The organism is Rhodanobacter denitrificans (genome assembly GCF_000230695.2).
Classification (GTDB): domain Bacteria; phylum Pseudomonadota; class Gammaproteobacteria; order Xanthomonadales; family Rhodanobacteraceae; genus Rhodanobacter; species Rhodanobacter denitrificans.
Window position 1 is genome coordinate 3,998,367 of sequence record NC_020541.1, and the last position, 53,949, is coordinate 4,052,315.

The following is a 53,949-nucleotide window of genomic DNA, read 5'->3' on the forward strand; positions in this document are numbered from 1 at the left end:
TAGACGGTGAGTACGGCGGCCAGGATCAGCCAGCCCATGCCGCTCTGCGACTGCTGGAAGCGACGGAAGTCGTTGCCCATCTGCACGCGGATGTCACCGGGCATGCGCATGTTCTTCACGGTGGCCTGGATCACCGCCATTGCCTCACCCATGCTCACGCCCGGCGCGAGGTTGAAGCTCAGGTCCATCGTGGTGTACTGGTTTTCGTGGGTGATCTGCGAGGGCGCCAGCCCCGGCTGCTGCTGCGCGAACGCGGTGATCGGAATCATCCGGCCGCTGCCGGAGCGCACGTAGATGCGGTTGAGCGCCTCCGGCGTGGCGGTCTGTTCGGGCAGCGCGTTGACCACCACCTGGTACTGGTTGATGTCCGAGTAGATGGTGGACACCTGGCGCTGGCCGAACGCGTCGTACAGCGCGCCGTCGATGGCGCCGATCGACACGCCCAGGCGCGCGGCCTTGTCGCGGTCGATCACGATGTTCTGGCGCAGGCCGGCCTCGTCGACGTCGGTGCCGACGTCGCGCAGCTTCGGGTTCTTCTTCAGCTCGGTCTGCAGTTTCGGCAGCCATTCCTGCAGGCTGGCCAGGTCGTTGCCCTGCAGCGAGACCTGGTACTGCGCGCCCTGGCTGGTGCCGCCGCCACCGCCGCTGGGCAGGTCCTGCACCGGGCGCAGGCGCAGGTTGAGGTCGGGATAGTTCGCGGCCTTCGCGCTGAGCCGCGCGAGCACCGCGAAGGTGTCGTCCTGGCGGCCTTCGGCGCGGGTCTTCAGGTCGATGTTGAACGAGCCGCTGGTGCCCTGCCGGCTGCTGCCCAGGCGCGAACCCACGGTGGCGACGTCGGGGTCGGCCATCAGCATGGTGGTGAGCCGCTCCAGCCGCTGCCTGCTTTCGGCGAACGAGACGGTGGCGCTGGAACTGGCGCGGCCCCAGATCAGGCCGGTGTCCTGCGCCGGGAACAGGCCGGTCTTGACCACGCCGAACAAATAAAAGGTGACCACGATCAGCACTAACGGGGTCAGCGAGAACAGCAGCGCGTGGCGCAGCGAGAAGTTCAACGCGCGGGTGTACACGCGCAGCATGCCGGCGTGGAAACCGTCCAGCGCGCGCGCGCGCCGCGACGGCTGCGTCTTTTCCTTCGCGGCATGCCCGTTGAGAAAGCGCCCGCACAGCGCCGGCGTCAGCGTCAGCGAGACCAGCGCCGAGACCACGATCGCCGCCACCAGGGTCACCGAAAACTCGTGCATGAACATGCCGGTGACGCCGCCGGCAAACAGCAGCGGGATGAACACGGCGATCAGCGAGGCGGTGATCGAGACGATGGTGAAGCCGATCTCGCGCGCGCCGGCGAGGGTGGCCTGCATGCGCGACATGCCCGCGTCGATGTGCCGGATGATGTTCTCGATCACCACGATCGCATCGTCGACCACGAAGCCGATCGCGATCACCAGCGCCAGCAGGGTGAGGTTGTTCAGCGTGTAGCCGAGGATGTACATCACCACGAACGCACCGGCCAGTGACAGCGGCACCGCCACCGCGGCGATCAGGGTGGGCGCCAGCCGGCGCAGGAACAGCGCCATCACCAGGATCACCATCGCCAGCGAGATCAGCAGCGTGGCCTGCACCTCGTGCAGCGAGGCGCGGATGGTCGGCGTGCCGTCGAAGAACGGGGTCAGCACGGTGGCCGGCGGCAGGTAGTCGCGCAGCAACGGCAACTGATCCCTGACCAGGTCGACGGTGGCGATGACGTTGGCGTCGGCCTTCTTGTAGACGTACATCAGCACGGCCGGCTTGCCGTGGAACCAGGCCGCCTGGTACGCGTCCTGCTGGCCGGCGTAGACCTTCGCCACATCGGCCAGCCGCACCGGCGTGCCGTTGCGGCTGGCGATCACCAGCCGGGCGAAGTCCTCGGCGCTGTGCAGCTGGGTGGTGGCGCTGATCGCCATGGTGGTCTTGCCGTTGGACAGGAAGCCCTCCGGCGAAGTCAGGTTGGCCGCGCTCAGCGCGTTGCGCAGCTGGTCGGGCGACAGCCCCATCGCGTTCAGCGCGCGCAGGTTCACGTCGACGCGGATCGCCGGTGTGGCAGCGCCGGCGATCTCCACCGACGACACGCCCGGCAACTGGCGCAGCCGCTGCGCCAGCAGGGTGTCGGACAGGTTGTACAGGTCGGCCGCCGACTGCGTGGCCGAAGTCAGCGCCAGCGCGATGATCGGGTCGTCGTTCGGGTTCGCCTTCTGGTAGCTGGGCGCGCCGTTGAGGCCGCTGGGCAGATCCGGCGCCGCCGAGTTGATCGCCGCCTGCACGTCGCGCGCGGCGGAATCCAGGTCGGTGCCGTTGCGGAACATCATGAAGACGAAGGTGCGGCCCTCGGAACTGGACGAGCGCATCGTCTCGATGCCGGGCACCTGGCCCAGGTGCCGTTCCAGCGGTGCGGCCACGGTGGACGCCATCGTGCTGGCGTCCGCGCCGGCCTGGCTGGCCTGCACGAAGATCGCCGGGAACTGCATGTTCGGCAGCGCCGCCACGCCGAGCAGGAAGTAGCCGATCATGCCGCCCACGAACAGGCCGATCGCCAGCAGCGAGGTGCCGATCGGGCGGCGGATGAAGGTGCCGGAGAGGTTCATGCGATCGACGAAAGCGGGGATGGGCGAAGCGGGCTGATCATCCCACCCTCAACGCGCGGGCCGCGAAAAGGTTGATCGCGCGGCGGCGCGAAGAGCGACCCCACCCCGACCCTCCCCTGCGAGCAGGGGAGGGAGCAAAGCACGGCTCCTCCCCCTGCACAGCAGGGGGAGGTTGGGAGGGGTGCTTCTGGCCGGGACGTCGGGCGCTGCCAGTCACGCCGCGTTGCTGGCCTGGGCCTGGGCCAGCGCGCGCCGCTCGCGGCGTTCGGCCAGCCAGTCGGAGAAGCGCTCCATGTACAGATAGATCACCGGCGTGGTGTACAGCGTGACCAGCTGCGACAGCAGCAGGCCGCCGACGATCGACACGCCCAGCGGCCGGCGCAGCTCGGCGCCGATGCCGTTGCCCAATGCCAGCGGCAACGCGCCGAGCATGGCCGCGGCGGTGGTCATCATGATCGGGCGGAAGCGCAGCAGGCAGGCGCGGCGGATCGCCTCGCGCGCGTTGAGGCCGGTGCGGCGCGCCTCGATCGCGAAGTCGATCATCATGATCGCGTTCTTCTTCACGATGCCGATCAGCAGCACGATGCCGACGATGCCGTCCACCGACAGGCTCATGCCGCACAGGATCAGCGCCAGCAGCGCGCCGACGCCGGCCGGCGGCAGCGTGGAGATGATCGTCAGCGGGTGGATGTAGCTCTCGTACAGCACGCCCAGCACGATGTAGATCACCACGATCGCGGCCAGCAGCAACAGCACCTCGTCGCCCAGCGAGGAGGTGAACTCGGCCGCCTTGCCGACGAACTCGCCGCGGATCTGCGGCGGGAAGTTCAGCTGCGCCTCGACCTGGTGGATCGCCGCCACCGCATCGGACAGCGAGTAGCCCGGCGCCACGTTGAACGCCAGCGTCACCGCCGGCAGCTGCTGCTGGTGGCTGACCACCAGCGGCGCGCTGGTCACCTGCGCGCTGACCAGCGAGGACAGCGGGATGCTGCCGCCGGCGCCGATCTCGAAGCCGATGTTGCCGGTATTGCCGATGCCCGAGGGCGTCGCCGAATTGCTCGACTTCAGCTGGCCGAAGCTGGTCGCGTTCGAGCCGGTGAGCGCGCCGTTGCCGTTGCCGCGCACGGTGAGCTTGGTCAGCAGGTCGTCGCTGCTGCGGAACTCCGGCGCCACCTCCAGCACCACGCGGTACTGGTTCAACTGGGTGAAGATGGTGGAGATCTGGCGCTGGCCGAACGCGTCGTACAAGGTGTCGTCGATGGTCTGCACCGGCACGCCGAGGCGGCTGGCCTTCTCGCGGTCGATGGTCAGCTTCAGCGCGTTGCCGTTGTCGGCCAGGTTGTTGTCCACGTCGGCCAGCTCCGGCCGCTGGCGCATCGCCTGGGTCATCTGGCTGGCGTAGCCGGCCAGCTCCGACGACTTCACCGCGGACAGCGAATACTGGTATTCGGTGGCGGCCACGCGGCTGTCCAGGGTCACGTCCTGCACCGGCTTCAGGTACAGCGCCACGCCGGGAATGCCGGCGACCGCGTGCTGCAGCCGCGGCAGCAGCGCATCCAGGCCGGCGCGGTCGCCGCGGTCCTTCAACACGATCGAGAGCTGGCCCTGGTTGAGCGTGGGGTTGATGGTGCCGGCGCCGATGAAGGCGGCCACGCCGGCCACCGCCGGGTCCTTGCGCAGCGCCTCGGCGACCGCCTTGGTGCGGTCCTCCATCTGCGGGAACGCGATGTTGTCGTCGGCCTGCACCACGCCGGTGATCAGGCCGGTGTCCTGCTCGGGCAGCAGGCCCTTGGGGATCACGATGTACAGGAACACGGTGAGCACCACCGCGGCGCCAGCCACCAGCATGGTCAGGCGCTGGTGGTCGAGCACCCAGTCCAGCGAGCTTTCGTACAGGCTGACCGTGCGCGACCACACCGTGCGCTTGCCGGCCGCGGCGTGCCGCTCGTGCGCGTCGTCGCCCTCCGGCAGCTGGTCGGGCTTGAGCAGGTAGGCGCACATCATCGGCGTCAGCGTCAGCGACACCAGCATCGAGATGGTCACCGCGATCGTGAGCACCCAGGCGAACTCGTGGAACAGCCGTCCGGTGACGCCGGGCATCAGCAGCAGCGGCAGGAACACCGCCACCAGCGATACGGTCAGCGACAGCACGGTGAAGCCGATCTCCTTCGCGCCGACCTCGGCCGCCTCCTTGCCGTCCTTGCCCTGCTCGATGTAGCGCACGATGTTCTCGATCATCACGATCGCATCGTCCACCACGAAGCCGGTGGCCACGGTCAGTGCCATCAGCGAGAGGTTGTCCAGCGACATGCCGGTGAACGCCATCACGCCGAACGTGCCCATCAGCGACAGCGGCACCGCCACCGACGGGATGATGGTGGCCCACAGCCGGCGCAGAAACACGAAGATCACGCCGATCACCAGGAACACGGTGAGGATCAGGGTGAACTCGACGTCGTGCACCGAGGCGCGGATGGTCACCGTGCGGTCGGCGAACACGTCCAGGTGCACGTCGGCCGGCAGCGCCGCGCGCAACTCGGGCAGCACGCGGCGGATCTGCTCCACCGTCTGCACGATGTTCGCGCCGGGCTGGCGGCGCACGTCCAGCAGCACCGCCGGCTGGCCGTTCGCCCATGCGGCGAGCTGGTCGTTCTCCACGCCGTCGACCACGTTCGCCACGTCGGACAGGCGCACCGGCGAGTTGTTCTTGTAGCTGATGATGGTGTTCTTGTACTCGGCCGCGTCGCTCAGCTGGTCGTTGGTGCCGATCGAGTAGCTCTGCGTCTTGCCGTTCAGCGTGCCCTTGGGCGCGTTGACGTTGGCCTGGGTCAACGCGCTGCGCACGTCTTCCATGGTCAGGCCGAGGTTGGACAGTTGCGCCGGGTTCACCTGCACGCGCACCGCGGGGCGCACGTTGCCGGCGATCGAGACCAGGCCCACGCCCTGCACCTGCGACAGCTTCTGCGCGATGATCGAGTCGGCCAGGTCGTTCACCTCGCGCAGCTGGCGGCTGTCGGAAGTGAGTTTCAGGGTGAGGATCGGTGCGTCGGCCGGGTTCACCCGGTTGTACACCGGCGGATACGGCAGGTTGCCCGGCAGCGTGCCCTTGGCCTGGTTGATCGCCGCCTGCACGTCCTGCGCGGCGATGTCGATGTCGCGGTCCATCGAGAACTGCAGGATGATCGTGGACAGCCCGGCGGAGGAGTCCGAACTCATCATGGTGAGCCCGGAGATCTGCCCCAGGTTGCGCTCCAGCGGCGTGGTGATCAGCGCCGCCATGGTGCTGGCGCTGGCGCCCGGGTACTGCGTGCTGACCACCAGGCTGGGCGCCTCGATCTCCGGCAAGGCGGACACCGGCAACTGGCGGTAGCCGAGAATGCCGAGCAGCAGCACCGCCACCATCAGCAGCGAGGTGGCGATCGGGCGGCGAATGAAGAGGGTCGAGAATCCCATGGCTATCCGTGACGTGTAAGTGCGGTTTCCGCCGCGATCATGGCCGGGACGCGGCCGGGTTCACGCGGCGGCGTCATGCCGGGCCGGCACGCGGCCGCTCAGCCGCGACGGCGGCCGCCACCCTTGCTGTCCTGCTTGGCTTTCTCCAGCTCGGCCGCAGTCGGCGCCGCCGGCACCTCGCCGGGCTTCAGCGCGTTGACCTTGCTGCCCGGCTTCAGCCGGAACTGGCCCTCGGTGACCACCCGCTCGCCGGCCTGGAGGCCATTGCCGATCATCACGTGGCTGTCGCCCACTTCGCCGGCCACCGTCACCGGCTGCATCTTGACCGTACTGTCGGCCTGCACCTGGTAGACGTAGTCGCCGTCCGGCCCGCGCTGCACCGCCTGCGCCGGGATCACCAGGCCGCCGTCGACGGTGTTCACCAGCAGCCGCACGTTGACGAACTGGCCCGGCCACAGCTCGTTGTTCGCGTTCGGGAACTCCGACTTCAGGCGGAACGTGCCGGTGCTGGTGTCGATCTGGTTGTCGACCACCTTGAGCACGCCGCCGTTGGCGATCGGGTGCGCGTCGGTGCGGTCCAGCGCGGTCACCTGCAGCCCGGCGCCGTCCTTCGCGGCGGCGCGGCGCACCATGTCGAGGTTCTGCTCGGGCAGGGTGAACATCACGTTGATCGGGTGCAGCTGGGTCAGCGTGACGATCGCGCTGGCGGTGGTGACCACGTTGCCGGGGTCGACCGCGCGGATGCCGGCAAGGCCGTCGATCGGCGACAGCACGCGGGTGTAGTTCAGCTGCACCTGGGTGTCGCGCACGTTGGCCGCGTCGGCGGCCACCGCAGCCTCGTACTGCGCGGCGGTGTTGCGCAAGGTGTCCAGATCCTGCCTGGAAATGTAGCCCTTGGCGGCCAGATCCTGGCTACGCGTCAGGTTGCTCTTGGCCGTCTCCAGCAGCGCCTGGTCCTGGCGCTGCTTCGCCGCAGCCTGGTCGTAGGCGGCCTGGTAGGTGCGCGGGTCGATCTGCGCCAGCAGCTGGCCCTTCTTGACCGGTTGGCCCTCGCTGAACTCCAGGCTGAGCAGCTGGCCGCCCACCTGCGGGTTCACGGTGACCGTGTTGAGCGCCTGCACCGTGCCCAGCGCGGTCAGGTAGACCGGCACGTTCTGCTTGACCACCGGCACCACGGTGACCGGCACCGGCGGCGTCTCGTCCTTGCCGTCCTTGTTCTTGGCGGCAGCCGACACCGGCGCGGAACCGGCCGGGACCGGCTTGTGCAGCAGGCGAAAGCCCACCGCGGCCACCACGATCACGGCAACGACGATCAACGCGATCTTCCAAAAACGCGACATGTAAAACTCCTGGATTGAACGGTGCGGCACCACCGACACGCGGCGCGCCGCACGTCTCTGCGAAACCACGGACACGCGCCGGGCCTTGCCGGCATGTAGCTCAAGGTAGGGCAAGCATAGGGGCAGTTGAACGAACTTGAACAATGCCGGTTGACAGGGGTGCGGCATGACCGATGGCAGGGGCGACGCCCGCCGCACGGCCATTCGCAGGCGCCGGACGGGCGGCCGCGACCACCCTTCCGTCGCCACAGGTCGCCACGGGGGGCCTGAAACTTGTCACGCGCTTCGTTTATAATCGCCGACTGGTTGCCTGCCCTGCCCCGAACCGGGCGCGGACGGCAAGCACGATCCGCGCCGTGCACTCACTCGCGGCGAGCCATGCCGGGGCGCCTGCATCGGACCGGTGCGACAGCAACAGACTATCCAGGCAGGTCGGAGCCATCGTGGCGTTCCGCCGCCCTCTGACAGGAGTACGTGCGTGAGCGGTTCCATGAGCAAATCCGACCAGAGCGTCTTGCGCCAGTTTTCGATCATGATCGGCGGCCTGGTCGTGCTGACCGTGGTGCTGATCCTCGCGGCGCTGGCGATCCACGAGCACGAGCCGAAGGAAACCAACCCGAACCAGCCGGCCCGCGTTGCCGCGCGGCTCGCGCCGGACGGCGCCGTCTACGCCGGCAACACCGGCCGCGCCGCCATGCAGGCCGCCGCCGACGCCGCCGCCAAGGCGGCCGCCTCGCAGGTCGCCTACGGCGGCACCACCGACGGCAAGGCGATCTACGACCACCTGTGCACCAGCTGCCACGCCTCCGGCGTCGCCGGCGCGCCGAAGACCGGCGACAAGGCCATGTGGGGTCCGCGCCTGGCGCAGGGCATCGACACCCTGGTCAAGCACGCGATCGATGGCTACCACGGCCCGGACGGCAATTTCATGCCGCCCAAGGGCGGCAACCCGGCGCTCACCACCGAACAGGTGACCAACGCCGTGCACTGGCTGACCGATCAGGCGAAGTAACTTCGCCTGATCCAACAAGCTTTCGCCAAACGCCGCCCTCCAGGCGGCGTTTTCGTTTACCCCCTCCCCCCTCGGGAGAGGGTTGGGGAGAGGGTACGGGGCTCCGCCCGCCCCACCAAAACAAAAACCAAAGCCACCCTGGGCAGCGTTTTCGTTTTCCCCTTCCCTGGCTTCGCGCGGGAAGGAGGCAAACTCACTCCGCATGCTCCTCGACCCACGCCCGCGCGAACTCCCGCAGCTGCGGGAAGAACGCCGCGAAGCGCCCCTGCAGCTCCGCCTCGCGCTGCAGCAGCAGCGGCAACGCCGAGGCCAGCGGGTTGGCGCGGCTCAGGCGCTGCCCGATGCCGCCCAGCGCGTCGCCGAACACGGCGTCGTCGGTGTACGCCGCCGGCAGGCCATGCGTCTCCATGTAGCCGCGGAAGCGCCGCAGCGCCGGCGGCAACAAGGCGTCCTGCCGCCACAGCAGCGCGCGCAGGGCCAGCGAATACTCCGCCAGCGGCTGCGCGCTCCACTGCGGAAAATCCCGCGCCAGGCAGCGGTCGAACCACATGTCCAGCAGGATCCCCGCGTAGCGGCGGTACGGCGGGGGCAGCAGCACCTTGGCCGCGAGCACCTCGGGATGGGCGTCGGTGTACGCATCGATCGCCCGGTGCAGGCGGATCCCGGCGATCACCCGCGGCGGTAACAGGACCGCGTCCGGCGGGCCGCGCACGAAATCGCCCAGCATCCCGCCCAGCTGCAGGGCTTCGTCGTCGCCGGCCAGCAGCGCGTGCGCCAGGTGGTTCATCGGCGCCGCCCGCGGCAGCCGATGCGTCCGGCGGTTATCATCACGGGCATGACTCCCACCGAGCTCTCCACCGCACCTGCCGGCTTTCCGGATGTGGCCGCCAGTTTCATGCTCGACGGCCCCGCCGGCAAGCTGGAGGCGATCAGCGACGTCGCCGAAGCGGCCTGCGCGCGCCGCGGCGTGGCGGTGATCTGCCACCCGCTCACGATCGAGGGCGGCAGCATGCACAACAAGGTGGTGACGATGGCCGAGCGCGCGCTGCGCGAATCCGGGCTGGACACCGTGCGCTTCAACTTCCGCGGCGCCGGCGAGTCGCAGGGCGACTACGACAAGGGCCGCGGCGAAGGCGACGACCTGGCCGCGGTGGTGGACTGGGTGCGTCGCATGCGCCCGGACGACGCGCTGTGGCTGGCCGGCTTCTCGTTCGGCAGTTACGTGAGCATCGCCAACGCGGTGCGCCTGCACGCCGACGCGCTGGTCAGCATCGCGCCACCGGTCGGGCGCTGGCCGTTCGACGCGGTCGAGTTGCCGCGCTGCCCGTGGCTGATCGTGCAGGGCGAGGCCGACGAGATCGTCGAGCCGCAGGCGGTATTCGACTGGGTCGAGACGCTGGCACACCGGCCCGAGCTGGTGCGCATGCCCGAGACCAGCCACTTCTTCCACCGCCGGCTGATGGACCTGCGCGGCGCGATCAAGCATGCGGTGCACGGCTGGTTGCCGCCGAAGCGGCATGCCTGAGGCGCACCAGCCACTCCCTGCCAAGACCTGTCCGTCCCATGAGTGAACCCTCACTGGCGCCCACGGCGCGCTATCTCGAAGGCGTCGCCGCGCACCGCTGGGAGTCCGACCCGACCCAGCTGGCGCTGCTGCCGGAATTCGACCGCATGCATGCGGCACTGTGCACCGAACCGGCGAACGGCAACGGCCTGCTCGGCCGGCTGAAATCGCTGCTCGGCAACGAGCCGCCGGCGGCCGTGCCGGGGTTGTACCTGTGGGGCACGGTGGGCCGCGGCAAGACCTTCCTGATGGACCTGTTCGCCGCCAGCCTGCCGCACGGCGTGGTGCTGCGCCGGCACTTCCACCGCTTCATGGGTGAGCTGCACGAGCACCTGCGCGCGCTGGGCGAGCGGCAGAGCCCGCTGGTCGAGGTGGCCGCCGGCCTCGCCGCGCGCTGCCGCGTGCTGTGCCTGGACGAGTTCCTGGTCAACGACATCGGCGACGCGATGATCCTCTCGGGCCTGCTCGACGCGCTGTTCGCGCGCGGCGTGACCCTGGTCACCACCTCGAACACCGCGCCGGCCAACCTGTACAAGGGCGGCCTGCAGCGCGCCCGCTTCCTGCCCGCGATCGCGCTGATCGAGGAACATTGCCACGTGGTCGAGATGGCCTCCGCGCACGACTGGCGCCTGCGCGCGCTGACCCAGGCGCCGGTCTACCTCACCCCGCCCGGCGCCGAGGCGCATCGCGCGCTGGAGCGCATCTTCGCCAGCCAGGCCCGCGGCGGCGTGCAGGAAAACGGCAACCTGCACGTCAACGGTCGCGACATTCCGTTCGTCAAGCGCGACGACGAGATCGTCTGGTTCGAGTTCGCCGCGCTGTGCGAAGGCCCGCGCGCGGTGGCCGACTACATCGCGCTGGCCAAGGCCGGGCCGACGGTGATCGTCGCCAACGTCCCGCAATTCACCGTCTACAGCGAGGACGCGGCGAAGCGCTTCGTGCAATTGGTCGACGAATTCTACGACCGCCACGTCAAGCTGGTGCTCACCGCCGCCGCGTCGATCACCGAGCTGTATGACGGCGAACGCCTGCGCGCCGAGTTCGGCCGCACCGAATCGCGCCTGATCGAGATGCAGAGCGAGGCCTACCTGGCGCTGGAGCATCGGCCCGAGTGATCCGCCACCGGCGCATTGCTCCCCCGCCACCGCCGCAGTAGCCTGCAACCGCTGGCAGCACGCTGTCGCGCACGGGAGGGGACGATGAAGATGACGCAGGGATCGCTCGCGAGTTCCCGCGCGGGCGCCGGCATCGCGTGGCCGGCCGGCGACGCCGAACCGCATGCCCTGCCCGGTTTCGACGCCGTGGCGCGGCTGGCAGCCACCACGCTGGGCACGCCGCTGGTGGCGCTGCTGCTGGCCGACGGCAGTGCGTTCTGGTACACCCCGCCCGGCCACGGCGACCCGATCCGCCTGGACGGCATGCTGCTGGCCGCCTGCCGGCAGGCCACGCGCCGCGGTGTCGCCGAGGTTGTGCACGATGCGCGCGACGATGCCCGCTTCCTGCCGGTCGACGCCGATCCGGCGCACGCCGTGATCGGCTTCTTCGCCTGCGAGCCGGTGTTCGCGCTGAACGGCCAGTTGCTGGGCGCGCTGTTTGCCGTGGACCGGCGCCCGCATCCGCCGCTCCACGCCGGCGAACGCAATGCGCTGCGCGACGCCGCCTCGCTGGCCGGCACCGGCGCGGCGCTGCGCCACTACCTGGACCGCACCGACCCGGCGACCGGGCTGCCGCACCGCAATGCGTTCTTCGCCGACCTGCACACGCACCTGCCGGGCGCGGACGACACCGCCTGGCTGCTCGCCGTCGAGGTGGCGCCGGTGGCGCGCTTCAACGCCTTCGTGCGGGCCATGGGGCACAGCTACGCCGACGCGCTGATGCACGCGGTGGCGGCGCGGGTGCAGGCGTGGATGACGCCGGGCATGCAGCTCTACCAGGTCGGCACGGCGCGCCTGGCACTGCTGCCCGCGCACCCGCACGACGAACTGCTGCCGGCGCGCCTGGACGAATTCGTGGCCCTGCTGCGCGAACCGATCGACTGCCTCGGCGTGCCGCTCACCCTGCAGCCCGGCGTGGGCCTGCTCAAGGTCGAGGCGCACGAACTGCGCGGCGGCGACCCGCTGCGGCGCGTGATGAACGCCGCCCACGTCGCGCAGGACAGCGTGCGCGGCTGGGCCGTGTACGACCGCACGCAGGACGAACGGCAGCGACAGGATTTCTTCCTGGTCACCGAGCTGGCCGCCGCGCTGTCCGAGCGCGCCGAGCTGGAACTGCACTACCAGCCGCGCGTGCAGCTGGCCAGCGGCCGCTGCGTGGCGCTGGAGGCGCTGGCGCGCTGGCGCCACCCCACGCTCGGCGCGGTGCCGCCCGGCGTGTTCGTGCCGCTCGCCGAGCAGGCCGGGCTGATGCGTTCGCTGACCGACTGGGTGCTCGACCACGGCCTGGCGCAACTGGCCGCATGGTTGCGCGACGGGCTCGACGTGCAGCTGTCGCTGAACGTGTCCAGCGCCGACCTCGACGCCACCCTGGAGACGCGCCTGACCGCCGCGGCGCGGCGGCATGCGGTGCCGTTGGCGCGGCTGGAGCTGGAGTTCACCGAGAGCACCGCGATGCGCCACAGCGACGCCAACCGCTGCCACCTGGCCGCACTGCGCGAGGCCGGCGTGGGCATCGCCATCGACGATTTCGGCATCGGCTACAGCAACCTCGACGCGCTGCGCCAGATGCCGGCCAGCTGCGTGAAGATCGACAAGTCGCTGGTGTGCGGGCTCGACGCCAGCCGGCACGACGCGGCGGTGGTGCGCTCGATGGTGGCGCTGGCCCACGAACTGGGTTTCCGCGTGGTGATGGAAGGGGTGGAAACCGGGCGCGTACTGGAAGCCGTGCGCGGCATGGCTTGCGACGAAGTGCAGGGCTTCCACATCGCCCACCCGCTGCCGGCGGCGGACGTGGCCGGCTGGCTGCGCGAGCACGCGTCGCCGCCCCCGGCGGATCGCCTGCCCGGCTGAACGGCCGCGTCGCGGCAACCGCTCACGGCACGGCGTGGGCGCGCTGGAACCGGCGGTGATGGATCAGCAAACCGCTGAAGTAGGCGATGTAGTAGCCCACCAGCAGACCGACCACCAGCATGGTCAGCGGCGTGAGCGCATGGCCCATCGGCGGCATCGCGCCGGGGTCGGCTGGCACCTGCTGCATCGACGGCCACGCCACCAGCATCCGCCAGGCCAGCCGGCCCAGCAGCAGCGCGGTCAGCAGCGCGCCGATCCACGGGTTCGGCACGTAGCAGTCGCCCTTGACCGGATCGACCTCGAAGCGGGTCAGGCGCAGCCCGAGCAGGCCGATCGCGCCACCGATCAACACACCGCCGGCGAGGCCTTCGGCGAGTGCAAGCCGGTGCAGCCCGCTGAGCGCGAGCAGGCCGCCGATCAGCGCGAACATCACGATGCGGAACAGCATCCGCTTGCGCCGGATCGGCTGGCGGCCGAACTGCCGGCTGACCCGTCGCCACACCATCCAGGCGAGGATCGGCAACATGACGAGATAGTTGGTCAGATGTGCAGGCATGGCGTGGTCCATGGGAGAGCCGGTCGCCAGCTTAGTGCGGCCGCCCGGCGCGGGCGACTGACGTTTGTCACCCGTCGCCGCAGCGAATACCCGCAGGACAGACGCCGTCCGCCGCCTCGGCCGCCACATGGCGGCGGACCGAAGGGCCGGCGCACACCGTCCGCTTCGCGTTGCCCCATGCCGCCCCGCGCCGGTCGCTTGCTACTTCGCCTTGCCCTGGTTGGCCACCGCGGCCATCTTCGCCGCGATCGCCTCGGCGTCGCCGAGGTAGTAGTGCCTGAGCGGCTGCAGCGCCTCGTCGAACTCGTACACCAGCGGCACGCCGTTGGGAATGTTCAGCTCGACGATGGCCTGGTCGGAGATGCCGTCCAGGTATTTCACCAGCGCGCGCAGCGAATTGCCGTGCGCGGCCACCAGCACGCGCTGGCCGGCCTTGATCGCCGGCGCCAGCACCTCGTGCCAGTACGGCAGCACGCGGGCCACGGTGTCCTTCAGGCATTCGGTGTCGGGGATGTCCTTCGGGTCGAGCGCCGCGTAGCGCGGGTCGTGCACCGATTCGTTCTTGTCGCGCTCCAGCGGCGGCGGCGGGATGTCGTAGCTGCGCCGCCAGATCTTCACCTGCGCCTCGCCGTATTTCGCCGCGGTCTCGGCCTTGTTCAGGCCGGTGAGGCCGCCGTAGTGGCGCTCGTTGAGGCGCCAGTCGGTGAGCACCGGGATCCACATCAGGTCCATCGCGTCCTGCACGCCCCACAGCGTGCGCACCGCGCGCTTGAGCACCGAGGTGTGCGCCACGTCAAAATGATAGCCGCCCTCGCGCAGCAGGCGGCCGGCCTCGCGCGCCTCGGCCATGCCCTGCTCGGTGAGGTCGACGTCGGCCCAGCCGCTGAAACGGTTGTCGAGGTTCCACTGCGATTGGCCGTGGCGGATCAGGACGAGCTTGTGCATGGGGGCGCCAACAATGAGATGTAAAGGCGAAATGGTGCCGGTCGACCCGGGCAGCGTCAAATGCGGCCCCTGCCACAGGTCATGGCCAACCCTTGGCCCGGTGGCTGCATCCTAGTGCGTATACCCATCCATCGAAGACTCAAGGAGACTGCCATGCGTCGCTTCCCGACGATCCTCATCCTCGCCGCGCTGGCGCTGGGCCTGGGCCTGCCGCCGCTGGCCAGCGCAGGCGACAACGACATCGACAAGGTCAACGGCTCGGTGCAGGTCGCGGCCGGCCAGCAGGTCGGCGACGTCAGCACGGTGAACGGTGCGGTACACATCGCCGGCGGCGCCAGCGTGCACGAGGCCAGCACCGTCAACGGCGAGGTCGAGCTGGGCGACAAGGCGCAGGCGACCGAACTGGGCACGGTCAACGGCGCGATCAGCCTGGGTCGCGCCAGCCGGGTCAGCGGCAAGGTGAACGCGGTCAACGGCAGCATCCACCTGGCCCCGGGCGCCGAGATCGGCGGCCGGCTGGAGAACGTCAACGGCGCCATCGTGCTGGACGGCGCCCACGTCGCCGGCGGCGTCGGCACGGTCGGCGGCGACGTCACCATCGGCGCCGACTCGCGCGTCGAAGGCGGCATCCTGGTCGACAAGCCGAACAACGGCTGGTTCCACTGGGGCAGCGAGCGCAAGCCGGTGATCGTGATCGGCCCGCACGCGGTGGTGCGGGGCACGCTGGAGTTCCGCCGCGAGGTGGTGCTGAAAGTCAGCGACAGCGCGCAGATCGGCCCGGTGAAGGGCGCCACGCCGGAGCAGTTCAGCGGCGCCACGCCGTAAGCAGGAGTGAGTGGAGAAGAGTGAGGAGTTGGAGAAAAGCCGGGGCACGCCCTGCTCTCTCTCCTCACTCCTCTTCACTCGCTTCTCGCTCCTTCACAGCCAGTCGCGCGGCTTGAGGTACCCGGCCAGCCTCGCCTCGGCCGAACCAGGCTCGGGCTGATACGCGTACTCGAAGCGCACGCGCGGCGGCAGGCTCATCAGGATCGACTCGGTGCGCCCGCCCGACTGCAGGCCGAACAGCGTGCCGCGGTCGTAGACCAGGTTGAACTCCACGTAGCGGCCGCGCCGGTACAGCTGGAACTCGCGCTCGCGCTCGCCGTACGGCGTGTCCCTGCGGCGCGCCACGATCGGCAGGTAGGCATCGAGGAAACCCTGGCCGACGTCGCGGGTGAACGCGAAGCAGCGCTCGAAGCCGCCCTCGTTCAGGTCGTCGTAGAACAGGCCGCCGACGCCGCGGGTCTCGTCGCGATGCTTCAGGTAGAAGTACTCGTCGCACCACTGCTTGTAGCGCGGATAGACGTCCGCGCCGTACGGCGCGCACAGCTCGTGCGCCACCGTGTGCCAATGCCGCACGTCCTCGTCCACCGGATAGAACGGGGTGAGGTCGAAGCCGCCGCCGAACCACCACACCGGCTCCACGCCTTCCTTGCTGGCCTCGAAGTAGCGCACGTTGGCGTGGGTGGTCGGCACGTGCGGGTTGTTCGGGTGCAGCACCAGCGACACGCCGGTGGCGATGAAGCTGCCGCCGGCCAGCTCCGGCCGGTGCGCGGTGGCGCTGGGCGGCAGTTGATGACCGGACACGCGCGAGAAATTCACCCCGGCCTGCTCGAACACCGCGCCACCGCGCAGCACGCGGGTGCGCCCGCCGCCGCCCGCCTCGCGCGTCCACGCGTCCTCGGCGAAGCGCGCGCCGCCGTCGGCCCGCTCGATCGCGCTGCAGATGCGGTCCTGCAGTTCGCGCAGAAAGGTTTCGGCCTGGTTGGCTTGCTCGCTCATCGTCTGGCTCATCGGTTCGGTGCGGCGAGCTTAGCAAGGCGACCGCGGCGGCGGTGCGACGTCGCGCGGAAACGACGACGGCCCCGCACGCAGGGCCGTCGTCGTCGCGGATGGCCGCGGCATCAGCCGCCCGGCGAAGCCATCGGCATCGATTCGGCGCCGGCGGAAATCAGCTGCAGGTCCCGGCCGATGTCGCCACTGAGGTAGCGCATCCAGTTCATGTAGTTGGTATGGATCAGGCGCGTGCCGTCCTTCTTCACCTTGTACTTCAGGTTGGTGCTGTCGACGTAGCGGATCCTGACCTGGTGCGTGTCGAAGGCGACGTGGATCTTCGCCTGGTAATCGTTGCCGTTCAGCGCCGCGTCGATGCCGTCGGCATGCTCGGCGGTGACGACCCAGGTACGACCGATCAGCGCGCCCTTGACCGCCTTGCTCACCTGCACCGCGGTCAGGCCGGCGGGCACGTCGATCGGCGGCGGGTCGACCAGCGGCGTCTGGCGGAACGCCATGGTCAGCAACAGCATGGGCAGCAGCAACAGCAACAACAGTCGTGAACGCGACATCGTGTTTCCTCCCTGATAGGCCGGCAAAGCGCACGGCCCGTGCAGTCTGCCGGGCGGCAGCGCGGCGCACAAGGCGGCGCTCAGCTGATCCGCGCGCGCATCCGCCGGTGCCCGATCAGCCCCGCCCAGCGCAGCCCCAGGTCGATCCACATCAGGTAGCTGGCCTCGAGCAGCAGCAGGCCGAGGTAGCGACGCTGCCACGGCAGCGTCGGCTCGGCGGCGACCGGATTGCCGTCGAAACCGAGCCGGCGCGCCAGCAGCAGGCAGCGCGCCAGGTGGTAGCGACTGGTCACCAGCGCCACCGGCGGCAGGCCGGCATCGCCGGCCTCGGCCAGCAGCAGGCGGCGCGCGTGGCGCAGGTTTTCCAGCGAGTCGACCGACTCCTGTTCCAGCTGCACCTGCACCTCGCCGGGCAGTCTGTGCAGCCGCAGCCAGGCGTGGCCGGCAGCGGCCTCGCTGCACTGGCCACCGCTGCAGCCGCCGAGCAGCAGCAGGTGACCGGTCTGCTGCTGCTCGGCCAGCGCCAGCGCACGGCGCAGTCGCTGCCGGTAGTCGTGTTCCGGCACATCGCGCTCGAGCCGGCGGCCGAACACCAGCGTCACCATCCGCCGCGGCGGTGCCAGCGGGCTGCGCATGGCGACACGGCAGACGTGGATCAGGTAGCCCAGCCAGACCAAGCCCGCGCTGAGCACCAGCGCCAGCGCGGTCACCAGCGCGGCATGCTGCACGTCGCGGTCGCGCAGGTAGCGCCAGGGGTTGCGTGGTGGGGACGGATTCGGCAACACGGGGAAGTGCGGAGCGGGGGTGCGTCAGCATAGCCGCAGCGCGCCGCCGGCGGCGGTTCGGCGGCTGAACGCCCGCCGCGCGCAGACTAGGCATTCACAGGGGTGCCGGCTACGCTTTCCCGATGCCTTCCCCGATGACACCGCTCGCGGTCACCGCGTACACCGCCACCTCCGCCATGGGCAGCGGCCTCGCGGCGCAGCTCGACGCGCTCGAGCACGCCCGCAGCGGCCTGCGCCCGAACGACATCGGCAGCGCGCCGCTGACCTGCTGGATCGGCCGGGTCGAGGGCGTGGAAGACACCGTGCTGCCCGCCGCGCTCGCCGCCTGGGATTGCCGCAACAATCGCCTGGCCTGGCTGGGGTTGAACCAGGATGGCTTCCTCGAACGCGTGCGGGCGGCGCGTGCACGCTACGGCGCCGACCGCGTCGCGCTGCTGCTGGGCACGTCCACCGCCAGCATCGGAGCCACCGAGGAAGCCTATCGCCGGCTCGATGCCGACGGCGGCTTCGCCGACGACCTGCTGCGCCCGGCGATCCACGCACCGCATTCGCTGGCTGCCTTCGTCGCCGCCGCGCTGGCGCTGGAAGGGCCGTGCCTGACCGTCTCCACCGCCTGCTCGTCCAGCGCCAAGGTGTTCGCCAGCGCCGAGCGGATGCTGCGCCTCGGCCTGGTCGACGCGGCGGTGGTCGGTGGCGTGGACACCCTGTGCGACAGCGTGCTGTTCGGCTTCAACGCGCTGGAGCTGGTGTCGCCCGAGCCGTGCCGCCCGTTCGACGCCACGCGCAGCGGCATCTCGATCGGCGAGGCGGCCGGCTTCGCCCTGCTGGAACGCGCGGAGGTGGCGCCCGCCGCACTGCGATTGCTCGGTTACGGCGAGGCCAGCGACGCGCACCACATGTCCACCCCACACCCGCAGGGCCTCGGTGCCGAGCTGGCCCTGCACGACGCGCTGGCCCGCAGCGGCCTCGACGCGGCGCGGGTGGATTACATCAACCTGCACGGCACCGCCAGCCTGAAGAACGACAAAGTGGAGGCGGCGCTGGTGGCGCGCGTGTTCCCGGCCAGCACACGGGCCAGTTCGACCAAGGGCTACACCGGCCACACGCTGGGCGCCGCCGGCATCGTCGAGGCCACCGTCGCGCTGCAGGCGATCGCGCACGGCCTGATCCCGGGTAACCTCGGCGGCAACACTCCCGATCCGATCTGCGGCGCGCAGTTCGCCTGGCGCAACGAGCGCCGGCGCGTCGACGTGGCGCTCAGCAACTCGTTCGGCTTCGGCGGCAACAACGCCTGCCTCGCGTTCGCCCGTGCGGGGTTCGCCGCATGAGCGCGCTGCGCCTTTGCGTGGAAGGCGTCGGCCTGTGGTCGCCGCCGCTGGCCGACTTCGCCGCGCTGCGCGCGCTGCTGGCCGGCACCACGCCACCCGCGCCGCCGCCACGCCCGGCCGCCGCCACGCTGCCGCCGAACGAACGCCGGCGCGCGCCGGAGAGCGTGCTGCTGGCGATCGAGGCGGCGGGCCAGGCGCTGGCGATGAGCGGCCGCGACGCCGCCACGCTGGCCTGCGTGTTCGCCTCCTCGCACGGCGACCAGGCGATCACCGACTACATGTGCGCCACCCTGGCGCGCGCACCGGCGGAGTTGTCGCCGACCCGCTTCCACAATTCGGTGCACAACGCCGCGGTCGGCTACTGGACCATCGCCACCGGCTGCCACGCGCCGTCCACCGCGATCTGTGCCCAGCACGCCAGCTTCGGTGCCGGCCTGCTCGAAGCCGCCAGCCAGGTGCTGGCCGAGCAGCGCCCGGTGCTGCTGGTATGCAGCGATACCGCCGGCAGCGGCCCGCTGAACGAAGTCACCGCCTGCCACCAGCCATTCGGCTGCGCGCTGGTGCTGGCGCCGCACGCCGGCCCGGCCACGCTGGCCCGGCTCGACCTCACGCTGCAGCCGGGCACGGCCCCCGACCCGCCGCTGCCCGAGCCGCTGGCAAGCTGGCGCGCCGGCAACCCGTCGGCGGCGAGCCTGCCGCTGCTGGCCCTGCTCGCCGGTGGCGGCGGCCACTGCCAGCTGGCCGCCGCCGCTACACTGGGATTGCGCATCGACATGGAGCACGTCACTTGAACATGGCCACTGCACGCTGGTGCGTGCTGATTCCCTGCCTCAACGAGGAAGCCGCGATCCGCTCGGTGGTCGAGTCCGTGCTGGCGCTCGGCGCGCCGGTGATCGTGATCGACGACGGCTCGGACGACCGCACGCCCGAGATCGCCGCCACGCTGCCGGTGACCCTGCTGCGCCACGACACGCGCCGCGGCAAGGGCGAGGCGCTGCGCCACGGCTTCCGCGAGGCGCTGCGCCAGGGCTACGACGCCGTGCTGACCATGGATGGCGACGGCCAGCACCTGGCCAGCGACATCCCGCGCATCGTGGCCACCGCGCAACGCCACCCGCAGCACATCGTGATCGGCGCGCGCCTGCTCGACCGCGAGCAGCAGCCGAAGGGTCGCCGCCGCGCCAACGCGGTGGCCGACTGGGGCATCTCCTGGGCCTGCGCGCAGCCGGTGGCCGACACCCAGAGCGGGCAGCGCTGGTACCCGCGCGCGGCGCTGGCGCTGGTCGACCTGCCGGCGGAGAACTTCGTGTTCGAGGCGGCGATCCTGATCGCCGCCTCGCGCGAACAGCGGCTTGGCGTGGTCTCGGTGCCGATCGCCTCGCGCTACCACGGCACGTTCCGCCCCAGCCACCTCAAGCCGGTGCGCGACGTCACCCGCATCACCACTTACACGATCGGCCGGGTGATCCACTACGGCCACGTGATCCGCAGCTATCGTCGCTCGCGTGGTGTGCCGCTCGTGGTCGACGAGTCCGCTGGCTGATCCGGCAGGCGGCCATCGCCCCGTGCGGCGATGGCCAGGCCGAACGGTTACTCCAGATCGCCGAGCATGTCGTCCTTGCCGGGCCGGGCCAGCCAGCCGGCAATGTCTTCACCGAGCGCCTTGACCGTTCGCCCGAGCACCGAGCAGTTGCCCTTGAAGCCGCCGAACGCGCCGCCCATCGAATTGCGCCGCCCGATGAAATGGCCGACCTCGGTGCCGTCCTGGTAGAGCCGGCCCTTTACCGTGGTGTAGGTGTGGTGGCCGAGGAACGCGTTGCCGTCGGCCACCGAGTCGGTGATCTCCAGCACCAGCGCGCGGCCCGCCGAACCGGCGCCAACCGACGCCACCTGCGTCACCGCCACGCCCTTCTCCTGCCCGTACTTCTTGATGAAGCCGGACAGCTTCTCGCCGAGCTGGCACTCGCGCTTGACCGCACCCGCGATCACCGCATCCTGCGCGAAAGGAACCACCGCCGGCACGCTCACCGTGGCAGACGGCGCCGCGTTGTTGTCGGCGGCATGGGAAACGGAAAAGACACCGCACAACAAGGCGGCGGAAACAAGAGCGGTCTTGCGCATCGAACATCCTCCGTGATGGAACCCCCCTGGCTCCGTCCGTGCAGTATGCCGGTTCGCCGTCGCTCAGCCCATGCCGCCGTTGACGCCGATCAGCTGGCCGTTGACGTAGCCGGCCGCGTCGGAGCACAGGAACGCCACCAGCGCGGCCACTTCCTCCGGCCGGCCGGCGCGCTGCGCGGGCACCAGCTCACGGATACGTTCGGGCGGGAACGCCGCCTCGGCCATGCGCCCCTCGATCACGCCGGGCGCGACCACGTTGACGGTAATCCCGCGCGAGGCCATCTCGCGCGCCAGCGACTTGCTGGCGCCCACCAGCGCCGCCTTCGCCGCGGCGTAGTTGGTCTGGCCGCGATTGCCCAGCTGTGCCGCCGCCGAGCCGATCGAGACGATGCGGCCGAAGCGCGCGCGCGCCATCGGCAGCAGCAGCGGCCGGGTGACGTGGAAGAAGCCGTGCAGCGAGACGTCGATCACCCGGTGCCACTGCTCGTCACTCATGCCGGCCATCGGCGCGTCGTCGTGGATGCCGGCATTGTTGACCAGCGCGTGGATCGGCCCTTCGGCCAGCAGCGCGTCCAGCGCCGCGCGGGTCACCTCCGCATCGGTGACGTCGAACGCCAGCGCCTGCGCGCTGCCGCCGTCGGCGACGATCGCCACGGCGGTTTCCTCGGCCCGGGTCAGGCTGTGGTGGCCATGCACGATCACGTGCCAGCCGGCCGCGGCGAGCGCGTGGCAGATCGCGCCGCCGAGCTCGCCGCTGCCGCCGGTGACCAGGGCGCGGCGTGCGGGATGGGCTTCGGACATGGCAGGCCTCGCAGGCGGATCAGCGGGAAGGATGGATCACCGCGGCGCGCCCGCTGGCCAGCAGGCGGCCGCGATGCTCGACGCGGAACGCATACTGCGCGCCGCCGTCGTCGGCGTAAAGACACTCGGCGTGGACGTCCAGATGGCCGTCGAGCCGATCGACGTATTCCTCGAACAGCTGCACGTCGCGCAGGCTGACCAGCCTGCCGGGGCGCACCGTCTCGCTGCCGCGCGCACGCGCCAGCAGCGCGCCATGCACAGCCATCGCCTGCGCGCCGTACTCAGCCAGATGCACCGCATGCAGGCCGTGTTCGCCGCGCAGCGGGTTGTCGGTGCGCGCATGGCCCGCGCTGACCGCGTGGATCGTGCGCTCGTCCCACGCGAGCACCGCGTCGAGCAGGCACATCGTGCCCGCATGGGGGATCAGCTGGGCCCAGTCAGTCTTCGGCAGCATGCGGCGCCATCAGGATCGACAGGCAGAAATGGAACGCCACGCCCAGGCTCACGGTGAGCCCGATCGCGCGCAGCACGGGGATCGTCGCCCACGCCAGCATGCCGAACACCAAGAGCGCGGACAGCACACAGACCAAGGTGGCGTGCAGCGTGCGCCGCTGCTCGGCCGGATCGCCGGTGTCGCGCTCGAAGAACAGCGCGTAGTGCAGGCCCAGCCCGCCGGCGAGGATCAGCGCGACCAGGTGGAACAGCGAGATCTCGATGCCGGCCACGCGCTCCACCGCCAGCACCAGGAACGTCGCCAGGGTCATCGGCGCCAGCACGTGCCAGGTGCGGCGCACGCTGCGCAGCGCGAAGGTGATGGTCAACACCAGCAAAACCGCAGCGGCCAGCAAGGCCTGCAGGATGCGCGTGCGGTAGTCGACCACCAGCGACTCGGAAGCCGCTTTCAGATCCAGCAGGCGCACGGTGCCGTTCGTGTTCGTACCAAGCGCCTGCAACGCGGCCACGTCGTGCACGCCGCTGACCGTGCCCAGGCCCAGCCAGTGGCCGTCGCGCTCCACCAGCATCGCGGCGAGGCGCTGACCCAGCGGGGTCTGCGCGTAGCGCTGCGGCGTCAGTGGCGGCAGCGTGCGCGCGGCCTGCACGTCGTCGGCGAACGGCCGGAACAGGTCGGCGCGGAACGGCAGGCCCCGCGACGCCTCGTCCAGTGCGTGCTGCAGGGTGCCGCGATCGGGCAGCTTCGCCTGCCGCGCGCGCTGCACGGCCACGCTGGGCAGGTAACGCGACGGCAGCTCCAGCGCATCGACCGCGTGTCGTGCCAGCAGCGCATCGACGCGCGGCTGCAGTTGCTCCGACAACGCCAGCACGCCCTGTTCGGTCGGCGCCTCGAGCACCAGCAGGTAGCGCACGTCGGGCGCGCCGAGCGCCTCGCGCAGGCGCGCGTCGTGCTGCAGCAGGTCCGCCGGCAGCGGGGTCAGCGCGGCGAGGTTGTCCTGCCAGAACGGGCCGCGCGCCAGCGCCAGCATCGCCACGATCGCCACGGCGACCACGCCGGGAATCCAGCGCGGCCGCGGCAGCCGGTCGACGAAGCTGCGCGCCCTCATCAGCCAGCGCATGCCGGCCACGTCGCGCACGCGCCGTGGCAGCAGCTGCGGCAGCAGGTAGCGCGTGCTGAAGCCGGCCACCAGCAGGCCGACGATGGTGAACACCGCCAGCTGCTTCAGCCCGTTCACGCCCGACGCGTAGAACGCCAGGTAGGCGATGCAGGCCGAGGCGATCGCGGTCAGCAGCAGCGGCCACAGCGCACGCACGCTGGCCAGTGCGTCCTCGCCGGCACGACGGTGGCTGAGCACGCGGATCGGGTATTCCTGCGCCACGCCGAGCAGGGTGAAGCCGAACGCGAGGGTGATCCCGTGCACCGCAGGAAACGCGAGCGTCAACGCGGCGATGCCGGCCAGCGCGGCGCTGGCGATCGGCAGCGCCGACAGCAGCAGCGAACCGACGCTGCGGTACGCCAGCAGCAGCAGCGCGACGAAGCCCACGGTGGAGATGCGCCCGATCCAGTCGGCCTGGTGCCGCGTCTGCGCGCCGACCACCACGCTGAAATAGCCCGGGCCGCTCAACTCGAGCTTCGCGCCGGCGCTGCCGGGCAGCGCGGCGAAGGCGTGGCGGATGCCGTCGATCGCCTGCTGCTGCGCACCCGGATCGAAACCGGCGGCGACCGTCTGCACCAGCAGCAACGCCTCGCCCTGCGGCGAGAACCACACGCCCTCGCGCAGTTCCGGCGACTTCGCCGGCGCCCACAGCTCGGCCAGCTTCAGCACCTCCAGCGTGGGGTCGCGCGGCAGCAGGCCTTTCAGCAGACTGGCCGCCGGCGAGGAAAGATCGTCCAGTCGTTGCTGCAGCTGGTCGGCGAGGTACGCCTCGTCCAGCGGCTGCGTGTCCAGCGTGGGCGACAGCAGGTAGCGGTACGGCAGCAGGCCGCCGTCCAGCGCGCCGAGGTCGAAACTGCCGTTGAGCACCTGGCTGTAGCGTCGGTCGTTCTTCAGCGCCGCGGCGAGGCCCTGGCTCAGCGCGGCCAGTTGCGTGTCGGACTGGCCGCGGATGGAGAGCAGCAGCAAGCGCGAACCCGGCCCTTCGCCGACCTGTTCCATCAGCAGGCGCTGGTCCGGCGTGGTCGGCGCGGGCATGAAGCTGCGCAGGTCGGTGCTGACGTGCAGCCGCTGGCTGACCATCCAGCCGAGCCCGGCCAGGGCCAGCAACCAGGCCAGCAGCAGCGTCGCGCGGGCGCGCATGTTCAGGGTGCGCTCCGGCACAGCGCCTCGAGCGCCTCGCGGGTGGGCGCAGCCGGCATCTGCGCGGCGAGCGGGCCGAGCAGGTCGACCGCGAGGTCACCATCGGCTTCCTGCATGTGCATGCAGCGCGAGGCGTTCGCGTAACCGTCGATGCGGATGCTGGCGACGGTCTTCGCCACGCGGGCGTCGCGCGGCACCAGGGTCAGCGTCCACGCGCCGCCGGTGTCGCCGTGCTGGCGGATCTCGAACGCCTGCTGCAATCGCGCGGCGTCGCCGCTGAGCAGCGCCACGAAACTGTCCAGCAGCACCTGCAGCTGCGGCGCGCGCTTCAGCGAGAAGTGCCGCGGACTCCTGCCGTCGCGCTGCTGGGTCACCTCGCCGTCGGCGATGGTGGCGGTTTCCTTTTGCGGCTGTTCGACGCGCCGCTGCAGCCGGTCGCCGCCCAGCCACGACAGCTCGCCGGAGACCACCAGCGGCCGATCCAGCACCTGCAGGAAGCGCGCCTCGGCGAAGGCGGTATGCGCGGGCGCCGGCTGGCCCAGCGCGGCCACCAGCGCCGCCGCCGACGCCGCCGGGGCCGGCTCAGACGCCGACGCGCTCGCCCACGGCAGCAGCAGGCTCAGCAGCAGGCTCGCTCGCAGCGGGCGCCTCTTGCCAGAAATCATAGAAGTTGAACCAGTTGTAGGGGGCGACGTGGATGTAGTGTTCCAGCCGTTGCGCATAGCGGGCAATCAGCACGTCCAGCACCGGGCCACGATCATGCCGCGGAATCTCCACCCGGTCGCTGAACGGCTCGAACACCAGCCGGTAGCGGTTGCCGCCCAGGTACAGACCGAAACACAGCACCACCGGCACCCGCAGCGTATGCGCCAGCAGCCACGGACTGACCGGGAACGGCGCCGGGGCACCGAGCAGGCCGGTACGCCGCAGCACCTCGTGGCCGCGACCGCGGTCGGCCAGCATCGCCACCACCGCGCCGTCAGCGCAGGCCTCGGCCATCGCCAGCGCGATCGTGGTGCCATCCTGCGCCGCATCGATCACGCAGGCGCCCACGTCCGGTGCCAGTGCTTCGAGCAGCTCGGTCATCGCCGGCGTCTTCTGCTTGTCCAGCACCACCCGCAGCGCCATCTGCGGACGGCGCGCGCCGATCGCGCGCAGCGCCTCGAAGCTGCCCTGGTGCGAGCCGAGCAAGAGGACGCCGCGGCCCTGCGCGATGCGCTCATCGAGCAGGTCCAGGCCCTCGGTCTCGATCTGGAACGGCCGCTCGCCATGCGCCAGCAGGAAGATCCGGTCGAGGATGGTGGCGGCGAAGCAGTGGATGTGTTTCAGCACCTGCCACGCCGTCGCCGGCCGGCCGAACGCCCGCCGCAGGTACTGCCGCGAGGCCCGCCGTTCCGGCCCGCGGCGCAGGAAGAAGTACAGCGTGATCGGGTACAGGCACAGCCGGCCCACACGGCGCCCGCCATGCAGCGCGATGGTGCGGATCAGCCACAGCGCGAAACGCCCACCGCCCTCGGGCCGGCTCTGCCAGTGTCCATGCATGTTCATGTCGCTCCCTCGACCAGGCCGCGTGCCAGCAGCATGCCGTCACGCCGTATCTCGAAACGGATGCGTGACGCGTCCGTCGCCGCCAGCTGCAGCTGCGCCGTCTCGCCCGGCAACAGCGGCGCGGCGAATTTCGCTTCCAGCACGCGGCCCAGCCGCTGGCCGCGCCAGGCGCGCAGGGCCAGCGCCACCTGCTCCAGCAACACCACCCCGGGCACCAGCGGCGCGCCGGGAAAATGGCCGGGCAACGCGGGATGCCCCGCGTCGACGCGCAGCGCCTGTTCGAAGCCGGCGCTCATGGCGCCACCACGCGCTTGCCGCGCAGCAGCTGCGGCCAATGCAGCGCCAGTTGCAGCAGCATGTCGTGCAGGCCGGGGTGCGGCAGATGGCGCAGCCGCCAGCGGCGGCAGCCGTACTCCGCCAGAAACGCCACCCCCAGCAGCAGATAGCCACCCAGATGCAGCCACACCGCGGCCCAGCGTGCGGGCACGACCAGCGGTGCGGCGATGCCGGCGCGCGCCAGCAACCCATCATGGTCGGCGCACAGCAGCAGGACGGCCAGCAGCAGCGCCTGGCCGCCCAGCAGCACGGTCCAGAACCAGGTGACCTGGCGCGCGTAGGCGGCCACGCCCGGCTGGCGCAGCCGCTCGGCGCCCTCGATGGCAACGATGAAACGCTCCACCAGCGGCTCGGGTGTGCCCAGCGTGCGGCCGAACCAGGCCGCCAGCAGCGCGTTGATCAGCACCGGCACCGCCTCCAGCAGCGCGCCGGCGAAGCCGCAGCGCCAGCTCAGCAGCAGGCCGAACAGCACGCCCGACCACAGCAGCCACGACGTGCCGCGGCGCGCCAGCAGCTGCGGCAGCATCAGCACGGTCAGCAGCAGGGCCAGCGCCAGCAGCGCGAACACCTGCCGCTGCGTCACGGCGCCGGCGATCGCCAGCAGCGGGTAGGCCGGCAACAGCAGCAGGCCATAGCGCCGCGTGGCGTGTTCGGGCGAAAGAGGAGAGGACGTCATGCCGGGTTCCGCATCGGCTCCACCGGAACCGCGAGCCTGCCACGGGCGAAGCAACGCAGCATGAAGGAAGCGGCGTGGACGGGCTCGGAACGCATCGCCGGCCTCAGCCGGCGCGGTTCTGCTCGACGTGCGCGGACAGCGTGCGCAGGCTGGTGAAGATCTGCCGGTTGTCCGGGTTGTCCGAGCGCAGCTGGAAGCCGTAGCGCCTGGACACGGCCAGGGCGATTTCCAGCGCGTCGATCGAATCCAGCCCCAACTCGCCACCGAACAGCGGTGCGTCGGGATCGATCTGCCCGGGGGTGACGTGCTCGAGGTTCAGGCATTCCACGACCAGGGTGGCCAATTCGTGCTGCGCCGATGTCTGTTCCGCCATGCTCGGTTCCGTACGCTGAATGCATTGCCTCCCCCCGGTGGCAGTGATCGCGGAGTGTAACATAGCGCCCTTGTCGTTCCCGGTTGTACGCCATGATGCAGGGCTGCGAAAACCCCCAGATGGACCCGCTGCCGCGCCGCGCGCCGCAGGTGTGCTATCGCACCGGCGAAGCAGCCGCGCTGCTCGCCGAACCCGGCACGCTGGCCCTGTTCGGCTTCGGTGCCGGCACGCCGGCCAGTGCCGACCCGCGCTACCTGCAGGTGGCGCTGGAACCCTTCGATGCGGACGCGCCGCTGGAGCTGTGGCGGGTCGATGCACCGGTCAGCTGCGGCAGCGACGGTGCCTTGCACTGGTCGGCCGGCGGCGGCTGGCTGTTCGTGGCGCTCGAGCTGGACGAACGCGAACACGGCGGGCCGACCGCCACCGCCCGGCTGGCGTACGAGCGGCTGCACCGCTTCGTCGCCACCCGCGCGGCGCAGCACGTGCTGCGCGTGTGGAACTACCTCGGCGCGATCAACCATGGCGATGGCGACGCCGAGCGCTACAAGCATTTCTGCGACGGCCGCGCCGCCGGCATGGGCGACTTCTTCGCCGAAGGCTTCCCCGCGGCCACCGCGATCGGCCACCACGGCGACGAGCACCGCCTGCAGGTTTATCTGCTGGCTGGCGACCAGGCCGGCCTGCGGGTGGAAAACCCGCGCCAGGTCAGCGCCTGGCGCTACCCGCGCCAGTACGGACGCACGCCGCCCAGCTTCGCCCGCGCGATGGCATTGCCGGCGCAGGACGTGCTGGCCATCTCCGGTACCGCCGCGGTGGTCGGCCACGCCTCGGCGCACCAGGACGACCTCGATGCCCAGCTGGAGGAAACGCTGCTCAACCTCGAGACGCTGCTGGCCAGCGCCGGCATGGCCGCCGGCTTCGACCCTCGCTCGCCGCTGAAGGTCTACGTGCGCCACGCGGCGGACGCTGCACGCGCGCGCGACTTCCTGCAACACCGCCTACCCGGCGTACCGCTGCTGCTGCTGCACGGCAACATCTGCCGCCGCGAGTTGCTGGTGGAAATCGACGGCTGGCGTTACGCCTGGAGCGGGGAGTGAGCGAAGGCAACGGCGGAGCGCGCTTCGGCTTTTATCTCGCGCCTCACTCCCCTTCGCTCACTCCTGCTTCACCGGCCGCTTCCAGCCGGGAAACGTCTGCTGCTTGCCGCGCGCCACGGTGAGCTCGCCCGCGGGCGCATCGCGGGTGATCACCGAGCCGGCGCCTATGGTGGCCTGGGCGCCGATCGTCACCGGCGCGACCAGCGCACTGTTGGAACCGATGAAGGCGCCGTCGCCGATCTGCGTGGCGAACTTGTTCACGCCGTCGTAGTTGCAGGTGATGGTGCCGGCGCCGATGTTGACGCCGCGGCCCACCACGGTGTCGCCGAGGTAGCTCAGGTGGTTCGCCTTGCTGCCTTCGCCGAGATGCGTCTTCTTGGTTTCCACGAAGTTGCCGACGTGCACGCCGGCCTCGAGTTCGGTGCCGGGGCGCAGTCGCGCGAACGGGCCGATCGTGCACGGACCGTGGGTGACCACGCCGTCCAGGTCGCAATGCGGCTGCACCATCGTGCCGGCGGCCAGCTGCACGTCCTTCAGCCGGGTGAACGCACCGATGCGCACGTCGTCGCCGAGCACCACGCGGCCTTCCAGGATCACGTCGACATCCAGCTCGACATCGCGGCCGCTGGCGACCGTGCCGCGCACGTCGACGCGCAGAGGATCGGCCAGGCGCACGCCATTTCGCATCAGCGCACGCGCCGCACGCTGGCGGTACTCGGCTTCCAGCCCGGCGAGCTGCAGCGCATCGTTCGCACCCGAGGCCTCCACCGGATCGGCGCACTCCACGCCGAGCGCCGGGCGCTTCTCCTCGCTCGCCATCGCGAAGATGTCGGTGAGGTAGTACTCGCCCTGCGCATTGTCGCGGTCGAGCCCGGCGATCCAGACGCGCAGCGCGGCGGCAGAGGCGACGAGGATGCCGGTGTTGACCAGGTTGACGGCACGCTGCTCCTGGTCGGCGTCCTTCTCCTCGATCACCGCCCGCACGTGGCCGTTGCCGTCGCACAGCACGCGGCCGTAGCCGCACGGATCGGCCAGGCGCATGGTGAGCAGGCTGAAGCCTCCCTCTGCTGCCGCCAGCTGTCGCAGGGTGTCGGCCCGGGTCAGCGGCACGTCGCCGTACAACACCAGCACGCGCGCGCCATCGGGGATCTCGCCCAGCGCCTGCTCCACCGCATGGCCGGTGCCCAGTCGCTCGGCCTGCAGCACCCAGCGCAGATCGGTCTGGTCGGCGAACGCGGCCCGTACCTGGTCGCCACCGTGGCCATAGACGACATGGATGGCCGCCGGCTGCAGCGCCCGCGCGGTGTCGATCACGTGCGCCAACAGCGGTCGCCCCGCCAGCGGCATCAGCACTTTCGGGCGGCTGGATTTCATCCGCGTGCCGGCGCCGGCGGCGAGGATGACGACGTGGAGGGAAGCGTGGTTCATCGGTGTCGGCCCTGACAGGTTTCGATCAAAAAAGCATAGCAGCCGATTCGGCCTTGACGCGGGCAGGTGTGAGTCAACGCTGCGCCGCCGCGGACGAAACCGTGGACTTGCCGGCGTGACAGGCGAAACGGAACACATAGACCAGACTGAACGGCTTCGCCTCGCTGTCGACCACATGGCTGTTGCCGTCGACGTCGGCAGCCCAGCGATTGATCGTCAGCGGGTTGAACTGCCATTGCAGCGCGGCCACGCGCACCGCGTCGACGAATGCGTGCCGGCTCGCATCCGCCTGTGCCTCGCCCGTCACGCGCACCTCGTCGACCTTGCCCTGTTCGTCGACGACCAGCAACGCCGGCACTTCCTGAGGAGGAGGGCAATGGGCCAACACACTCGGTGGATATACCGGCGTCACGCGCTTGAATGGGGTGGCGCCGCTGGACACCTCGCCCAGCGCCAACTGGTAGCGCACCGTATCGGGCGGCACGACCACTCGCCATGACGCATCACCGCTGGCTGGCGGTAGTGACTGATGTGGCGACGTGGCGCAGCCGGCCAGCAGCAACGACAGCATGCAGCCGCATAAACGGAAGGTGGGAATCGCTCCTGCCATCGCAATCTTCCCTGCATTGCCAAAGCTGCATCGTGCCGACACGAAAACGCCGGCACAAGGCCGGCGCTCTTTTCCGTGGAGATCCATCGAAGCAACCGCTTCATCCACGGGTGCGGCCATGGATGGCCGCCTTTTGACTTTTGCTTTGCGCTCACGGACGAGCGCACCAACCTCAGTGCTTGAGGCTCTTGCGCAGGCGCTCCAGCGCCTGCAGCTGGGTAATCGCCTGGGCCAGCTTGACCTGGGCCTCGGCAATTTCCATCGCATCGGTGCGGTTGGCCAGCGCGTCCTCGGCTTCCTTCTTGGCGCGCTGCGCGGAGGCCTCGTCGAGGTCGGCGGCACGCGCGGCGGTGTCGGCCAGCACGGTGACCACCTGCGGCTGCACTTCCAGCATGCCGCCGGAAATCCAGAACTGCTGGCGCTCGCCGCCGGCCAGCAGCACGTCGACGTGGCCCGGCTTGAGGCGGGTGATCAGCGGCGCGTGGCGCGGCGTGATACCGAGCTCGCCGATTTCGCCGGTGGCAACGACCATCGTCGCGTCGCCGGAGAAGATCTCGGCTTCGGCACTGACGATGTCGACGCGAATGGTTTGGGTCATGACTCAGGTTCCAAATGCTTAAAGCGACGGGCGGGCACGCGGTCCGCCCGCGGGATCAGGCGGCCTTCTTGGCGCCCATCTCTTCCGCCTTCTTGATCGCCTCGTCGATGCCGCCGACCATGTAGAACGCCTGCTCCGGCAGATGGTCGACGTCGCCGTCGACGATCATCTTGAAGCCGCGGATGGTTTCCTTCAGCGACACGTACTTGCCCGGCGAGCCGGTGAACACCTCGGCCACGTGGAACGGCTGCGAGAAGAAGCGCTCGCACTTGCGCGCGCGCGCCACGGCCTGCTTGTCCTCTTCGCTCAGCTCGTCCATGCCGAGGATCGCGATGATGTCCTTCAGCTCCTTGTAGCGCTGCAGCGTGCCCTGCACCTTGCGGGCGACGTCGTAGTGCTCCTGGCCGATCACGTTCGGATCGAGCTGGCGGCTGGTGGAATCGAGCGGATCCACCGCCGGGTAGATGCCCAGGCTTGCGATGTTGCGCGAGAGCACCACGGTCGCGTCCAGATGGGCGAAGGTGGTGGCCGGCGACGGATCGGTCAGGTCGTCCGCGGGCACGTACACGGCCTGGATCGAGGTGATCGAACCGGTCTTGGTCGAGGTGATGCGCTCCTGCAGCACGCCCATTTCCTCGGCCAGGGTCGGCTGGTAGCCCACCGCCGACGGCATGCGGCCGAGCAGCGCGGACACTTCGGTACCGGCCAGCGTGTAGCGGTAGATGTTGTCCACGAACAGCAGTACGTCCTTGCCCTTGCCGTGCTCGTCCTTCTCGTCGCGGAAGTACTCGGCCATGGTCAGGCCGGTCAGCGCCACGCGCAGGCGGTTGCCCGGCGGCTCGTTCATCTGGCCGTACACCATGGCCACCTTGTCGAGCACGTTGGAATCCTTCATCTCGTGGTAGAAGTCGTTGCCCTCGCGGGTACGCTCGCCCACGCCGGCGAACACGGACAGGCCCGCGTGCGCCTTGGCGATGTTGTTGATCAGCTCCATCATGTTGACGGTCTTGCCCACGCCGGCGCCGCCGAACAGGCCGACCTTGCCGCCCTTGGCGAACGGGCAGACCAGGTCGATCACCTTGATGCCGGTTTCCAGCAGGTCGTTGGCAGCCGCCTGGTCGGCGTAGCTCGGCGCCTCGCGGTGGATCACCCAGCGGTCCTGCTCGCCGATCGGGCCGGCCTCGTCGATCGGGTTGCCGAGCACGTCCATGATGCGGCCGAGCGTCTGCTTGCCGACCGGCACCTTGATGCCTTCGCCGGTGTTGCGCGCCGCGAGGCCGCGCTTCAGGCCTTCGGTGGAACCGAGCGCGATGGTGCGCACGATGCCGTCGCCCAGCACCTGCTGCACTTCCAGCGTGATCTCGGTGCCATCGATCTTCAGCGCGTCATACACCTGCGGCACCTGGTCACGCGGGAACTCCACGTCGATGACCGCGCCGATGATCTGAACAACTTTGCCCTGGCTCATGCTGATAGCTCCGGATGAATCTCTTTAAGATTTCGATTTGTACAAAGCGCCAATGAAACGTCGCTCTTACTAGGAGTGCGGCCATGGATGGCCGCCTTTTGATCTTGCTCTGCGATCAGGGACGATCGCATTCATACCCACTTACACCGCTGCTGCGCCGCCCACGATTTCCGAGATTTCCTGGGTGATCGCGGCCTGGCGGGCCTTGTTGTAGACCAGGGTCAGCTCGCCGATCACCTTGTTCGCGTTGTCCGACGCGCTCTTCATCGCGACCATGCGCGCGGCGTGCTCGCTGGCCAGGTTCTCCAGCGCCGCCTGGTACACCACCGACTCGATGTAGCGGGTCAGCACGTGCTCCAGCACGGTTTGCGCGTCCGGCTCGTAGATGTAGTCCCAGTCGTGGCTCGACTCCAGCTTGACGCCGGCATAGGCCGACTCGCCCGCTTGCTGGTGCGCTTCCATTTCCGCGGCCACCAGCGGCAACGGCAGCAGCGCATCGATGGTCGGCTTCTGCGTCATGGTGTTGACGAAGTCGCTGTAGGCGAGGAACACGCGGTCCAGGCCATTGGCCTGGTAGGCGTCCATCATCACCTTGATCACGCCGACCAGCTGCTCGAGCTTGGGCTTCTCGCCGAGATGGGTGACGCTGCCGACCAGGTTGACGCCCTTGAGGCGGCGGAAGAACGCCACCGCCTTCTGCCCGATCGCCACCACGTCGACCTGCACGCCCTGCCGCTGCCATTCGGCGATCGCCGGCAGCAGGCGGCGGAACAGGTTGGAGTTGAGGCCGCCGCACAGGCCGCGGTCGGTCGACACCACGATGTAGCCGACCCGCGCCACGTTGTCGCGCTGGACCAGGAACGGATGGCTGAAATCGGTGCTGGCCTGCGCCACGTGCGCGATCACCTTGCGCATCGAGCGCGCATACGGGCGCGAGGCCTTCATCAGATCCTGCGCCTTGCGGATCTTCGAGGCCGAGACCATCTCGAGCGCGCGCGTCACCTTGCGCATGTTCTGCGTGCTCTTGATCTTGGTTTTGATTTCGCGTCCGCTGGCCATGCTCTATCCGCTCGTTATGCTCGCTGGTGGGAAGGGAGAAGACGGCCTCCCTTCCGATTCGCCACTACCCGTATTACCAGCTGCCGGTCTTCTTGTACTCGTCCAGCGAAGCCTTGAAGACGGCCTCGATATCCTTGTCCCAGTTGCCGGTGGCCACGATGGTCTTCATCAGGTCGGCGTGGTTCTGGTGCATGAACGCGTGCAGGCCCTTCTCGAACGCCAGCACCTGGTTCACCGGCAGGTCGTCGAGGTAGCCCTGCTCGGCGGCGTACACCGACAGCGCCAGCTCGGCGATCGACAGCGGCGAATACTGCTTCTGCTTCATCAGCTCGGTGACGCGCTGGCCACGGTCCAGCTGGGCGCGGGTGGCCGGGTCCAGGTCCGAGGCGAACTGCGCGAACGCGGCCAGCTCGCGGAACTGCGCCAGGGCCAGCTTCACGCCGCCGGACAGTTTCTTGACGATCTTGGTCTGCGCGGCGCCGCCGACGCGGGACACCGAGATGCCGGCGTTCACGGCCGGGCGGATGCCGGCGTTGAACAGATCGGTTTCCAGGAAGATCTGGCCGTCGGTGATCGAGATCACGTTGGTCGGCACGAACGCGGAGACGTCGCCGCCCTGGGTCTCGATGATCGGCAACGCGGTCAGCGAACCGGTCTTGCCCTTCACCGCGCCGTTGGTGAACTTCTCGACGTATTCCTCGGACACGCGCGAGGCGCGCTCGAGCAGACGCGAGTGGAGGTAGAACACGTCGCCCGGATACGCCTCGCGGCCCGGCGGGCGCTTCAGCAGCAGCGAGATCTGGCGGTAGGCCACGGCCTGCTTGGACAGGTCGTCGTACACGATCAGCGCGTCCTGGCCGCGGTCGCGGAAGTACTCGCCCATCGCGCAGCCGGAGTACGGCGCGACGTACTGCAGCGCAGCCGACTCGGACGCCGAGGCAACCACGATGATGGTGTTGGCCAGCGCGCCGTTCTCGTCGAGCTTGCGCACCACGTTGGCGATCGACGAACGCTTCTGGCCGATCGCGACGTAGATGCACTTAATGCCGGAGTCCTTCTGCGCGATGATCGCGTCGATCGCCAGCGCGGTCTTGCCGGTCTGGCGGTCGCCGATGATCAGCTCGCGCTGACCGCGGCCGACCGGGATCATCGCGTCGACCGACTTGTAGCCGGTCTGCAGCGGCTGGTCGACCGACTTGCGCCAGATCACGCCCGGCGCGACCTTCTCGATCGGCGCGTTGAGCTTGGCGTTGAGCGGGCCCTTGCCGTCGATCGGATTGCCCAGCGCATCGACGACGCGGCCGAGCAGCTCGGGGCCGACCGGCACTTCGAGGATGCGACCGGTGGTCTTGGCGGTGTCGCCTTCGCGCAGGTGCTGGTACTCGCCCAGCACCACCGCGCCGACCGAGTCGCGCTCGAGGTTCAGCGCCAGCGCATACGCGTTGCCCGGCAGCTCGATCATTTCGCCCTGCATCACATCGGCCAGGCCGTGGATGCGCACGATGCCGTCGGACACGCTGATGATGGTGCCCTCGTTGCGCGCTTCCGCGCCGAGCTTGAACTGCTCGATGCGGCTCTTGATCAGTTCGCTGATCTCGGACGGATTCAAAGTGGTGCTGGACATGGCAAGTTTTCCTGGGATTCGCGCCGCGTCAGCGGCACCCGATAGGTTTTGATTCTTTGGATCAGTGCGAAAGCGCGCTGGCCATCTGCGCCAGACGTCCGCGCGCCGAGCCGTCGATGACTTCGCTGCCGGTATCGATCACCACGCCGGCCAGCAGCGAGGCATCGACCTGGGTTTCCAGTTCGATCTCGCGCTTGAAGCGGCGCTTCAGCGAGGCCTTGAGCTGTTCGGCCTGCGCCGCATCCAGCGCCATCGCGCTGGTCACCTTGACCAGCAGCTGCGACTCGGACTCACGCTTGAACGCCTCGAACAGCTCGGCCGTTTCCGGCAGCAGGGCCAGCCGGCGCTGCTCGGCCATCTCGGTGAGGAAGTGCCCGAACGGACTGTCGGCGGCGACGCCGGCAGGCAGGTGCAGCGCCACCAGCTGAGTCGGCAGCACCCGCGGGTCGTTGCCGAGACCGGCCACGCGCGGGTCCTTCGCCACCGCGGCGGCGAACGCCAGCGCCTGCGACCAGGCGTCCAGCGTGCCGGCCGTATGCGCCACTTCGAAAGCGGCGCGGGCGTAGGGGCGAGCGAGGGTAATTGCCTGGGCCATGGATCAGATCTCGGCCGCGAGCTGGTCGAGCAAGGCCTTGTGCGTCGAGGCGTCAACCTCGCGCTGCACGATCTTGCTGGCGCCCTGCACGGCCAATGCACCGACCTGCTCGCGCAGCTGGTCGCGGGCGCGCTGCGCCATCGAGGCGATGTCGTCCTGCGCCGCGGCCTTCAACCGGTTGATCTCGGCGATCGCTTCGCCGCGGGCCTTCTCGATGATCTGGTTGGCCTGCTGCTGGGCCTTGTCGATGATCTCGGAGGCCTGCTGGCGGGCCTGCTTGATCTCGCCAGCCACCTTCACGTCCGCGCTCTTCAGCTCGGCGTGGGCGCGCTCGGCCGCATTCAGGCCTTCGGCGATCTTGACCTGGCGATCTTCGATGGCCTTGTTGATGTGCGGCCAGATGAAGTGGACGCTGAACCAGATCAGGATGGCGAACGAAATCATTTCGCCAATCAAGGTCGCGTTGAAATCCATCGCTGCGTTACCTGTAGATACGGAGTGGAACAGACCCGGGCATCACGCGACGCCCGGATCGGATACGCGGTGGCGCCGCAACGGCGCCACCGGAGGATGTGCTTACTGGCCCGCGCCGGCAGCCGACAGGATCTTGCCCAACAGCGGGTTCGCCACTGCGAAGTACATCGCCAGCGCCACGCCGATCAGGAACGCGGCGTCGATCAGGCCAGCCAGCAGGAACATGCGGCCCTGCAGCAGCGGCACCAGCTCCGGCTGACGCGCAGCGGCTTCAAGGAACTTCGAGCCCATGATGCCGATACCGATACAGGCGCCGAGTGCGCCGAAACCGATGATCAGGCCGAGCGCGATGGCGGTGAAGCCCTGGATTTGTGCAAACTGGACGAGATGTTCCACGGTGGTCTCCTGAGAAATTCAAACTGGAATAGGCAAAACGGTTGAAGCGAGGGGTTCGACGAACGCGATCAGTGATGATCGTGTGCCATCGAGATGTACACGATCGTCAGCACCATGAAAATGAACGCCTGGATCGAAATGATCAGGATGTGGAAGATGCCCCACACCGTGTAACCGATGATGCCCGCGCCATACAACGCCCAGCCCGCGAGGCCGGCACCGGCGCTGAACAGGCCGGCGATCAGCATGAAGACCAGCTCGCCGGCGTACATGTTGCCGAACAGTCGCATCGCCAGGCTCACCGGCTTGGAGGCCAGCTCGACCAGGTTCAGCGCGAAATTCGGGATCCACAGCGCCGGGTGCTTGCCGAACGGCGCGGTGAACAGCTCGTGCATGTAGCCACCAAAGCCCTTGGCCTTGAAGCTGTAGAAGATGATCAGCACGAACACCGTCAGCGACATCGCGAAGGTCATGTTGATGTCGGCGGTGGGCACGGCGCGGAAATGGCCGATGCCGAACTTCTCGGTGATCCACGGCAGCAGGTCCACCGGCAGCAGGTCCATCGCGTTCATCAGGAACACCCAGATGAACACGGTCAGCGCCAGCGGCCCGAGCACGCGGCGGTCGCCGTGGAACACGTCCTTGACCTGGCCGTCGACGAACTCCAGCACGATCTCGACGAAGGCCTGGCCCTTGCCCGGCACGCCGGCGGTGGCCTTGCGCGCCTTCAGCCAGAACCACAGGCAGAACAGCACGCCCAGCACCAGTGACACGGTAATCGAATCGATGTGCACCGCCCAGAACCCGCCCTTGCTGGCATGCGGAGCCAGGTGCGTGAGGTGGTGCTGAATGTATTCGGTAAGACCGCCAGTCGGCTCGCTTGCCATGGATCAACCCTTGAATCTGAACGCCAGCAGATAAACCGCGTAAGCCGCCGCCAACCCCGTGATGGCGGCCAGCGGTGGCAACTTGAATTGGAACAGGATCACGACCAGCCCCCCGACGATCACGATCCACTTCAGGAGCATGCCCGTCAGCAGGCGACCCAGTGCCTGGCCTGCCCCGCCGACGTCGCCGAAAAGCCGCACCGACATCAGCGCGGTACCCAGCGCCACCGTCGTCGCTCCTGCCGCCGCCGCCACCGCTTCGCGATGACCCAGCGCCAGGAAAACCAGGCCAGCCAGCAACGCCACAGCAAGCTGCAGCAGGATGATGCGCAAGGCGAGGCGTCGACCCGAGGCTAAACTGTTGAGCACGTAGCGTCTCCGCGCGGCCTGCACCAGGCGGCACCGATACAGCTGCGGGCCACGATCCAATCCGTAAAAGTATATCAGCGCGGCAATTGCAGCGACAAGCCATACAGCCCGCGGCATCGCGTCCGGCCGCCGGATTCCGTGACCCAATCGTCCCACCCGACTCACCGCCATGCATTGGCCGACGGCACACACAAACAGGGCCGAACTCGAGGTTCGGCCCTGTTTCATCGCATGGAGGCGCGGCGGTACTGCGGGATTACTTGGCGGCAGCCTTCTTGGCGGCGGCGACCGGCGCGGCAACGGCATCGTTGGCGGCCTGGCGCTGCTCCTGCACGAGCGCATTCAGCGACTCGGCGGTCTTCTGGGTGACCGCGAGCACTTCCTGCGAAACCGCCACCGCGCGCTCGGCGTTGTCGCGGCTCAGGCTGGCACCCTTCTCCCACAGACTGCGCAGGCCGTTGATGTCGCGGGCCTCCAGCGCCTCGGCGACGAATTCCGCGGAAGCCTTGGACTGCTCCTCGAGGGCCTTGAGCTGCAGCTCGGCGACCGTCTCCAGACCCTTCAGGGCCAGCGACTGCGCCTTGAATGCGCTGTCGGTGAACTGCTTGGTGTAGGCAAAAAGCTGGTTGTTGAGCTGCTGCGTCATGGCGTAGTCCTCGTGGAGGATGGGGTAGTGGCAGGTACTCTAGCAGCGCTTTTTGTGCATTGCAATATATTTTTTGTAGATCGTTCGCGATGTCAGCAAATATTCATTTGAAAACGCCAATTTATGACGGAACCATGAAACATTGCGACGCGTCAAAAGCTGTCACGACTACAACTCGCCCCGGAGGTGCAGGTTTCGTGCACCACCACCTTGTCCAGCCCCGAAAGGCGCGGCTGCAATCGTTGCCAGATCCAGCGCGCCAGCATCTCGCTGGTCGGGTTCTCCAGCCCTTCGATCTCGTTGAGGTAGTGGTGGTCGAGCTGGTCGAACAGCGGCGCGAAGGCCGCCTTCACGTCGGCAAAGTCCATCACCCAGCCCAGTTGCGGGTCCGGTTCACCCGCCAGATGGATCTCGATGCGGAACGAATGCCCGTGCAGCCGCGCGCACTTGTGCCCGGCCGGCACGTTCGGCAGCCGATGCGCCGCCTCGATCTGGAATACCTTGAAGATATGCATGGCGGACGCCCGCGTGTCGTGACGAGAGGGACCGACGGAAAGACACACGCCCGGTTCTTGGTGGCTATGGGCGGAGGGGTAGCATAGCCACCAGTCGAACCGAGAACCTAGTGTTTCTGCGGCTTCCCGCCGACGCGGATCGGTCGATTGTAACAGTTGGTGTAGCAGTTGCTGTAGCACTTTACGTAGCCACCCATCTAGGTAGCCGAGGTCCGCGGGCGGCTGTCTGACTTGCGCTCAAGGCGGAACATACCCGCCGCCCACCCTTATTCGGGGGTTAACAGCGGACTCGAACCATCGTCCATCGTGGTGCAGTTCGGGCAAGTCGTTCGTGCTTCCTCACAGCGCGCGGTCGGTTGCCCCACCTGACCTTCCCTTAGCGGCACCCCAAGAACCCCTTGTGAAACTCCTGCAGCAGCGTCAAGGCGCGCACAGGGTCTGCGCGGTCCATCTCGGCTGCCAGTCGAAGAGTGCCGGCCGGATCGACCTGCGGCTCCAGGATGCTGGTGATGGTGATGGTGATGGTGGTGATGGACCGCTCGTTACCGGGCTGGTCAAGGACAGATCTTGCATCTGCACCTAGCAACCACGCGCCGGTGTTGATGCACAGCCGATGCGTAGCTGCGCCGGGTGTTTTCGCGCTGCGCCGCTTGCGGATAGGTTCCAAGCGAGTGGCATGGCATGGTCGGAACCATTCGTCAGTGGCATGGACGGAGGCAGTGGAGAAACATTGACGTCAACCGCCGTGCAACGAGGCAATAAGGGGGCAGCTGATCGCGCCGCGATGCGAACCACACTGAGTCACCAGTCGGGACAGGGCGGTCTCCATGCGCTTGAGGTCTTTCAGGCGCGCGCGTACATCGGCCAGGTGCCGCGCGGCGAATTCCGCCGCCTCGCTGCAATGAGTGCCGTCCTCCAACGTGAGCAGTTGCGCGACTTCGTCTAGGCTAAAACCCAGTCGCTGCGCCGATTTGACGAACTTCACTCGGGCCACGTCCGCATGGCTATAGCGACGAATACCGCCAAGAGGGCGCTCTGGTTCGGGTAACAACCCTCTGCGCTGGTAGAAGCGGATCGTCTCGACACCAACTCCTGATGCCTTGGCGAAGGTGCCGATGGACAGGTTGTCTTGTGCCGAATTCATGGACTTGACTCCGTACTTGACTACGGAAATACATTACTGCCGCGACGACAAATTTGGAAGGAACATACACATGTCTGAACCCACCCACGGCAAGGGCGCTTTGGCCATCGGCGGCCTCGCGGCAATTCTTGCGTCCACTTGCTGCCTTGGTCCGTTAGTGCTGGTCATGCTGGGCTTTTCGGGAGCATGGATCGGCAATCTGACGATCTTGGAACCATATCGGCCGATCTTCATCGCGGCAGCCATAGTGCTGCTGTTCTTCGCTTACCGCCGCATCTTTCGTCCCGCCGCTGCCTGCCGGCCGGGCGAGGTGTGTGCCATCCCGCAAGTACGGGCAACCTACAAGATCGTCTTCTGGGTCGTCGTCGCGCTGGTGCTGGTCGCGCTGGCGTTTCCCTATGTTCTGCCACTGTTCTATTGAAGGAGACATTTCATGAAAATACTTTCTATGCTCATCGCCCTTGCCGCGGCCTTCAGTGCGCCTGCATGGGCGGCCACGCAGACCGCCACCCTGTCGGTGCCGGGCATGACGTGCCCCGCCTGTCCGGTCACGGTCAAGAAGGCGCTGTCCAAGGTGCCCGGTGTCGAAAAGACCCAGATCCTTCTCGAACAGCGCCAGGCCATCGTTACCTATGACGATGCCAAGACCAGCCTCGCCGATTTGACCAAGGCGACCACGGATGCCGGCTACCCATCGACGCAGGTGCGCTGATGGCCTTGGCGCGCGCGTGGCCGACAAGCCTGGCCTGGGCGGCAGCGTCGTTTTGGCGGCATCCTGCGTGAGCTGCTTTCCCGGTACTGGCGAGCTTGGAGGTGGTGGTGGGACTCGGTTCGCTGAGTCCGCACAAGGGGCTGTTCGTGCGCATCCTGCTGCCGCTGTTCGCCGGCATCGCGCTGATAGCCGACGCTCGGCTGGCTCAGCCATCGCCAGTGTCGGCGCACCGCGGCGTGCCTGCTGGGTCCGGTCGCCGTGCCGGTCGCGATATTGCTGATGCGGGCGTCGGGCTACCGCTCCGGCTGGTTGCTGTATCCGGGGCTGGCGCTGATGGTGGCGTATCGATCTTCGTCCCCCTTGCGGCCAGGAAGAGTCTGCGTGGTACCCCTGGCCGGCAAGTGCTGATTTCCATGTGTGGCTCCCAAGTACGGGAGCGACTCACCAGGGCTGAATTTGCATGACTGAAACATACGATTTGAACAAACAGGCGCTCGAGGTCAGTGGCATGACCTGCCAGGCGTGCGCTCGCCACGTGCAGGAGGCGTTGTCCAGCGTGGATGGCGTGACCAGCGCCAGCGTGGACTATCCGACGGCTACCGCCCAGGTGGTGGCCGGTGCGGCGCTGTCCGTCGCCGCGCTCAATGCCGCACTGCCGCCGCCCTATCGCGTACGAGCGCTGGCGCGGCCGCCGGCCGCGGATCACGCGGCAAGGCATGGCGGGCCCGTGGCCGGCCATGACGCCCGTTTGCGTGTGGCGGTGATCGGCACCGGCGGCGCAGCAATGGCTGCGGCGCTCCGGGCCGCCGAGCGCGGTGCGCGGGTCACCGTGATCGAGCGCGGTACCGTCGGCGGCACCTGCGTCAACATCGGTTGCGTGCCTTCCAAGATCATGATCCGCGCCGCCCACGTCGCCCATACCCGCCGGCACAGCCCGTTCGATGGCGGCATCGACGCCGGGGCGCCGGCGATCCGGCGCGACGCGCTGCTGGCCCAGCAGCAGGCGCGGGTGGAGGAACTGCGCCATGCCAAGTACGAGCGCATCCTCGATGGCAATCCGGACATCACGCTGTTGCGCGGCGAAGCGCGCTTCGTCGACGGCCACACGTTGGGCGTGCGCCTGGCCGAAGGCGGCGAGCGCACGGTGGCTTTCGACCGCTGCCTGATCGCGGTGGGCGCCCGGCCGGCGGTGCCGCCGATCCCCGGCTTGGCCGACACGCCGTACTGGACGTCCACCGACGCGCTGGCCGCCGACCGCATTCCGAAGCGTCTGCTGGTACTCGGCTCGGCCGTGGTGGCCTGCGAGCTTGGCCAGGCCTATGCGCGGCTGGGCAGCCGGGTGACGATGATCGCCCGCAGCGAGTTGTTCTTCCACGAGGACCCGGCCATCGGCGAAGCCATCGGCCAGATCTTTGCCGACGAGGGTATCCGCGTGCTGCGTCAGACCCAGACCCGCGCGGTGCGCCATGAAAACGGCGAGTTCATCCTCGACACCAGCGCCGGCCAGCTGCGCGGCGATGCGCTGCTGGTAGCCACCGGCCGCACGCCCAACGGCGACACGCTGGAGTTGGCCCAAGCCGGCGTGCGCACGGGCAAGGGCGGTGCCATCGAAGTCGATGCGCAACTGCGCACTTCGGTGGCGCACATCTACGCCGCCGGCGACTGCACCGACCAGCCGCAGTTCGTCTATGTCGCCGCCGCCGGCGGCACCCGCGCCGCGATCAACATGACCGGCGGCGACGCCCAGCTCGATCTGTCGGCCATGCCAGCGGTGGTGTTCACCGAACCGCAGATCGCCACGGTGGGGCTGAGCGAGGCCGAGGCGCATCTGAAGGGTATCGAGACCGACAGCCGCACGCTCACCCTGGACAACGTGCCGCGCGCGCTCGCCAACTTCGACACGCGCGGCTTCATCAAGCTGGTGGTGGAGGCGGCCAGCGGCCGGCTGATCGGCGTGCAGGCGGTGGCCGACGGGGCCGGCGAGCTGATCCAGACCGCGGCCATCGCGCTACGCGCCGGGATGACCGCTGCCGAACTGGCCGACCAGCTGTTTCCGTACCTGACCATGGTCGAGGGGTTGAAGCTGGCCGCGCAGACCTTCAGCAAGGACGTCAAGCAACTTTCCTGCTGTGCGGGTTGAGGGAGACCATCGCATGAAAGATCTTCTCAAACAGCTGGGCAGCCTGCTCGGCGCGCTGTTCGCGGCGGCCTGCTGCCTGGGCCTGCCGCTGCTGCTCAGCGCGCTGTCGGCGGCCGGTCTGGGCTTTCTCATCCATGACGCGATCTTGATCCCGCTGCTGGCAGCCTTCGTGGCACTGAACCTGTGGCTGCTATGGCGGGCCACCGGCCGTCATGCCAGGCGGCAGCCGTTCGTGCTCGGTGTATTCGGCGGCGTACTGGCCGTGGTCGGCCTGTTCATCCACCCGCTGGCGGCGACGCTGGGCCTGCTGATGTTGGTGACCGCCAGTTTTTGGGATTTTGCCAACGGCCGCCGCGCGAGGACCTGCGCGCACTGAATGCGCTTTGCCGCCGCTGCCCTCACCGCCAGGAGTCCTGCGTGAGCCAACAAAGCTACGACCTCGTCGTCATCGGCAGCGGCACCGCCGCCAACGTCATCGCCTTCAATTGCCGCAAAGCCGGCTGGTCGGTGGCGATCATCGATCACCGGCCGTTCGGCGGTACTTGCGCGCTGCGCGGTTGCGACCCGAAGAAAATGCTGATCGCCGCCACCGAAGTGATCGACGGCTTTACGCGCATGGGCGCCATCGGCACCGTGCAAGGCGAGTTGCACATCGACTGGGCTGCGCTACAGCGGCACAAGCGTTCGTTCACCGATCCGGTGCCGGGTCATCGCGAACAGGCCTACGCCAAACAGGGCATTGATGCGTATCACGGCCGCGCCCGTTTCAGTGGACGCAACACCATCACAGTGGGCGATCGGACGCTCCATGCCAAGCACATCGCCATCGCTGCTGGCGCGGAACCGGTTTGGCTGCCGATCGAGGGCGCCGAGCACCTGGTCTTGAGCGATGACTTTCTGAATCTTGAATCGCTGCCCAGGCGCATCGTGCTGGTCGGCGGCGGCTACATCGGTTTCGAGTTTGCCCATATCGCCGCGCGCGCCGGCGCCGAAGTTTCGATCTTCAACCGGGGCGCGCAGCCGCTGGCCGGCTTCGATCCGGATCTGGTCGGCCTGCTGGTCGAACGCACCCGCGCGCTCGGCGTGGCGGTACATCTCGGCTATGAAGTGAAAGCGCTGTGCAAGCGCGGTGACGGTTTCGAAGTCGAGGCGCAAGGCCCGGACGGGCGTTTGGTCGTGGACGCCGACATGGTGATCCACAGTGGCGGGCGCGCGCCCGCACTGGAAGCACTGGATCTGGATGCGGCCGGTATCGCGCACGACCACGGCCGGCTGACGCTGGACAAGACCTTCCGCAGCACCTCCCATCCTGCGGTCTATGCCGCAGGCGATGCGTCCGGCGGGCCGTTGCCGCTGACCCCGGTGGCCGCACTGGAGGCCCACGCGGTGGTCGACAACCTCTTGCACGACAAGCACGTCACGGTCGACTACACCGGTATTCCCAGTGCCGTGTTCACCCTGCCGGTGCTGGCCCGCGTCGGTCTGCTCGAAGCCGAAGCCAGGGCGCAGGGTCTGCGCTTCAAGCTCAGCCACGCCAACGTGCCGGGCTGGTTCACTGCACGCCGTGTCAACGAATCATGCTACGGCTACAAGGTGTTGGTGGAGGAGGGCAGCGATCGTATCCTTGGCGCCCATCTGATCGGTCCGGAGGCGGCCGAGGTGATCAACCTGTTCGGTTTCGCCATGCGCAGCGGACTCGGCGCCGCCGCGATCCGCCGCGCCACCTTTGCCTACCCCACCGCAGCGTCGGATATCGAATCCATGCTGCCGTAACACGCGGGCTTCAGTGACGGTCGCCGTCCAGCGATTCGAGAATCGGACAACCGTCTTCGCCGCCAGCGCACAGGTTCAACAACAGACGCAGCTCGTTGCGCAGCAGGCGCAGCGACTTCAGCCGGGTTTCCACCTGGGCCAGTTTTTCTCCGGCCACGCGGCGCACATCGGCTCGCGTCTGCTGCGGGCGTTCGCGCAAATGCAGCAGGTTGCCGATCTCGGTCAGCGAAAAATTCATTGCCTGCGCACGTTGGATGAACAGCAGCCGCGCCAGGTCGGCATCACCGTAGCGGCGACGTCCGCCGCTGTCGCGCAGCGCCCGCGGCAGCAGGTCGATCTTCTCGTAGTAGCGCAGCGTGTCCGCCGACATCCCGGCGCGCGTGGCCAGTTCACCGATGCTCCAACTGCTCATGCGAACTCCTTGCGCCGCAGCTTGCCCAGGACCGCGTTGCCCTGCCCGAACAGGCGGCCATCGATGACCACCGCCGGTGGCCGGGCGATACCGAGGCGGGCGGCTTGCTCCAGATGCTCCAGTACATCCCTCACTTCGGTATCGGCGTCGAACTGACGACACAGGTCGATCAGCTCGGTGGATACGCGCCGGCATGCCGGGCAATACATCGATGAGTAGACAACAATGTGCATGTGCAGGGGTTGCGGCATGACCTTGAGACTATGCCAGGCAGCAAAGGTGCAACGAGCGGCGGCTGTACTGCCATGGTGCCCCAAGCTCGCAGGATCGACGAGTATTCATCGGAAGTGCGTCCTGAAGCCGATATGGAAAATGTAGCGATCGCGCAATACATGGCCGTTCATGTGCTGCGCGACCGGAAGCTGCACAGCCGCTTCCAGCACGTAGTTCATGGTGACGAATTGCAGCCCCGGACTGACGAACCATTGCGTGCCTCCGCTATCGGCGACGTCCAGGCCGTTCATGCGGTCACGATCCGTGTGGATCAGATTGGTTTCCAGCACGCCGTAGAGGAACCGCGGGACTCCGGTTCCCAATCGACGCGGCCATAGCCGGTACTGGAACGAGCCGTCGAGCTGGCTCACGGCGCCGGCCCGGTAATCATCGTGCGTGCCGGTAGCCTGGTAAGTGGCGTCGGCGTCGAACTCCCACGCCAGTGTCTGGTAGGTCGCGACGACCCCGGCCAGACCGCCCCAGGCGCCGGTGCCGTTCTGGAACGGCCGCGGCAACCGGCCGAAACGATCGACCGTATTACTGCTGCCGGTGGGCGCGATGACGCCGGCCAGCGACGCGATGCGAAAGGACCGGCCCACTGCGTCGCGCTGGAACAAAGTGTAGCGCGCGAACAGCTGCGTATCGCCAAGCCCCAAGGTGGTGAGCCTCATATGGCCCATCGTGGTGGTCCTGTTCAGCGTCTTGTCCAGATACCAGGGGGTGACGGCAAACAGCGTCAGCCTGCTGGTGGCGCCGTAGGCCAGCACGTTGCCCAGTGCCCCGATGTGCACGTTGCGGCCAAGCGTTGCTGCGTTGTCGTAGCGGTAACGCTGGACGTACTGCTCGCGCAGCAGCCACTGCCCCTGGGCCACCGGCAGTGCAGTATTGAAGGTGATCGGCGCCGCTGCGGCCAGAGCCGGCAGCAGGCAGGCCATCAGTGCGGCCAGCCTTCGTGTCACCCGGTGGTACGGCGGGGTGATCGATGTCATGTGGGCGACTCCATCAGTGACGTTTAAATAGGCAGCGCATCTCAGTGGGATGCCCATTCGCCAAGACTTCGAGAACCACGGTAGTGCTTGGAGTCAGCTCCATGTCAACAGTCATCTGAAAAAGACTTGACATGGAGTTGACTCCAAATGACACGCTTCCTGAGCCTCGTCCTTCGACAGGCGTTGATCCCAGGAGAATTTCCATGAGCAACAGCCTTCATCACCGCGTTTTGAACGTGTCCGGGATCGCTTTCGCCTCGGCACTGCTGACGCTTGCCACGACTTTTTGGGCGGCCTTTCCGGCTCAGGCGGCGACATCGACTCCGGCGCAACAAGCTTGGCCCGCCGACGCCTATGTCGTGCGCGTGGACGGATTGGCCTGTCCGTTCTGCGCTTATGGCATCGAGAAGCAGTTCGGCCGTCTTCCGGGCGTCACCACCACCGACGTAAACCTCGCCAGTGGGGTGGTCGTGGTTCATGTCAAGCCCGGCACGCGTTTCGATCAGGCGCAAATCGCCCAGACCGTGCAGCAGGCCGGCTTCACGCTGAAGGACGTCGTGTCCCAACCGGCGGGAGGGCGTTGAGATGTGTCGAATCGTCAGGTGGGTCGCGATCTTCGGCACAGGCTTGGTCGGATTGCTCATCGTTGCCGGGCTGGTCATCGGGTTCGGCTTTGTACCCAAAGCGAAGGAACCCCCTTATCGGCTGGTCACCTCCTGGGGCAGCGCTGGCTCGGCACCGGGACAATTCGACGGCCCCAACGGCATCGCTGTTGCCGATCATCGTGTCTATGTAGCCGATTCGGTGAACCACCGGATCCAGATCTTCGACTCGCAGGGACGCTTTTTGAGCGACATCGCGGTCGGCGCACAGGGTCTGCTGCCTCAGGCACGACCCATGAACCTGAATGTCGCGGGCGACAAGCTCTATGTCGGCGACTACTGGAACGACGCGGTGCAGGTGTACACGCTCGACGGGCGCCTGCTGAGTACCTTGGGCGGCCAACAGGGATCGGCACCGGGGCAGTTCCGCGCGCCCGGCGGTGCCAGCGCCGAGCCCGACGGCACCATCGTCGTGGCCGATTTCTATAACCAGCGCGTGCAGATGCTGTCGCCGCAAGGACGTTTTATTCGCCAGATCGGCATCACGGGACACAAGGGCTATGTGGCTGGCGGCAGCTTCAATTATCCGATGGACGTGGCTGTCTCTCCCTCGAACGGCCATTTCTACGTCGCCGATGGCTACAACGACCGCATCCAGGTGTTCGATCGGGATGGCCGCTTCTTGCGGATGTGGGGCGGCCCGTTCGGCCTGCATCTGCCCGCGTCGATCAACTTTCTCGGCGGACTGCGTGGCTGGTTCCGGACGCCGACTTCCATAGCCATCGGCCCGCAAGGCGAGGTGTTCGTGGCTGACCAGGAAAACAACCGGATTCAGAAGTTCACCGCCGATGGCCGCTTCCTGACCGCCTTCGACCAGCCGCCGCGGGCACCGGGGTATGGCGTCGGTGCGGTAGCCGTGACGGCGGACGGCGATGTCTATGTCACCGACCTAGCAGACCAGCACGTGGAGCGGTGGCAGCAGGACATGCCCGCTCATCGTTGAACTACTGACGGAGACGAGTCTCGGACGGTATCTGGCGGACGCAATCAGATCTGCTGCGTCGGGTATGGAACGCCGTGCCGATGTCGACTACGGCTTATACATACCGTCGGTGCGCTCTGGCCGGGCATTGATCGGATAGCTGTGCACCGGCCCGCGGAATGGCTGCCAAAGCATGCGGTCCAACCGCAACTCGCACGGGTCGCGGAATTGATTGATGCCTATCGTCATGCCGATCTGGCCGTCCTGCGGCTGGGCGCAATAGGTGCCGAAGAGGCGATCCCACCAGGGCAGGTTGAAGCCGAAGTTGGAGTTGGTCTCGTGCGGATGCCAGGAATGGTGCACGCGGTGCATGTCCGGCGTGACGAGAAGCCAGCGCAGCACGCCGTCCAGCCGCTGCGGCAGGCGAACGTTGCCGTGGTTGAACATGGAGGTGGCATTGAGCAGCACTTCAAAAGCCAGCACGGCCACTGCCGGCGCGCCCAGCGCCGCGATCACGCCTAGCTTGATGACCAAGGAAAGCACGATCTCGAACGGGTGGAAACGTGCGCCGGTGGTCAGGTCGAATTCGAGGTCGGTGTGGTGCACCCGGTGCAGTCGCCACAAGAGCGGCACTGCGTGAAACATCACGTGCTGCAGATAGACGGCCAGATCCAGCAGCAGTACGGCCGAGACCAGAGCCAGCCCGTCGGATACTCCGATCGCCTGAAGCAACCCTCCGCCATGGGCGGTGGCAAACAAGGCGACACCGACCGCCGCGGTGGGGAAAATCAGCCGCACGAACACGCTGTCGAGCACGACGATGCCCAGATTGCCGGGCCAGCGCTTCCATCGGCCGATGGCTTGGCGTCGCCTTGGCGCCAGCGCTTCCCACAGCGCCATCACGGCGAAGATGCCGAAAAAGGCGCCGAGCCGGATCGCGGGTTCGTGGATGAGCAGAAATCGGGTCATGGTTGGGAGCTCCGATCAGAAGGTCCGGCGAATCGGTTTCGCCCCGATTGGCCCCGGCGTCTCGCCTGCCGGCTGGGCAGGGTGGATGGCATGTGCCGTGCGGCCAGCCCCGTGCATGTGGATCCCGATTTTCGCGACGAGGTCACCCGGCCTCGTCGGATTCTGATCCGACCTGTCGAGAGACCAGGCCGAGGTTGGCAACGGTAAACGGAGTCAATACATTCATGGCGATCTTGATCGCCAGCGGCAGATCCCAAGGCCCGGCCAGCAGCTGCCCACCGACATTGAAAGCGCTCAGCCAGATCCCGACGAGCAGAGCCACCATGCAGGTTCGTTTCAGATGGGGCGGATGCCGCACGATTGCCCGGGTTCGGCGCAGGGTGACCATGATCCTGTTCATCCGGCGGTCCGCCACGGAACGATGCGCGATGGCACGACGTGGCCGAGCGGCCATGGCGGCGGCGGAACCGGAAGGCGGTCGGACATCATGCAGTATTCCTCCGGATCGACATGTCGTTGGCGGAACATTTTCCGTGTTCCGGGCCACAGCCGCCAGCTCAGGGCGGGGCGTGCCGATCGGGGAACGGTGCGCCCCGCGGGGCATCAGGGGGCCGTACGCCGGCGGCGGGCGATGCTCTCATCTGGCGTAACCTGCAACCTCTTGCGCGTCGGCTTCGACACCCAGACCCAACGCGATCCGGTTGACGAAATTGAAATAGGCGGTGACCAGGTTGATGCGCAGTATTTCCGCGTCGGTCAGACCTTCGGCGCGCAACGCGCCTACCTGTTCCTCGTCCATCGTCGAGGGAGAGACGGTGAGCCTGCGCGCGTAAAGCAGCATCGCGCGCAGCCGCGGCGCAGCGAGCCGATCCGGCGCGTCGCGCACCGTAGCCAGTATCCCTTCGTCCTTCTCGTAGCATCGAAGCGCCTCCAGATGGTGCGCCACGCAGTAGGCGCAGCCGTTGGCGGCCGAAACCGTGACCGCGATGGCCTCACGCTCGCGCCGGCTCAACGGACCGGCCGAGAACATCAGGTGCATGTAGAGATCGAGATGGTGCTGCAGCCCACCCGGGTCGAGGCTGTGCACGCCGAGGATACGTGCCACCTTGCCGCGCCGCGCCTTCACGGCATCATAGGTCTGCCGCAGCGGGCCTTGCGCTTCGCTGTCGGGGATTTCGCTGATCCAGCCCATTCAGGCGTCCTTTTGTCCGGTGTTGCGGATGGCATCGACGGCGGTCGAGGCCTCGATACGTGCCAATGCCTGACCAAGGCCGGACACCGCCGGCACATCCATCCAGGGGTATTCCCGCGGCAGTCCGGCGCGGTTGATCCAGAGTGCGCGCCATCCGCACGATGCGGCACCGGCCGCATCCCAGCCGTTGGACGAATGGAATGCGATGGATGACGGGACTGCCCCGAACGCCTTCGCGGCTGCGGCGTAGGCCCGCGCATCGGGCTTGAACATCTCCAGTGCATGCACCGAGTAAACGATGTCGACCAGATCATCGAGACCGGCCGCAGTCAGCGCCGTGTTCAGCATGGCCGTGGTGGCATTGGAAAATACCGCCACGAGCAACCCCAGGCGACGACAGGCGCCGAGCGCCTCGCGCACGTCCGGATAAGCATCCAGCTTCCGGTAGGCGTCGAGCAAAGCTTGCCGAACCACGCTGTCGCGGCGACCGAACGAGGCCAATGCATAGTCGAGCGCCTCCTCGGTGACCTGCCAGAAATCGGCGTACCGCCCCATCAGACTACGCGTCCAGCTGTATTCAAGCTGCCTCTGTCGCCACAACGTTGATATGCGTTCGGCGTCCGGGCCAACGATCCCGGCCAGGCGGGCCATGGCCGAATGCACGTCGAACAGGGTTCCGTAGGCGTCGAAGACCGCGATGGCCGGAGGTGCCGTGTCCACCCTCTGTACGTCAGGAATATCGTGGTCATGGATGGGCATGGCGGGCACCGTCGACGGTAAACCCATCGCTGTCGCGCAGCAGGTACAGCGCCACGCACGCTGCCAGCATGGGCCACGCCGTGAAGAACAGCAGGTTGGCGCCTTCGTGGGGATGCAGGTACTGGTGCCACGACGACAGCGTGGAGCCCGCGTGCAAGAGCATTACGGCGCCATAGGAGAAACGGCGCAAAACCCCGATGACGAAGGCCAGCAGGAGCAACAGTTCAAGCGCACCCAGGATGGTGAACGCCGAGGCGCCTAGTCCCGCCATGGCGTAGAAGCGCTCGAATACACCGGCGGCGTGCTCGGGACGGATGAACTTGTCCAGGGCCCACATCAGCATCACCAGGAACACTGTCAGCCGCAACCCAAGCAGCGACAAGCTCAGACGATTCGTGGAGTTCACGGAATGGCTCCTCGGCAGGTGGATGTATCGGTGGAGTGCGGCGGAGCACGGCTTCGTTGCCGGGCACCCCGATAGCCGCTTTTTGCGCGTGATGCCTGATTCCACCGGGTGGAACGGTCTTCCTAGCCCCGCTCCACCAGGACTTCGCTGATCTGGATCACCGGAGCAATATCGGTGAAGTTGCGCAGGTCTTCCAGGAGTTCGGCGGCGTGCGGCCCGAAGCCGTTCTGGAACGCCTCCACCGAGTCGCAGAAGATGTGGCTCATGCCGAGATAGGTCGGTGCCGTATCGGGCGATCCGCCGGCCAGCCCCTTGTCGATCGAGTAGTACCTGCAGCTCTCGCCCATGCGGCGCTTCACGAGGGGCATGTGTGTCTCGCGGTAGTACGCATGGTCGAACCTGGCTCCAGGGGCGTACGGGTACATCACGCTTGCTTTGATCATTCGTGCTTCCCAGGAAGGGCGGGCAGTGCGGCACGTGTGGATGGCACTGCCCTGATCGGAGTGGTGGCGATCGGGTTGACCGACCCGTCCACATAACGTCGTTCGGGTACCGCGCTTACGCTGGGCGATGCCAGGCTTCGCCGGAGAATTCCTTGTTGGTCAAGGTCCCGGTCAGGTGGTTGGCGTAGTTGCTCAGCGTCTTCATGCTGACGCCCAGCACGACTTCGAGCGCCTGCTGATGGGTGAACCCGGCCTTGAGAAAGGCTTCCAGCGGCGCCCCCGCGACCCAGCCGCGCTCCTTCACCATGCTGCGGGTGAACGAGGACAGCGCCTGCAGCCGCGCGTCCGGCACCGTGGTGCGGTTTCGCAACGCATCGACGACGTCATCGGGAGCCTTGGCCATCTTGCGCGCGATCATCGAGTGGGCGGCGACGCAGAATTCACAGCCGTTCTCCACGCTGGCGGTCAGCAGCACCACCTGGCGTTCCACCGGGTTGAATGACGTCTTGTCGAACTGCGAAGACAGGCCGAAATAGGCCTCCAGCGCCGCTGGCGCATTGGCGAGGTTGGCATACAGGTTGGGCACGAAGCCCATCTGCTTTTGCGCGCCCTGCAGCAGCGCGCGCGCCGCCCCGGGAGCCGTGTCGGGAGTTTGCAAGGTGAATTCGCTCATGGGTCATACTCCTTGGTGGTTGGATGTGCGGCCGATCGGATGTCGCGTCGGCCCCGGGCATACTTTGACAACCGGCCGGGGCGGCAGCCATGCCCGCAGCGCGCGCATGCTTGTCCCTGCGTCTTGATCTGGAGCTGGCGTGGACGAACTGAGCGAATTGATGCGCCATCTGCGCCTGCAGACACGCGTGTTTCATCGGACTGCCCATTGTGGGCAGTGGACCCTCGACGCTGAGTACGAGCGCAAGGCGATGTTCCATCTGGTGGCTGGTGGCTCCTGTGTGCTGCGCACGGACGATGGCACGGCCGACGTGGCGCTGCAGGCCGGCGACGCGGTGTTGTTCATCCGCCCACAGGACCACTGCCTGATCGCTCCGCGTGACGCTGACGACACCGTCGCCACGCTGCTGTTGTGCGGTTACTTCGAGTTTGACTCGCCACTGGCCGAAGTGTTGCTGGCTTCATTGCCGGCACAGATGCTGCTTCGACACCACCCGACGCCGGAGGATATGGCGTCCGGAGCGCCGGCGGCGCTGCTGCAGTTGATCATCGCCGAGGCCGAGCAGAACGGCCCCGGCGCCATGCTGCTGATGGACAAGCTGTCCGATGCGCTGTTCATGTACGCACTGCGACAGTGCGTGACCTCGGGTACCGTGGAACGGGGGTTGTTGAGCGCGATGTCCGATCCTTCCCTGGGTGCGTCGCTGCTGGCCGTGCATCATGATCCGCAGCACCCCTGGACGGTTGCCGCTCTCGCCGACACCGCACATCTGTCGCGAGCCGCGTTCGCGCGGCGGTTTGTCCAGGCGGTCGGGGTCACCCCCATGGACTACGTCACCGGCCTGCGCATGCAGCAGGCACAGTCGGCGCTGGCCGAGCGTGGCGTCAGCGTGGCCGAGGCGGCGGTGATCGCCGGCTATGCGACGGAGGCCGCGTTCAGTCGCGCCTTCAAGCGCATCCACGGGCGTTCGCCGGGCGCCTCGCGGTCGTCGTGAGACGCCAATGAATCCGATGGGCGGTTTGCCTGCTCTATGCGGGTGAGAGCGTTGCACAGCGGCAGAGGGAGTTCACCGCCATCCCCCCGTGCTCACGGGCAGTGAATTCCGAGCCTACCGGACCC

The 53,949-nt window shown here is 68.1% G+C and carries 60 protein-coding genes (1 of these 60 cut by a window edge); 17 read left to right on the plus strand and 43 right to left on the minus strand.

What is annotated here, in order from left to right; all coding sequences use genetic code 11:
- The 3 genes from R2APBS1_RS18190 to R2APBS1_RS18200 form a co-directional block, all read right to left on the minus strand.
- Positions 1-2,618: the 5' portion of an efflux RND transporter permease subunit gene (locus tag R2APBS1_RS18190; protein ID WP_015449056.1), read on the minus strand. 517 nt of this gene lie to the left of the window's left edge; the window shows 2,618 of its 3,135 coding nt (coding positions 1-2,618); the start codon lies at positions 2,616-2,618; the stop codon falls past the left edge of the window.
- A gap of 213 nt (positions 2,619-2,831) precedes the next feature.
- Positions 2,832-6,071: an efflux RND transporter permease subunit gene (locus tag R2APBS1_RS18195; RefSeq protein ID WP_015449057.1), complete on the minus strand. Its 3,240-nt coding sequence runs from the start codon at positions 6,069-6,071 to the stop codon at positions 2,832-2,834.
- A gap of 98 nt (positions 6,072-6,169) precedes the next feature.
- A complete protein-coding gene (locus R2APBS1_RS18200) occupies positions 6,170-7,411 on the minus strand; it encodes an efflux RND transporter periplasmic adaptor subunit (protein WP_015449058.1) in 1,242 nt (413 codons plus the stop codon).
- 490 nt (positions 7,412-7,901) lie between these two features.
- On the opposite strand from R2APBS1_RS18200, the gene R2APBS1_RS18205 reads away from it, so the two are divergent.
- Entirely contained in the window at positions 7,902-8,423 is a 522-nt protein-coding gene (locus R2APBS1_RS18205; protein ID WP_015449059.1) for a c-type cytochrome, read from the plus strand.
- Between the two features lie 193 nt (positions 8,424-8,616).
- Here the strand turns inward: R2APBS1_RS18205 and R2APBS1_RS18210 are convergent, their stop codons facing one another.
- Entirely contained in the window at positions 8,617-9,210 is a 594-nt protein-coding gene (locus R2APBS1_RS18210) for an acyl carrier protein phosphodiesterase (protein ID WP_015449060.1), read from the minus strand.
- A 48-nt stretch (positions 9,211-9,258) separates the two neighbouring features.
- Here R2APBS1_RS18210 and R2APBS1_RS18215 point away from each other — a divergent pair, with 48 nt between their 5' ends.
- The 3 genes from R2APBS1_RS18215 to R2APBS1_RS18225 all read left to right on the plus strand — a co-directional run bounded on the left by R2APBS1_RS18215 (position 9,259) and on the right by R2APBS1_RS18225 (position 12,992).
- Positions 9,259-9,948 carry an alpha/beta hydrolase gene (locus tag R2APBS1_RS18215; RefSeq protein WP_027484071.1) on the plus strand — a complete coding sequence of 230 codons (690 nt, stop codon included), beginning with the start codon at positions 9,259-9,261 and terminating at the stop codon, positions 9,946-9,948.
- A 38-nt stretch (positions 9,949-9,986) separates the two neighbouring features.
- Positions 9,987-11,102 (plus strand): cell division protein ZapE, encoded by a 1,116-nt coding sequence (zapE, locus tag R2APBS1_RS18220; RefSeq protein WP_015449062.1) that lies wholly within the window; start codon positions 9,987-9,989, stop codon positions 11,100-11,102.
- Positions 11,103-11,186: 84 nt separating this feature from the next.
- Positions 11,187-12,992 carry a putative bifunctional diguanylate cyclase/phosphodiesterase gene (locus R2APBS1_RS18225; protein ID WP_015449063.1) on the plus strand — a complete coding sequence of 602 codons (1,806 nt, stop codon included), beginning with the start codon at positions 11,187-11,189 and terminating at the stop codon, positions 12,990-12,992.
- Positions 12,993-13,014: 22 nt separating this feature from the next.
- Here R2APBS1_RS18225 and R2APBS1_RS18230 read toward each other — a convergent pair whose 3' ends face one another.
- Both R2APBS1_RS18230 and gpmA read right to left on the minus strand, forming a co-directional pair.
- On the minus strand, positions 13,015-13,548 hold the full coding sequence (locus R2APBS1_RS18230) for a CcdC protein domain-containing protein (protein WP_015449064.1): 534 nt from the start codon (positions 13,546-13,548) through the stop codon (positions 13,015-13,017).
- A 201-nt stretch (positions 13,549-13,749) separates the two neighbouring features.
- The gene (gpmA, locus tag R2APBS1_RS18235; RefSeq protein ID WP_015449065.1) at positions 13,750-14,493 is read right to left on the minus strand and encodes a 2,3-diphosphoglycerate-dependent phosphoglycerate mutase; all 744 of its coding nucleotides are present in this window, start codon (positions 14,491-14,493) and stop codon (positions 13,750-13,752) included.
- A gap of 153 nt (positions 14,494-14,646) precedes the next feature.
- Between gpmA and R2APBS1_RS18240 the strand changes: the two genes are divergently transcribed.
- On the plus strand, positions 14,647-15,318 hold the full coding sequence (locus R2APBS1_RS18240) for a DUF4097 family beta strand repeat-containing protein (protein ID WP_015449066.1): 672 nt from the start codon (positions 14,647-14,649) through the stop codon (positions 15,316-15,318).
- A 93-nt stretch (positions 15,319-15,411) separates the two neighbouring features.
- On the opposite strand, the gene hemF is transcribed toward R2APBS1_RS18240, so the two are convergent.
- The 3 genes from hemF to R2APBS1_RS18255 form a co-directional block, all read right to left on the minus strand.
- Entirely contained in the window at positions 15,412-16,314 is a 903-nt protein-coding gene (gene hemF, locus R2APBS1_RS18245) for an oxygen-dependent coproporphyrinogen oxidase (protein WP_015449067.1), read from the minus strand.
- 122 nt (positions 16,315-16,436) lie between these two features.
- Entirely contained in the window at positions 16,437-16,877 is a 441-nt protein-coding gene (locus R2APBS1_RS18250) for a hypothetical protein (protein ID WP_015449068.1), read from the minus strand.
- A gap of 80 nt (positions 16,878-16,957) precedes the next feature.
- Positions 16,958-17,662, minus strand: a complete 705-nt coding sequence (locus R2APBS1_RS18255; RefSeq protein WP_007512358.1) for a YdcF family protein — start codon at positions 17,660-17,662, stop codon at positions 16,958-16,960.
- A 134-nt stretch (positions 17,663-17,796) separates the two neighbouring features.
- On the opposite strand from R2APBS1_RS18255, the gene R2APBS1_RS18260 reads away from it, so the two are divergent.
- From R2APBS1_RS18260 to R2APBS1_RS18270, 3 genes are read left to right on the plus strand one after another with little or no spacing between them, the layout of a single operon-like run.
- Positions 17,797-18,990: a beta-ketoacyl-[acyl-carrier-protein] synthase family protein gene (locus R2APBS1_RS18260; protein WP_015449069.1), complete on the plus strand. Its 1,194-nt coding sequence runs from the start codon at positions 17,797-17,799 to the stop codon at positions 18,988-18,990.
- Positions 18,987-19,781: a beta-ketoacyl synthase chain length factor gene (locus R2APBS1_RS18265; protein WP_015449070.1), complete on the plus strand. Its 795-nt coding sequence runs from the start codon at positions 18,987-18,989 to the stop codon at positions 19,779-19,781. Before R2APBS1_RS18260 ends, R2APBS1_RS18265 begins: the two co-directional genes overlap by 4 nt.
- A gap of 2 nt (positions 19,782-19,783) precedes the next feature.
- Positions 19,784-20,533 (plus strand): glycosyltransferase family 2 protein, encoded by a 750-nt coding sequence (locus R2APBS1_RS18270; RefSeq protein ID WP_015449071.1) that lies wholly within the window; start codon positions 19,784-19,786, stop codon positions 20,531-20,533.
- A 47-nt stretch (positions 20,534-20,580) separates the two neighbouring features.
- Here R2APBS1_RS18270 and R2APBS1_RS18275 read toward each other — a convergent pair whose 3' ends face one another.
- The 9 genes from R2APBS1_RS18275 to R2APBS1_RS18315 all read right to left on the minus strand — a co-directional run bounded on the left by R2APBS1_RS18275 (position 20,581) and on the right by R2APBS1_RS18315 (position 27,595).
- Positions 20,581-21,111, minus strand: coding sequence for a hypothetical protein (locus R2APBS1_RS18275; protein WP_015449072.1), 531 nt, complete (start codon positions 21,109-21,111; stop codon positions 20,581-20,583).
- Between the two features lie 63 nt (positions 21,112-21,174).
- On the minus strand, positions 21,175-21,912 hold the full coding sequence (gene fabG / locus R2APBS1_RS18280) for a 3-oxoacyl-ACP reductase FabG (RefSeq protein ID WP_007512371.1): 738 nt from the start codon (positions 21,910-21,912) through the stop codon (positions 21,175-21,177).
- Positions 21,913-21,931: 19 nt separating this feature from the next.
- Positions 21,932-22,366, minus strand: coding sequence for a hotdog family protein (locus R2APBS1_RS18285; protein WP_015449073.1), 435 nt, complete (start codon positions 22,364-22,366; stop codon positions 21,932-21,934).
- Complete coding sequence (locus tag R2APBS1_RS18290) at positions 22,350-24,662, minus strand: MMPL family transporter (RefSeq protein WP_174315860.1); 2,313 nt, start codon at positions 24,660-24,662, stop codon at positions 22,350-22,352. The genes R2APBS1_RS18285 and R2APBS1_RS18290 overlap by 17 nt, the downstream gene beginning before the upstream one ends.
- A gap of 2 nt (positions 24,663-24,664) precedes the next feature.
- Positions 24,665-25,327, minus strand: a complete 663-nt coding sequence (locus R2APBS1_RS18295) for a LolA-related protein (protein WP_027490344.1) — start codon at positions 25,325-25,327, stop codon at positions 24,665-24,667.
- On the minus strand, positions 25,245-26,210 hold the full coding sequence (locus tag R2APBS1_RS18300; protein ID WP_015449076.1) for a lysophospholipid acyltransferase family protein: 966 nt from the start codon (positions 26,208-26,210) through the stop codon (positions 25,245-25,247). Before R2APBS1_RS18300 ends, R2APBS1_RS18295 begins: the two co-directional genes overlap by 83 nt.
- The gene (locus tag R2APBS1_RS18305) at positions 26,207-26,506 is read right to left on the minus strand and encodes an ApeI family dehydratase (RefSeq protein WP_015449077.1); all 300 of its coding nucleotides are present in this window, start codon (positions 26,504-26,506) and stop codon (positions 26,207-26,209) included. The genes R2APBS1_RS18300 and R2APBS1_RS18305 overlap by 4 nt, the downstream gene beginning before the upstream one ends.
- Positions 26,503-27,222, minus strand: coding sequence for a COG4648 family protein (locus R2APBS1_RS18310; protein WP_007512384.1), 720 nt, complete (start codon positions 27,220-27,222; stop codon positions 26,503-26,505). The genes R2APBS1_RS18305 and R2APBS1_RS18310 overlap by 4 nt, the downstream gene beginning before the upstream one ends.
- Before the next feature lie 103 nt (positions 27,223-27,325).
- On the minus strand, positions 27,326-27,595 hold the full coding sequence (locus tag R2APBS1_RS18315) for a phosphopantetheine-binding protein (protein WP_015449078.1): 270 nt from the start codon (positions 27,593-27,595) through the stop codon (positions 27,326-27,328).
- 92 nt (positions 27,596-27,687) lie between these two features.
- Between R2APBS1_RS18315 and R2APBS1_RS18320 the strand changes: the two genes are divergently transcribed.
- Entirely contained in the window at positions 27,688-28,692 is a 1,005-nt protein-coding gene (locus R2APBS1_RS18320; RefSeq protein WP_015449079.1) for a chorismate transformation FkbO/Hyg5 family protein, read from the plus strand.
- Positions 28,693-28,749: 57 nt separating this feature from the next.
- Here R2APBS1_RS18320 and glmU read toward each other — a convergent pair whose 3' ends face one another.
- From glmU to merR, 15 genes are all read right to left on the minus strand, one after another.
- The gene (glmU, locus tag R2APBS1_RS18325) at positions 28,750-30,120 is read right to left on the minus strand and encodes a bifunctional UDP-N-acetylglucosamine diphosphorylase/glucosamine-1-phosphate N-acetyltransferase GlmU (RefSeq protein WP_015449080.1); all 1,371 of its coding nucleotides are present in this window, start codon (positions 30,118-30,120) and stop codon (positions 28,750-28,752) included.
- 73 nt (positions 30,121-30,193) lie between these two features.
- The gene (locus R2APBS1_RS18330; protein WP_236126974.1) at positions 30,194-30,850 is read right to left on the minus strand and encodes a hypothetical protein; all 657 of its coding nucleotides are present in this window, start codon (positions 30,848-30,850) and stop codon (positions 30,194-30,196) included.
- Positions 30,851-30,902: 52 nt separating this feature from the next.
- On the minus strand, positions 30,903-31,328 hold the full coding sequence (locus tag R2APBS1_RS18335; protein ID WP_015449082.1) for a F0F1 ATP synthase subunit epsilon: 426 nt from the start codon (positions 31,326-31,328) through the stop codon (positions 30,903-30,905).
- Between the two features lie 55 nt (positions 31,329-31,383).
- Entirely contained in the window at positions 31,384-32,796 is a 1,413-nt protein-coding gene (gene atpD / locus R2APBS1_RS18340; RefSeq protein WP_007512397.1) for a F0F1 ATP synthase subunit beta, read from the minus strand.
- A 141-nt stretch (positions 32,797-32,937) separates the two neighbouring features.
- Positions 32,938-33,855, minus strand: coding sequence for a F0F1 ATP synthase subunit gamma (atpG, locus tag R2APBS1_RS18345; protein WP_015449083.1), 918 nt, complete (start codon positions 33,853-33,855; stop codon positions 32,938-32,940).
- Positions 33,856-33,928: 73 nt separating this feature from the next.
- Positions 33,929-35,479 (minus strand): F0F1 ATP synthase subunit alpha, encoded by a 1,551-nt coding sequence (atpA, locus tag R2APBS1_RS18350; protein ID WP_015449084.1) that lies wholly within the window; start codon positions 35,477-35,479, stop codon positions 33,929-33,931.
- Between the two features lie 61 nt (positions 35,480-35,540).
- Positions 35,541-36,074: a F0F1 ATP synthase subunit delta gene (locus tag R2APBS1_RS18355; RefSeq protein WP_015449085.1), complete on the minus strand. Its 534-nt coding sequence runs from the start codon at positions 36,072-36,074 to the stop codon at positions 35,541-35,543.
- Positions 36,075-36,077: 3 nt separating this feature from the next.
- Positions 36,078-36,548 carry a F0F1 ATP synthase subunit B gene (locus R2APBS1_RS18360; protein ID WP_007512408.1) on the minus strand — a complete coding sequence of 157 codons (471 nt, stop codon included), beginning with the start codon at positions 36,546-36,548 and terminating at the stop codon, positions 36,078-36,080.
- Between the two features lie 102 nt (positions 36,549-36,650).
- Positions 36,651-36,944 carry a F0F1 ATP synthase subunit C gene (gene atpE / locus R2APBS1_RS18365; RefSeq protein WP_007512411.1) on the minus strand — a complete coding sequence of 98 codons (294 nt, stop codon included), beginning with the start codon at positions 36,942-36,944 and terminating at the stop codon, positions 36,651-36,653.
- Positions 36,945-37,012: 68 nt separating this feature from the next.
- On the minus strand, positions 37,013-37,831 hold the full coding sequence (atpB, locus tag R2APBS1_RS18370; RefSeq protein ID WP_007512413.1) for a F0F1 ATP synthase subunit A: 819 nt from the start codon (positions 37,829-37,831) through the stop codon (positions 37,013-37,015).
- Positions 37,832-37,834: 3 nt separating this feature from the next.
- The gene (locus R2APBS1_RS18375) at positions 37,835-38,164 is read right to left on the minus strand and encodes an ATP synthase subunit I (RefSeq protein WP_007512416.1); all 330 of its coding nucleotides are present in this window, start codon (positions 38,162-38,164) and stop codon (positions 37,835-37,837) included.
- Between the two features lie 292 nt (positions 38,165-38,456).
- Complete coding sequence (locus R2APBS1_RS18380; RefSeq protein WP_007512419.1) at positions 38,457-38,846, minus strand: phasin family protein; 390 nt, start codon at positions 38,844-38,846, stop codon at positions 38,457-38,459.
- 152 nt (positions 38,847-38,998) lie between these two features.
- Entirely contained in the window at positions 38,999-39,361 is a 363-nt protein-coding gene (gene queD, locus R2APBS1_RS18385) for a 6-carboxytetrahydropterin synthase QueD (RefSeq protein ID WP_007512421.1), read from the minus strand.
- Between the two features lie 376 nt (positions 39,362-39,737).
- Positions 39,738-40,028: a hypothetical protein gene (locus R2APBS1_RS18390; RefSeq protein WP_155950899.1), complete on the minus strand. Its 291-nt coding sequence runs from the start codon at positions 40,026-40,028 to the stop codon at positions 39,738-39,740.
- A 69-nt stretch (positions 40,029-40,097) separates the two neighbouring features.
- Positions 40,098-40,505, minus strand: a complete 408-nt coding sequence (merR, locus tag R2APBS1_RS18395) for a mercury resistance transcriptional regulator MerR (RefSeq protein WP_007512423.1) — start codon at positions 40,503-40,505, stop codon at positions 40,098-40,100.
- A gap of 70 nt (positions 40,506-40,575) precedes the next feature.
- On the opposite strand from merR, the gene merT reads away from it, so the two are divergent.
- From merT to R2APBS1_RS18420, 5 genes are all read left to right on the plus strand, one after another.
- Positions 40,576-40,926: a mercuric ion transporter MerT gene (gene merT, locus R2APBS1_RS18400; protein ID WP_007512424.1), complete on the plus strand. Its 351-nt coding sequence runs from the start codon at positions 40,576-40,578 to the stop codon at positions 40,924-40,926.
- Between the two features lie 27 nt (positions 40,927-40,953).
- The gene (gene merP / locus R2APBS1_RS18405; protein ID WP_007512425.1) at positions 40,954-41,217 is read left to right on the plus strand and encodes a mercury resistance system periplasmic binding protein MerP; all 264 of its coding nucleotides are present in this window, start codon (positions 40,954-40,956) and stop codon (positions 41,215-41,217) included.
- 460 nt (positions 41,218-41,677) lie between these two features.
- Positions 41,678-43,357 carry a mercury(II) reductase gene (gene merA / locus R2APBS1_RS18410; protein ID WP_015449088.1) on the plus strand — a complete coding sequence of 560 codons (1,680 nt, stop codon included), beginning with the start codon at positions 41,678-41,680 and terminating at the stop codon, positions 43,355-43,357.
- Between the two features lie 13 nt (positions 43,358-43,370).
- Entirely contained in the window at positions 43,371-43,733 is a 363-nt protein-coding gene (locus R2APBS1_RS18415) for a MerC domain-containing protein (protein ID WP_007512427.1), read from the plus strand.
- Positions 43,734-43,774: 41 nt separating this feature from the next.
- Positions 43,775-45,130 carry a dihydrolipoyl dehydrogenase family protein gene (locus tag R2APBS1_RS18420; protein WP_007512428.1) on the plus strand — a complete coding sequence of 452 codons (1,356 nt, stop codon included), beginning with the start codon at positions 43,775-43,777 and terminating at the stop codon, positions 45,128-45,130.
- A gap of 10 nt (positions 45,131-45,140) precedes the next feature.
- Here the strand turns inward: R2APBS1_RS18420 and R2APBS1_RS18425 are convergent, their stop codons facing one another.
- The 3 genes from R2APBS1_RS18425 to R2APBS1_RS18435 form a co-directional block, all read right to left on the minus strand.
- Positions 45,141-45,542 (minus strand): MerR family transcriptional regulator, encoded by a 402-nt coding sequence (locus R2APBS1_RS18425; RefSeq protein ID WP_007512429.1) that lies wholly within the window; start codon positions 45,540-45,542, stop codon positions 45,141-45,143.
- Positions 45,539-45,775, minus strand: a complete 237-nt coding sequence (locus R2APBS1_RS18430) for a thioredoxin family protein (RefSeq protein WP_157769772.1) — start codon at positions 45,773-45,775, stop codon at positions 45,539-45,541. Before R2APBS1_RS18430 ends, R2APBS1_RS18425 begins: the two co-directional genes overlap by 4 nt.
- Positions 45,776-45,880: 105 nt before the next feature.
- Positions 45,881-46,804, minus strand: a complete 924-nt coding sequence (locus tag R2APBS1_RS18435; protein WP_015449090.1) for a transporter — start codon at positions 46,802-46,804, stop codon at positions 45,881-45,883.
- 203 nt (positions 46,805-47,007) lie between these two features.
- On the opposite strand from R2APBS1_RS18435, the gene R2APBS1_RS18440 reads away from it, so the two are divergent.
- Positions 47,008-47,388 carry a heavy-metal-associated domain-containing protein gene (locus tag R2APBS1_RS18440; protein WP_015449091.1) on the plus strand — a complete coding sequence of 127 codons (381 nt, stop codon included), beginning with the start codon at positions 47,008-47,010 and terminating at the stop codon, positions 47,386-47,388.
- Between the two features lies 1 nt (position 47,389).
- Positions 47,390-48,409 carry an NHL repeat-containing protein gene (locus R2APBS1_RS18445; RefSeq protein WP_015449092.1) on the plus strand — a complete coding sequence of 340 codons (1,020 nt, stop codon included), beginning with the start codon at positions 47,390-47,392 and terminating at the stop codon, positions 48,407-48,409.
- An 87-nt stretch (positions 48,410-48,496) separates the two neighbouring features.
- Here the strand turns inward: R2APBS1_RS18445 and R2APBS1_RS18450 are convergent, their stop codons facing one another.
- The 7 genes from R2APBS1_RS18450 to R2APBS1_RS18480 all read right to left on the minus strand — a co-directional run bounded on the left by R2APBS1_RS18450 (position 48,497) and on the right by R2APBS1_RS18480 (position 52,830).
- Positions 48,497-49,357 (minus strand): sterol desaturase family protein, encoded by an 861-nt coding sequence (locus R2APBS1_RS18450; protein ID WP_015449093.1) that lies wholly within the window; start codon positions 49,355-49,357, stop codon positions 48,497-48,499.
- 142 nt (positions 49,358-49,499) lie between these two features.
- Positions 49,500-49,745, minus strand: a complete 246-nt coding sequence (locus R2APBS1_RS18455; RefSeq protein WP_100224906.1) for a hypothetical protein — start codon at positions 49,743-49,745, stop codon at positions 49,500-49,502.
- Positions 49,746-49,994: 249 nt separating this feature from the next.
- Positions 49,995-50,549 carry a peroxidase-related enzyme gene (locus R2APBS1_RS18460; RefSeq protein ID WP_007512437.1) on the minus strand — a complete coding sequence of 185 codons (555 nt, stop codon included), beginning with the start codon at positions 50,547-50,549 and terminating at the stop codon, positions 49,995-49,997.
- Complete coding sequence (locus R2APBS1_RS18465) at positions 50,550-51,308, minus strand: haloacid dehalogenase type II (protein ID WP_015449095.1); 759 nt, start codon at positions 51,306-51,308, stop codon at positions 50,550-50,552.
- Positions 51,295-51,714, minus strand: a complete 420-nt coding sequence (locus R2APBS1_RS18470) for a hypothetical protein (RefSeq protein WP_007512441.1) — start codon at positions 51,712-51,714, stop codon at positions 51,295-51,297. Before R2APBS1_RS18470 ends, R2APBS1_RS18465 begins: the two co-directional genes overlap by 14 nt.
- Before the next feature lie 122 nt (positions 51,715-51,836).
- The gene (locus tag R2APBS1_RS18475; protein ID WP_007512443.1) at positions 51,837-52,157 is read right to left on the minus strand and encodes an EthD family reductase; all 321 of its coding nucleotides are present in this window, start codon (positions 52,155-52,157) and stop codon (positions 51,837-51,839) included.
- A gap of 115 nt (positions 52,158-52,272) precedes the next feature.
- A complete protein-coding gene (locus R2APBS1_RS18480) occupies positions 52,273-52,830 on the minus strand; it encodes a carboxymuconolactone decarboxylase family protein (protein ID WP_015449096.1) in 558 nt (185 codons plus the stop codon).
- Positions 52,831-52,969: 139 nt separating this feature from the next.
- Between R2APBS1_RS18480 and R2APBS1_RS18485 the strand changes: the two genes are divergently transcribed.
- Positions 52,970-53,824, plus strand: a complete 855-nt coding sequence (locus R2APBS1_RS18485; protein ID WP_015449097.1) for an AraC family transcriptional regulator — start codon at positions 52,970-52,972, stop codon at positions 53,822-53,824.
- Positions 53,825-53,949: the final 125 nt, after the last annotated feature.

Excerpts from the sequence above, each read along its gene's own strand:
- R2APBS1_RS18450 (WP_015449093.1), bottom strand. The coding sequence starts at position 49,357 with ATGACCCGATTTCTGCTCATCCACGAACCCGCGATCCGGCTCGGCGCC.
- atpG (WP_015449083.1), bottom strand. The coding sequence starts at position 33,855 with ATGGCCAGCGGACGCGAAATCAAAACCAAGATCAAGAGCACGCAGAAC.
- R2APBS1_RS18205 (WP_015449059.1), top strand. The coding sequence starts at position 7,902 with ATGAGCAAATCCGACCAGAGCGTCTTGCGCCAGTTTTCGATCATGATC.
- R2APBS1_RS18240 (WP_015449066.1), top strand. The coding sequence starts at position 14,647 with ATGCGTCGCTTCCCGACGATCCTCATCCTCGCCGCGCTGGCGCTGGGC.
- R2APBS1_RS18440 (WP_015449091.1), top strand. The coding sequence starts at position 47,008 with ATGAGCAACAGCCTTCATCACCGCGTTTTGAACGTGTCCGGGATCGCT.
- R2APBS1_RS18435 (WP_015449090.1), bottom strand. The coding sequence starts at position 46,804 with ATGACATCGATCACCCCGCCGTACCACCGGGTGACACGAAGGCTGGCC.
- R2APBS1_RS18200 (WP_015449058.1), bottom strand. The coding sequence starts at position 7,411 with ATGTCGCGTTTTTGGAAGATCGCGTTGATCGTCGTTGCCGTGATCGTG.
- zapE (WP_015449062.1), top strand. The coding sequence starts at position 9,987 with ATGAGTGAACCCTCACTGGCGCCCACGGCGCGCTATCTCGAAGGCGTC.
- R2APBS1_RS18270 (WP_015449071.1), top strand. The coding sequence starts at position 19,784 with ATGGCCACTGCACGCTGGTGCGTGCTGATTCCCTGCCTCAACGAGGAA.
- R2APBS1_RS18250 (WP_015449068.1), bottom strand. The coding sequence starts at position 16,877 with ATGTCGCGTTCACGACTGTTGTTGCTGTTGCTGCTGCCCATGCTGTTG.
- R2APBS1_RS18475 (WP_007512443.1), bottom strand. The coding sequence starts at position 52,157 with ATGATCAAAGCAAGCGTGATGTACCCGTACGCCCCTGGAGCCAGGTTC.
- R2APBS1_RS18310 (WP_007512384.1), bottom strand. The coding sequence starts at position 27,222 with ATGACGTCCTCTCCTCTTTCGCCCGAACACGCCACGCGGCGCTATGGC.
- R2APBS1_RS18295 (WP_027490344.1), bottom strand. The coding sequence starts at position 25,327 with ATGATTTCTGGCAAGAGGCGCCCGCTGCGAGCGAGCCTGCTGCTGAGC.
- R2APBS1_RS18215 (WP_027484071.1), top strand. The coding sequence starts at position 9,259 with ATGACTCCCACCGAGCTCTCCACCGCACCTGCCGGCTTTCCGGATGTG.
- fabG (WP_007512371.1), bottom strand. The coding sequence starts at position 21,912 with ATGTCCGAAGCCCATCCCGCACGCCGCGCCCTGGTCACCGGCGGCAGC.
- R2APBS1_RS18465 (WP_015449095.1), bottom strand. The coding sequence starts at position 51,308 with ATGCCCATCCATGACCACGATATTCCTGACGTACAGAGGGTGGACACG.
- R2APBS1_RS18480 (WP_015449096.1), bottom strand. The coding sequence starts at position 52,830 with ATGAGCGAATTCACCTTGCAAACTCCCGACACGGCTCCCGGGGCGGCG.
- R2APBS1_RS18320 (WP_015449079.1), top strand. The coding sequence starts at position 27,688 with ATGATGCAGGGCTGCGAAAACCCCCAGATGGACCCGCTGCCGCGCCGC.
- merT (WP_007512424.1), top strand. The coding sequence starts at position 40,576 with ATGTCTGAACCCACCCACGGCAAGGGCGCTTTGGCCATCGGCGGCCTC.
- atpA (WP_015449084.1), bottom strand. The coding sequence starts at position 35,479 with ATGTCCAGCACCACTTTGAATCCGTCCGAGATCAGCGAACTGATCAAG.
- glmU (WP_015449080.1), bottom strand. The coding sequence starts at position 30,120 with ATGAACCACGCTTCCCTCCACGTCGTCATCCTCGCCGCCGGCGCCGGC.
- merR (WP_007512423.1), bottom strand. The coding sequence starts at position 40,505 with ATGAATTCGGCACAAGACAACCTGTCCATCGGCACCTTCGCCAAGGCA.
- R2APBS1_RS18315 (WP_015449078.1), bottom strand. The coding sequence starts at position 27,595 with ATGGCGGAACAGACATCGGCGCAGCACGAATTGGCCACCCTGGTCGTG.
- R2APBS1_RS18360 (WP_007512408.1), bottom strand. The coding sequence starts at position 36,548 with ATGGATTTCAACGCGACCTTGATTGGCGAAATGATTTCGTTCGCCATC.
- atpB (WP_007512413.1), bottom strand. The coding sequence starts at position 37,831 with ATGGCAAGCGAGCCGACTGGCGGTCTTACCGAATACATTCAGCACCAC.
- R2APBS1_RS18230 (WP_015449064.1), bottom strand. The coding sequence starts at position 13,548 with ATGCCTGCACATCTGACCAACTATCTCGTCATGTTGCCGATCCTCGCC.
- R2APBS1_RS18210 (WP_015449060.1), bottom strand. The coding sequence starts at position 9,210 with ATGAACCACCTGGCGCACGCGCTGCTGGCCGGCGACGACGAAGCCCTG.
- R2APBS1_RS18460 (WP_007512437.1), bottom strand. The coding sequence starts at position 50,549 with ATGGGCTGGATCAGCGAAATCCCCGACAGCGAAGCGCAAGGCCCGCTG.
- queD (WP_007512421.1), bottom strand. The coding sequence starts at position 39,361 with ATGCATATCTTCAAGGTATTCCAGATCGAGGCGGCGCATCGGCTGCCG.
- R2APBS1_RS18305 (WP_015449077.1), bottom strand. The coding sequence starts at position 26,506 with ATGAGCGCCGGCTTCGAACAGGCGCTGCGCGTCGACGCGGGGCATCCC.
- R2APBS1_RS18285 (WP_015449073.1), bottom strand. The coding sequence starts at position 22,366 with ATGCTGCCGAAGACTGACTGGGCCCAGCTGATCCCCCATGCGGGCACG.
- R2APBS1_RS18225 (WP_015449063.1), top strand. The coding sequence starts at position 11,187 with ATGAAGATGACGCAGGGATCGCTCGCGAGTTCCCGCGCGGGCGCCGGC.
- R2APBS1_RS18275 (WP_015449072.1), bottom strand. The coding sequence starts at position 21,111 with ATGCGCAAGACCGCTCTTGTTTCCGCCGCCTTGTTGTGCGGTGTCTTT.
- hemF (WP_015449067.1), bottom strand. The coding sequence starts at position 16,314 with ATGAGCGAGCAAGCCAACCAGGCCGAAACCTTTCTGCGCGAACTGCAG.
- merP (WP_007512425.1), top strand. The coding sequence starts at position 40,954 with ATGCTCATCGCCCTTGCCGCGGCCTTCAGTGCGCCTGCATGGGCGGCC.
- R2APBS1_RS18425 (WP_007512429.1), bottom strand. The coding sequence starts at position 45,542 with ATGAGCAGTTGGAGCATCGGTGAACTGGCCACGCGCGCCGGGATGTCG.
- R2APBS1_RS18265 (WP_015449070.1), top strand. The coding sequence starts at position 18,987 with ATGAGCGCGCTGCGCCTTTGCGTGGAAGGCGTCGGCCTGTGGTCGCCG.
- R2APBS1_RS18260 (WP_015449069.1), top strand. The coding sequence starts at position 17,797 with ATGACACCGCTCGCGGTCACCGCGTACACCGCCACCTCCGCCATGGGC.
- merA (WP_015449088.1), top strand. The coding sequence starts at position 41,678 with ATGACTGAAACATACGATTTGAACAAACAGGCGCTCGAGGTCAGTGGC.
- R2APBS1_RS18445 (WP_015449092.1), top strand. The coding sequence starts at position 47,390 with ATGTGTCGAATCGTCAGGTGGGTCGCGATCTTCGGCACAGGCTTGGTC.
- R2APBS1_RS18330 (WP_236126974.1), bottom strand. The coding sequence starts at position 30,850 with ATGGCCGCACCCGTGGATGAAGCGGTTGCTTCGATGGATCTCCACGGA.
- atpD (WP_007512397.1), bottom strand. The coding sequence starts at position 32,796 with ATGAGCCAGGGCAAAGTTGTTCAGATCATCGGCGCGGTCATCGACGTG.
- gpmA (WP_015449065.1), bottom strand. The coding sequence starts at position 14,493 with ATGCACAAGCTCGTCCTGATCCGCCACGGCCAATCGCAGTGGAACCTC.
- R2APBS1_RS18335 (WP_015449082.1), bottom strand. The coding sequence starts at position 31,328 with ATGACCCAAACCATTCGCGTCGACATCGTCAGTGCCGAAGCCGAGATC.
- R2APBS1_RS18415 (WP_007512427.1), top strand. The coding sequence starts at position 43,371 with ATGAAAGATCTTCTCAAACAGCTGGGCAGCCTGCTCGGCGCGCTGTTC.
- R2APBS1_RS18300 (WP_015449076.1), bottom strand. The coding sequence starts at position 26,210 with ATGAACATGCATGGACACTGGCAGAGCCGGCCCGAGGGCGGTGGGCGT.
- R2APBS1_RS18380 (WP_007512419.1), bottom strand. The coding sequence starts at position 38,846 with ATGACGCAGCAGCTCAACAACCAGCTTTTTGCCTACACCAAGCAGTTC.
- R2APBS1_RS18455 (WP_100224906.1), bottom strand. The coding sequence starts at position 49,745 with ATGGTCACCCTGCGCCGAACCCGGGCAATCGTGCGGCATCCGCCCCAT.
- R2APBS1_RS18355 (WP_015449085.1), bottom strand. The coding sequence starts at position 36,074 with ATGGCCCAGGCAATTACCCTCGCTCGCCCCTACGCCCGCGCCGCTTTC.
- R2APBS1_RS18290 (WP_174315860.1), bottom strand. The coding sequence starts at position 24,662 with ATGCGCGCCCGCGCGACGCTGCTGCTGGCCTGGTTGCTGGCCCTGGCC.
- R2APBS1_RS18195 (WP_015449057.1), bottom strand. The coding sequence starts at position 6,071 with ATGGGATTCTCGACCCTCTTCATTCGCCGCCCGATCGCCACCTCGCTG.
- R2APBS1_RS18430 (WP_157769772.1), bottom strand. The coding sequence starts at position 45,775 with ATGCACATTGTTGTCTACTCATCGATGTATTGCCCGGCATGCCGGCGC.